This window comes from Variovorax sp. CF079, assembly GCF_900101545.1.
GTDB lineage: Bacteria > Pseudomonadota > Gammaproteobacteria > Burkholderiales > Burkholderiaceae_C > Variovorax.
The window spans coordinates 167313-216948 of sequence record NZ_FMZU01000013.1 but is presented as its reverse complement, the minus strand read 5'-3'; the positions used below and the strand labels follow the sequence as shown (position 1 = coordinate 216948).

The 49636-nt window shown below is 67.8% G+C and carries 50 protein-coding genes and 2 pseudogenes (1 of these 52 running past the window's edge); 20 read left to right on the top strand and 32 right to left on the bottom strand.

Going from position 1 to position 49636, the window contains the following annotated elements; translation table 11 throughout:
- The 5 genes from BLS74_RS19000 to BLS74_RS18980 form a co-directional block, all read right to left on the bottom strand.
- Window positions 1–236, bottom strand: a 236-nt coding sequence (locus BLS74_RS19000; RefSeq protein ID WP_139191716.1) for a homogentisate 1,2-dioxygenase, incomplete at its 3' end; no start/stop codon positions are given.
- 10 nt (window positions 237–246) lie between these two features.
- Entirely contained in the window at window positions 247–1203 is a 957-nt protein-coding gene (locus BLS74_RS18995; protein ID WP_093108695.1) for a Bug family tripartite tricarboxylate transporter substrate binding protein, read from the bottom strand.
- Window positions 1204–1252: 49 nt separating this feature from the next.
- Window positions 1253–1447 carry a DUF2783 domain-containing protein gene (locus BLS74_RS18990; protein ID WP_093108694.1) on the bottom strand — a complete coding sequence of 65 codons (195 nt, stop codon included), beginning with the start codon at window positions 1445–1447 and terminating at the stop codon, window positions 1253–1255.
- Window positions 1448–1467: 20 nt separating this feature from the next.
- Window positions 1468–3135 carry an FAD-dependent oxidoreductase gene (locus BLS74_RS18985; protein ID WP_093108693.1) on the bottom strand — a complete coding sequence of 556 codons (1668 nt, stop codon included), beginning with the start codon at window positions 3133–3135 and terminating at the stop codon, window positions 1468–1470.
- 37 nt (window positions 3136–3172) lie between these two features.
- Window positions 3173–4132, bottom strand: coding sequence for an MBL fold metallo-hydrolase (locus BLS74_RS18980; RefSeq protein WP_093108692.1), 960 nt, complete (start codon window positions 4130–4132; stop codon window positions 3173–3175).
- A gap of 121 nt (window positions 4133–4253) precedes the next feature.
- Between BLS74_RS18980 and BLS74_RS18975 the strand changes: the two genes are divergently transcribed.
- Complete coding sequence (locus BLS74_RS18975; protein ID WP_093108691.1) at window positions 4254–5078, top strand: IclR family transcriptional regulator; 825 nt, start codon at window positions 4254–4256, stop codon at window positions 5076–5078.
- 12 nt (window positions 5079–5090) lie between these two features.
- Here the strand turns inward: BLS74_RS18975 and BLS74_RS18970 are convergent, their stop codons facing one another.
- From BLS74_RS18970 to BLS74_RS18920, 11 genes are all read right to left on the bottom strand, one after another.
- Entirely contained in the window at window positions 5091–5336 is a 246-nt protein-coding gene (locus tag BLS74_RS18970) for a GlsB/YeaQ/YmgE family stress response membrane protein (protein WP_093108690.1), read from the bottom strand.
- Between the two features lie 75 nt (window positions 5337–5411).
- Window positions 5412–5936 carry a GFA family protein gene (locus BLS74_RS18965; RefSeq protein WP_093108689.1) on the bottom strand — a complete coding sequence of 175 codons (525 nt, stop codon included), beginning with the start codon at window positions 5934–5936 and terminating at the stop codon, window positions 5412–5414.
- A gap of 51 nt (window positions 5937–5987) precedes the next feature.
- Entirely contained in the window at window positions 5988–6440 is a 453-nt protein-coding gene (locus BLS74_RS35140) for a thioesterase domain-containing protein (RefSeq protein WP_093108688.1), read from the bottom strand.
- Window positions 6437–6784, bottom strand: coding sequence for a GFA family protein (locus tag BLS74_RS35135; RefSeq protein WP_093108687.1), 348 nt, complete (start codon window positions 6782–6784; stop codon window positions 6437–6439). The genes BLS74_RS35140 and BLS74_RS35135 overlap by 4 nt, the downstream gene beginning before the upstream one ends.
- Window positions 6785–6860: 76 nt before the next feature.
- The gene (locus BLS74_RS18950) at window positions 6861–8327 is read right to left on the bottom strand and encodes a DUF1501 domain-containing protein (protein WP_093108686.1); all 1467 of its coding nucleotides are present in this window, start codon (window positions 8325–8327) and stop codon (window positions 6861–6863) included.
- Between the two features lie 11 nt (window positions 8328–8338).
- Complete coding sequence (locus BLS74_RS18945) at window positions 8339–10171, bottom strand: DUF1800 domain-containing protein (RefSeq protein ID WP_093108685.1); 1833 nt, start codon at window positions 10169–10171, stop codon at window positions 8339–8341.
- 187 nt (window positions 10172–10358) lie between these two features.
- Window positions 10359–11183, bottom strand: a complete 825-nt coding sequence (gene pyrF / locus BLS74_RS18940) for an orotidine-5'-phosphate decarboxylase (protein ID WP_093108684.1) — start codon at window positions 11181–11183, stop codon at window positions 10359–10361.
- 32 nt (window positions 11184–11215) lie between these two features.
- Window positions 11216–11953, bottom strand: a complete 738-nt coding sequence (locus BLS74_RS18935; RefSeq protein WP_093108683.1) for a uracil-DNA glycosylase family protein — start codon at window positions 11951–11953, stop codon at window positions 11216–11218.
- Window positions 11950–12537, bottom strand: coding sequence for a ribosomal protein S18-alanine N-acetyltransferase (gene rimI / locus BLS74_RS18930; protein ID WP_093108682.1), 588 nt, complete (start codon window positions 12535–12537; stop codon window positions 11950–11952). Before rimI ends, BLS74_RS18935 begins: the two co-directional genes overlap by 4 nt.
- Window positions 12534–13238, bottom strand: a complete 705-nt coding sequence (gene tsaB, locus BLS74_RS18925; protein WP_093108708.1) for a tRNA (adenosine(37)-N6)-threonylcarbamoyltransferase complex dimerization subunit type 1 TsaB — start codon at window positions 13236–13238, stop codon at window positions 12534–12536. The genes rimI and tsaB overlap by 4 nt, the downstream gene beginning before the upstream one ends.
- Window positions 13239–13243: 5 nt before the next feature.
- Entirely contained in the window at window positions 13244–14239 is a 996-nt protein-coding gene (locus tag BLS74_RS18920) for a DMT family transporter (RefSeq protein WP_093108681.1), read from the bottom strand.
- Window positions 14240–14356: 117 nt separating this feature from the next.
- Between BLS74_RS18920 and dacB the strand changes: the two genes are divergently transcribed.
- Window positions 14357–15754 (top strand): D-alanyl-D-alanine carboxypeptidase/D-alanyl-D-alanine endopeptidase, encoded by a 1398-nt coding sequence (gene dacB, locus BLS74_RS18915; protein WP_093108707.1) that lies wholly within the window; start codon window positions 14357–14359, stop codon window positions 15752–15754.
- Window positions 15755–15872: 118 nt separating this feature from the next.
- Window positions 15873–17213 carry an alpha/beta hydrolase family protein gene (locus tag BLS74_RS18910; RefSeq protein WP_093108680.1) on the top strand — a complete coding sequence of 447 codons (1341 nt, stop codon included), beginning with the start codon at window positions 15873–15875 and terminating at the stop codon, window positions 17211–17213.
- Window positions 17214–17223: 10 nt separating this feature from the next.
- Here the strand turns inward: BLS74_RS18910 and BLS74_RS18905 are convergent, their stop codons facing one another.
- Genes BLS74_RS18905 through purE form a run of 3 tightly spaced genes read right to left on the bottom strand, consistent with a single transcriptional unit; the run spans window position 17224 to window position 19963 of the window.
- Window positions 17224–18225, bottom strand: a complete 1002-nt coding sequence (locus BLS74_RS18905) for an L-threonylcarbamoyladenylate synthase (protein ID WP_093108679.1) — start codon at window positions 18223–18225, stop codon at window positions 17224–17226.
- Window positions 18226–18230: 5 nt separating this feature from the next.
- A complete protein-coding gene (locus tag BLS74_RS18900; protein ID WP_093108678.1) occupies window positions 18231–19424 on the bottom strand; it encodes a 5-(carboxyamino)imidazole ribonucleotide synthase in 1194 nt (397 codons plus the stop codon).
- Entirely contained in the window at window positions 19421–19963 is a 543-nt protein-coding gene (gene purE / locus BLS74_RS18895) for a 5-(carboxyamino)imidazole ribonucleotide mutase (protein ID WP_093108677.1), read from the bottom strand. The genes BLS74_RS18900 and purE overlap by 4 nt, the downstream gene beginning before the upstream one ends.
- A gap of 36 nt (window positions 19964–19999) precedes the next feature.
- Here purE and BLS74_RS18890 point away from each other — a divergent pair, with 36 nt between their 5' ends.
- From BLS74_RS18890 to BLS74_RS18855, 8 genes and pseudogenes are all read left to right on the top strand, one after another.
- Entirely contained in the window at window positions 20000–20920 is a 921-nt protein-coding gene (locus tag BLS74_RS18890) for a tetratricopeptide repeat protein (RefSeq protein WP_093108676.1), read from the top strand.
- A 133-nt stretch (window positions 20921–21053) separates the two neighbouring features.
- Window positions 21054–21350, top strand: coding sequence for a helix-turn-helix domain-containing protein (locus BLS74_RS18885; protein WP_093108675.1), 297 nt, complete (start codon window positions 21054–21056; stop codon window positions 21348–21350).
- Window positions 21351–21474: 124 nt separating this feature from the next.
- A pseudogene (locus BLS74_RS18880) lies at window positions 21475–22735 on the top strand (type II toxin-antitoxin system HipA family toxin).
- A 57-nt stretch (window positions 22736–22792) separates the two neighbouring features.
- Window positions 22793–23233 (top strand): META domain-containing protein, encoded by a 441-nt coding sequence (locus BLS74_RS18875; protein WP_093108674.1) that lies wholly within the window; start codon window positions 22793–22795, stop codon window positions 23231–23233.
- A gap of 189 nt (window positions 23234–23422) precedes the next feature.
- Window positions 23423–25264 carry an adenylate/guanylate cyclase domain-containing protein gene (locus BLS74_RS18870; RefSeq protein ID WP_139191715.1) on the top strand — a complete coding sequence of 614 codons (1842 nt, stop codon included), beginning with the start codon at window positions 23423–23425 and terminating at the stop codon, window positions 25262–25264.
- Between the two features lie 132 nt (window positions 25265–25396).
- Window positions 25397–26407, top strand: a complete 1011-nt coding sequence (locus BLS74_RS18865) for a phosphatase PAP2 family protein (RefSeq protein ID WP_244503928.1) — start codon at window positions 25397–25399, stop codon at window positions 26405–26407.
- 18 nt (window positions 26408–26425) lie between these two features.
- Window positions 26426–28423, top strand: a complete 1998-nt coding sequence (locus BLS74_RS18860; protein WP_093108671.1) for a S8/S53 family peptidase — start codon at window positions 26426–26428, stop codon at window positions 28421–28423.
- A gap of 36 nt (window positions 28424–28459) precedes the next feature.
- Window positions 28460–30055, top strand: a complete 1596-nt coding sequence (locus BLS74_RS18855; protein WP_093108706.1) for an ABC transporter substrate-binding protein — start codon at window positions 28460–28462, stop codon at window positions 30053–30055.
- Between the two features lie 15 nt (window positions 30056–30070).
- Here BLS74_RS18855 and BLS74_RS18850 read toward each other — a convergent pair whose 3' ends face one another.
- The 7 genes from BLS74_RS18850 to BLS74_RS18820 form a co-directional block, all read right to left on the bottom strand.
- Window positions 30071–30733, bottom strand: a complete 663-nt coding sequence (locus BLS74_RS18850) for a Crp/Fnr family transcriptional regulator (protein WP_093108670.1) — start codon at window positions 30731–30733, stop codon at window positions 30071–30073.
- A gap of 41 nt (window positions 30734–30774) precedes the next feature.
- Window positions 30775–31440, bottom strand: coding sequence for a helix-turn-helix transcriptional regulator (locus tag BLS74_RS18845; protein ID WP_093108669.1), 666 nt, complete (start codon window positions 31438–31440; stop codon window positions 30775–30777).
- A gap of 110 nt (window positions 31441–31550) precedes the next feature.
- Complete coding sequence (locus tag BLS74_RS18840) at window positions 31551–32456, bottom strand: phosphoribosylaminoimidazolesuccinocarboxamide synthase (protein WP_093108668.1); 906 nt, start codon at window positions 32454–32456, stop codon at window positions 31551–31553.
- A gap of 96 nt (window positions 32457–32552) precedes the next feature.
- Window positions 32553–33617 (bottom strand): class II fructose-bisphosphate aldolase, encoded by a 1065-nt coding sequence (gene fba / locus BLS74_RS18835; RefSeq protein WP_093108667.1) that lies wholly within the window; start codon window positions 33615–33617, stop codon window positions 32553–32555.
- A gap of 215 nt (window positions 33618–33832) precedes the next feature.
- Window positions 33833–35281 carry a pyruvate kinase gene (gene pyk, locus BLS74_RS18830; protein WP_093108666.1) on the bottom strand — a complete coding sequence of 483 codons (1449 nt, stop codon included), beginning with the start codon at window positions 35279–35281 and terminating at the stop codon, window positions 33833–33835.
- Window positions 35282–35342: 61 nt separating this feature from the next.
- A complete protein-coding gene (locus BLS74_RS18825) occupies window positions 35343–36536 on the bottom strand; it encodes a phosphoglycerate kinase (RefSeq protein ID WP_093108665.1) in 1194 nt (397 codons plus the stop codon).
- A 96-nt stretch (window positions 36537–36632) separates the two neighbouring features.
- A complete protein-coding gene (locus BLS74_RS18820) occupies window positions 36633–37544 on the bottom strand; it encodes a LysR family transcriptional regulator (RefSeq protein WP_093108664.1) in 912 nt (303 codons plus the stop codon).
- Between the two features lie 93 nt (window positions 37545–37637).
- Between BLS74_RS18820 and BLS74_RS18815 the strand changes: the two genes are divergently transcribed.
- From BLS74_RS18815 to BLS74_RS18790, 6 genes are read left to right on the top strand one after another with little or no spacing between them, the layout of a single operon-like run.
- Window positions 37638–38171: a VOC family protein gene (locus BLS74_RS18815; RefSeq protein WP_093108663.1), complete on the top strand. Its 534-nt coding sequence runs from the start codon at window positions 37638–37640 to the stop codon at window positions 38169–38171.
- Complete coding sequence (locus BLS74_RS18810; protein ID WP_093108662.1) at window positions 38164–39285, top strand: alpha/beta hydrolase family protein; 1122 nt, start codon at window positions 38164–38166, stop codon at window positions 39283–39285. Before BLS74_RS18815 ends, BLS74_RS18810 begins: the two co-directional genes overlap by 8 nt.
- Window positions 39286–39293: 8 nt before the next feature.
- Window positions 39294–40937: an FAD-dependent oxidoreductase gene (locus tag BLS74_RS18805; RefSeq protein ID WP_093108661.1), complete on the top strand. Its 1644-nt coding sequence runs from the start codon at window positions 39294–39296 to the stop codon at window positions 40935–40937.
- The gene (locus tag BLS74_RS18800) at window positions 40934–41113 is read left to right on the top strand and encodes a DUF2783 domain-containing protein (protein ID WP_093108660.1); all 180 of its coding nucleotides are present in this window, start codon (window positions 40934–40936) and stop codon (window positions 41111–41113) included. Before BLS74_RS18805 ends, BLS74_RS18800 begins: the two co-directional genes overlap by 4 nt.
- Entirely contained in the window at window positions 41110–42072 is a 963-nt protein-coding gene (locus BLS74_RS18795) for an MBL fold metallo-hydrolase (RefSeq protein ID WP_093108659.1), read from the top strand. The genes BLS74_RS18800 and BLS74_RS18795 overlap by 4 nt, the downstream gene beginning before the upstream one ends.
- Window positions 42073–42100: 28 nt before the next feature.
- A complete protein-coding gene (locus tag BLS74_RS18790; RefSeq protein WP_093108658.1) occupies window positions 42101–43072 on the top strand; it encodes a Bug family tripartite tricarboxylate transporter substrate binding protein in 972 nt (323 codons plus the stop codon).
- Here the strand turns inward: BLS74_RS18790 and BLS74_RS18785 are convergent, their stop codons facing one another.
- From BLS74_RS18785 to def, 5 genes are read right to left on the bottom strand one after another with little or no spacing between them, the layout of a single operon-like run.
- Window positions 43073–43423: an AzlD domain-containing protein gene (locus tag BLS74_RS18785; RefSeq protein ID WP_170855650.1), complete on the bottom strand. Its 351-nt coding sequence runs from the start codon at window positions 43421–43423 to the stop codon at window positions 43073–43075.
- Window positions 43420–44160: an AzlC family ABC transporter permease gene (locus BLS74_RS18780; RefSeq protein WP_093108657.1), complete on the bottom strand. Its 741-nt coding sequence runs from the start codon at window positions 44158–44160 to the stop codon at window positions 43420–43422. Before BLS74_RS18780 ends, BLS74_RS18785 begins: the two co-directional genes overlap by 4 nt.
- The gene (gene fmt, locus BLS74_RS18775) at window positions 44160–45110 is read right to left on the bottom strand and encodes a methionyl-tRNA formyltransferase (RefSeq protein ID WP_093108656.1); all 951 of its coding nucleotides are present in this window, start codon (window positions 45108–45110) and stop codon (window positions 44160–44162) included. Before fmt ends, BLS74_RS18780 begins: the two co-directional genes overlap by 1 nt.
- A gap of 7 nt (window positions 45111–45117) precedes the next feature.
- A complete protein-coding gene (locus tag BLS74_RS18770) occupies window positions 45118–45627 on the bottom strand; it encodes a hypothetical protein (RefSeq protein ID WP_093108655.1) in 510 nt (169 codons plus the stop codon).
- Window positions 45624–46157, bottom strand: coding sequence for a peptide deformylase (def, locus tag BLS74_RS18765; RefSeq protein WP_093108654.1), 534 nt, complete (start codon window positions 46155–46157; stop codon window positions 45624–45626). Before def ends, BLS74_RS18770 begins: the two co-directional genes overlap by 4 nt.
- 162 nt (window positions 46158–46319) lie before the next feature.
- On the opposite strand from def, the gene BLS74_RS18760 reads away from it, so the two are divergent.
- From BLS74_RS18760 to BLS74_RS18750, 3 genes and pseudogenes are all read left to right on the top strand, one after another.
- Window positions 46320–47537: a LysM peptidoglycan-binding domain-containing protein gene (locus BLS74_RS18760; protein WP_093108653.1), complete on the top strand. Its 1218-nt coding sequence runs from the start codon at window positions 46320–46322 to the stop codon at window positions 47535–47537.
- A gap of 21 nt (window positions 47538–47558) precedes the next feature.
- Window positions 47559–48691: pseudogene (gene dprA / locus BLS74_RS18755) on the top strand (DNA-processing protein DprA); the annotation flags it as partial.
- A gap of 68 nt (window positions 48692–48759) precedes the next feature.
- The gene (locus BLS74_RS18750; RefSeq protein ID WP_093108652.1) at window positions 48760–49275 is read left to right on the top strand and encodes a Smg family protein; all 516 of its coding nucleotides are present in this window, start codon (window positions 48760–48762) and stop codon (window positions 49273–49275) included.
- Between the two features lie 6 nt (window positions 49276–49281).
- Here BLS74_RS18750 and BLS74_RS18745 read toward each other — a convergent pair whose 3' ends face one another.
- Window positions 49282–49636, bottom strand: the 3' end of a protein-coding gene (locus tag BLS74_RS18745) for a DUF1631 family protein (RefSeq protein ID WP_093108651.1). It continues 2096 nt past the right edge of the window; the window shows 355 of its 2451 coding nt (coding positions 2097–2451); the start codon falls outside the window, past its right edge — the gene reads right to left on this strand; its stop codon occupies window positions 49282–49284.

The window sequence follows — 49636 nt, the reverse complement described above, 5'->3', positions numbered from 1 at the left end:
GGCTGCGCATAGGCCTGGTAGCGGCCGGAGACCACCGAGGGCTGGCGCCGGTACATCCAGCTGCGCCGGTTCTCGTGGCGCGGCGCGGTGAAGGCAGTGCCCGAGATCAGTTCGGGGTAGAGGTCGAAGGGCGCGCGCTGCGGGCTGTTGCGGCCCTGCGGCAGGGCGCCGGCCACGGCCTCGCTCGCGTATTCGTTGCCGAAGCCGCTCTGGTAGCGCAATGCGTCGGTGCTCATGAGGATCCTTTCAATCCACGCGGATGTTGTTGGCCTTGATCAGGCGCCCCCAGCGTTCGCGCTCGGCCTTCACGTAGCTTGCCATGTCGCCCGGCGAGCCGGGGAGGCCTTCCACGCCGAGTGCGTCGAAGCGCGCCTTGACGGCCGGCGAGGCCAGCGCCTCCTGCAAGGCCTTGGCGTAGCGCGCCACCGTCGGCTCGGGCGTGCCGGCGGGGACGGTGAGCCCCTGCCAGGCATAGGCCTCGTAGCCGGCCAGGCCCTGCTCCATCAGCGTCGGCACGTTGGGCAGCGAGGCGATGCGCTTGGCGCTCGCCACGCCGATGGCCTTGACCTTGCCCGCCTGCACGAACTGGTTGCCGCTGGCGGTGTCGACCAGCATGAACGGCACCTGCCCGCCCAGCACGTCCTGCATGGCCGGTGCCGCGCCGCGGTAGGCCACGTGGGTGAGCTTGAGCTCGGCCTTCTCGCGCAGCAGCTCGGTGGCCAGGTGATGCGGGCTGCCGACGCCGGCCGAGCCGTAGTTGACGCCGCCCGGCTGCGCCTTGGCCCAGGCCACGAACTCCTTCCAGTTGCTCGCCGGCACCTGCGGGCCGACCACCAGCACGAGCGGGAAGCGCGCCAGCAGGCCGACCGGCTTGAGGTTCTTCTCGGCGTCGTAGCTCAGCTTGGAAAAGAGGAAGGGATTGGCCGCCAGCGTCGCGAAGTCGGCGGTCAGCAGGGTGTGCTCCACGTCCTTGGCGCGCGCCACGTACTCGGCCGCGATGTTGGTGGCGGCACCCGGCTTGTTGTTGATGACGATGGGCGCGCCCAGGCTCTTGCTCATGGCTTCGGCGGTCGCACGCGCCACCGAATCGGAGCCACCGCCGGCGGCGTAGCCGACCACCCATTCGATGGGCTTGCTGTCCTGGGCGATGGCAGCGAGGGAGAGGGCAGCCAGGCCGAAGGCGGCGAGGGTCTTGCGGATCATGGGTTTGTCTCCAGTAGATTGAAACTTCGTGTGATGCATTGCCGGATCGTCAGGCGCGCGCCGCCTCCAGGGCCTTGCGCAGCACCACCAGCGAACCGATGTGGTTGGCCAGCACCAGCACCAGGCGCGCATTGAAGGCGTGGCTCTCCTCGGTGCTGAGGCCCTGGTGCGCGTCGAGCAGGGCCTCGTAGAAGTCGTCCGGAGCATCCAGGTGGGGCGTCAGGATCAGGTGGTCGTTCGGCATGGTCGTGGTCTCCTGGGGTCTCAGGTTTTGCCGAGCGCACGCGCGTGGGCGGCGCGGATGGCGGCGGCCGTGGGGCTGCGCCAGCGCGCGCACACGTGCTGGTCGGGCCGCAGCAGGTAGGTGGTGCCGGGCCGGGCGTCGTAGCGCTGCGCGGCCAGGGCATGGGCGTCGTCGAGCGGAATGCGTACGACGCTGACCGGTGCTTCGGCCTCGGCCAGCGCGCGCAGGCTGGCCTCGGCGGCGGCGCCGTCGCCAAACACCAGCGCGGCAAATCGGCCGTCGGCGCCAAGCGAGCGCAACAGCCAGTTGCGCTGGCCGCCGCTCGCAGTGAAGGGTGCATCGGCCGCCACCGCGCCGGGCACCATGCGCCCTTCGAAGTCCCCGCTATCCGGCGTGTTGAGCGTCGAGCCATGCAGCGTGGCCGGCACCGACAACCGCCCGCTGTTGACCAGCGTACGGGCGAAGGGGTGGCGGCTCGCCAGCTGCAGCACCGCGTCGCGGAACAGCCGGCTCAGCTCGCTCTTGGGCGTGATGAAGTCGGTGGCGCGGGTGGAGTTGCGGATGTTCTCGTCGGCCGCGTACTCGCGCTCGCGGGCGTAGCTGTCGAGCAGCGCCTGCGGCGCCTCGCCGCGCAGCACCGCGGCCAGCTTCCAGGCCAGGTTGTCGGCGTCCTGCACGCCCGAGTTAGCGCCGCGCGCACCGAAGGGCGAGACGCCGTGCGCCGAATCGCCCGCGAACAGCACGCGGCCGTGGCGGAAGGCCTCCATGCGCAGGCAGGCGAAGGTGTAGACGCTGGCCCATTCGAGCTCGAACTCCGCGTCCCTGAAGGGCGAGGCCGCCAGCAACGCCTTGACGCGCGGGATGATGTTCTCGGGCTTCTTCTCGGCCTCCGGATCGGCCTCCCAGCCGAGCTGGAAGTCGATGCGCCACACGTTGTCGGGCTGCATGTGCAGCAGCACGCTCTGGTGACGGTGGAAATGCGGATCGAACCAGAACCAGCGCTCGGCCGGGAAGTCGACCTTCATCTTCACGTCCGCGATCAGGAAGCGGTCCTTGAAGATGCGGCCCTTGCTTTCCTGGCCGATCAGCTGCCGCACCGTCGAGCGCGAGCCGTCGCACGCGGCCAGCCAGTCGGCCTGCAGCCGGTAGCTCCCGTCCGGCGTCTCGACGGTCAGGAGCGCGTGGTCCTCGTGCTGCTCGACGCCGACCACCTTGTGGTTCCAGCGGATGTCCAAAAGCGGCAGCTCGGCCGCGCGCTCGGCCAGGTAGCCCTCGACGTAGTACTGCTGCAGGTTGACGAAGGCCGGGCGCTGATGGCCCTCTTCGGGCAGCAGGTCGAACTCGTAGATCTGCGCGTCCTGCAGGAACACGCGGCCCAGCTTCCAGGACACGCCTTTCGCCGCCATGCGCTCGCCGCAACCGAGCCGGTCGAAGATCTCCAGCGAGCGCTTGGCAAAGCAGATGGCGCGCGAGCCGGTGGACAGCTTGTTGTCGTTGTCCAGCAGCACCACGGGCACCTGGCGTTGCGCCAGGTCGATGGCCAGCGCCAGGCCAACCGGGCCGGCGCCGACCACGACGACGGGGTGGCGGGCGGGCGTGGCGGCGTCCTGGTCGGGGTGGTGCCTGTAGTCGTAGCGCAGGTTCTGGTAGTCGATGGGCGCGGCAGCTGAAGCAGCAATGGCGTTCACGTTCCTGTCTCCGAATCTTTGTCTTGCTCCTCCCGGCTCAGCCTTCGAGGGTCTTCCACATCTCGACGTCGCGCTCGGCGGTCCACACGCGCGGGTCGGCGTACTGCGTGGCCTCGTCGTAGCAGCGCGTGATGTCGAAGGGCATGCAGTGGTCGAAGATGACCCAGTGGCCGTACTTGGGCTTGAGCTTCGCGTAGGTCTCCTTGTAGACCGCGTTCAGGTCCTTGCCGGACTTGGCGCCTTCCGAAACGCTGGCGTACACATCGGCAATGAAGTCGCGCGTGCCGGCGAGACCCTTGGCCACTTCTTCCGGCGTGGTGAGCGCAGCGCCGCGGCCTGGCACCAGGGCCTTCGGCTTGAGCGCGGCGATGTTGTCCAGGGTCTTGGGCCAGTCCTTGAAGTAAGCGTCGCCGGCATAGGGCGTGGCGTCGAACTCGACCAGGTCGCCCGACAGCAGGGTCTTCTCGCCCGGCAGCCAGACCACGGTGTCGCCTTTGGTATGGCCGCGGCCGAGCTGCAGCAGCTGGACTTCGAGCTTGCCCAGCCACAAGGTCATCTTGCCGGTGAAGGTCATGGTCGGCCAGGTCAGGCCCGGCGGCACGGTCTCGACGTTCTGGAACAGGCGCGGGAAGCGGCCGATCTCGCTCGCCTTGTCTTCCTCGCCGCGCTCGACGATCAGGTCGCGCGTATCCTGGCTGGCGATGATGTGCTCGGGCTTGTAGCCGGTCGCGCCCAGCACGCGCACCGCGTGGTAGTGCGTGAGCACCACGTACTTGATGGGCTTGTCGGTCACTTCGCGGATTCGGCGCACCACGTCGGCCGCCATCGCGGGCGTGGCCTGGGTGTCGGCCACCAGCACGCAGTCGTCGCCGATCACGATGCCGGTGTTGGGGTCGCCCTCGGCGGTGTAGGCCCAGGCATGCTCGGAAATCTGGCTGAAGGTGATCTTCTTTTCTTCGAGATCGGCCTGGCTGGCGAAAACCTTGGTCTGGCTCATCGGGGTCTCCTAGGGTGTTTGTCTAACACGAACGAATTCGCAGGGAACGAATTAAGCGGAGTGTAAACCGGAGATCAGTTAATGTCTAATGTCTTCTGCATGAACGAACAAAGAGACGGATATGGCCGCTGACGGCAACGATCGCGCGCAGCGCGGCATCCAGAGCATCGAAGTGGGCGGCCAGCTGCTGCGCGCCCTGGTGCACCACGGCCGGCCGATGGCATTGAAGGACCTCGCGCGCGAGGCCGACATGTCGGCCGCCAAGGCGCATCCCTACATGGTCAGCTTCGGTCGCCTCGGATTGATCGAACAGGACCGCAGCAGCGGTCACTATCTGCTCGGCCCGCTGGCTTTGCAACTGGGATTGATCAGCCTGCAGCAGGCCGATCCGGTCCACATCGCGACACCGCTGGTTGCCGAACTCGCGCAGCAGATCGGGCACACCGCGGCCATCGCGGTGTGGGGCGACCGCGGCGCCACCATCGTGCGCGTGGCCGAGTCGCCGGCGGCCCTGCACGTGAGCATGCGGCACGGCACGGTGTTTTCGCTGACCAGCACCGCCTCGGGCCGCCTCTTCGCCGCCTACCTCGATGGCGCGATCGTCAAGCGCCTGCTCGACAAGGAGCGCCAGCGCGAGAAGAGCAGCGCGGCGCCGGCGCCGCATGTGGGCATGCCGCCGCCCCCGCCGCTGCCGGACTGGAAAGCTTTCGAGGCGCAATTGCACGAGGTGCGCGCGCGCGGCATCAGCCGCTCCGAAGGCGAGATCGTGCCGGGCGTGAGCGCGATGTCCGCGCCGGTGTTCGACCACACCGGCGCGATCGCGCTGGCGATCACCGCGATCGGGCCCGCGGGCGTTTTCGATGCGAAATGGGACGGGCCGGTCGCCCGCGCACTGAAGCAATGCGCCGGCGAGGTGTCGCAGCGGCTCGGCGCCGCACGCGCCTGAGAGATCGGGCGGCTAGGCCCGCTTGAGGAGGCGGACGATCAGCAGAAGCACGATCGCCCCGATGGTGGCGACGACGATGCTGCCCAACAGGCCGCCGCCCAGCGAAACGCCGGCCGAGCTGAAAAGAAGGCCGCCGAGAAAGGCGCCGATCACGCCGACGACCAGGTCGCCGACGAGGCCGAAGCCACCCCCTTTGACCAGCACGCCGGCCAGCCAGCCCGCCACGAGACCCACGACAAGAAACAACAAAAGGCTCATTTTTTACTCCCTGATTGAACATGTATGGGCGCCGCCGCCCGGGCGCAGGGTATCAGCGGCCGTCGGAGCCGGCAATCAACCGGCCGTCGGCCCGGCGGGCGGGCGCGAGGCCTTCAGCGCCCTGGCGCGTTCCAGGCTCTCGGCCGGCCAGTGCTCAGCGCGGCCGTAGTACTCAGCCACGGCCGGCGTGCCCGGCGGCAACAGCACCCATGGCTGCTTCGACATCGTGAAGATGTGGATGTCGGGGGACAGGTGGTCCGGCGCGTCGAGCGTGCCGACGCGCACGAAGCACACGGCATCGCCAGCACCCGCGTAGTGGCTCCACAGCGCGACGCGGCAGTGCGGACAGCGCGCGATCTTCTGCCCTTTGCCGCTTTCCGACGGCGTCACGACGAGCTCGATCTCGCCCTGAAGCAGTTGCACGCGCTCGGCCTCGACCATCGCGTTGAGCGCGAAGGCCGAGCCCGTCTCGCGCTGGCACCAGCGGCAATGGCAGCAGTGCACGAAGAGCGGTCGCGTCGTCATGCGGTAGCGAACCGCGCGGCAGGTGCAGCCGCCTTCAAGCGGGAAGGGGTCGAGGTCGGTCGGGATGGCGCTCATGGTGCGCCGTACTTTGGCGCGGCCGCGCCCGAAACGCAAACGCGGGCGTTCTCAGGCCGCGGCCGCCCCCAGCGCCACGAACTCGCCCTCGAGGCGGCCCACCGTCCGGCCCCCTTGTTCGAGGACGGCGGCGACGGCGATGCGGGCCCGGCCCTTGCGATCGAGCATGCGCAGGAAGGCCGGCCATGCCTGCGGCTGGGCAATGAGCGAGCGCGCAGTGAATTCCCCGGTGATCGGCAGGTCGTAGTCCATGGTATTGCGCTGAATGACCAGCCGGCTCGAGATCCCGGCGCGCTGCAGCCGCGTATGCAGCAGCGACCAGGCCGCCAGGATGGCGACGGCCGAGGCGCTGCCGCCGAACACGGTCTCGCGATGGTTGATGTTGGGCGCCAGCGGCGCGCTCAGCACGACCTCGTCTTCATGCAGCGCGAGCACCGCGACCTGCATCGCCTTCGACAGGGGAATGTGCGCGTGCAAATAGTCCTGCAGCTCGCCGGGGCTCACCGCGAACGCCCGTCGAAATGCGTCACCGGCACCGATTCGAGCTCGATGCCCTCGATGCAGCGGATGTTGACCGCCGACATCTTGTTGCCCTTGGGATCGCTGCCCTCGGCAAAGGGATGGATGCCGCAGGTGGGACAGAAGTGGTGCTCGAGCACATGCTTGTTGAACAGGTAGGTGCCCATGTCCTCGCGCGGGGTGAGCAGCGTGAAGCTGTCGCGCGGCACGAACCAGAGCAGCGAACCCTTGCGCTGGCACATCGAACAATTGCATGCCATCGCACCCTTGATCTCGCCCTCGACCTCGAAGGCGATCCGGCCGCAATGGCAGCTGCCTCTGTACTTCATCGGAGTCTCCTGAAAAGAAAAGCGCGGACTGCAGAGTATGCAGACGGCGCCCCGCTTCCGATGTAGGCAGGCGCCCTCAGGCCATGAAGCCCACGTTCTTCGGGTAGTCGATGCCGTTGACGTTGCCGCCGAAGTTCTTGAGGTTCGGCAGGATGCTTTCCAGATTGCCCGCCGGCACGCCGAACCAGCTCGCGAGCGTGGCGCCGTACTGGTCGACCGAGGTGGTCGGAATCAGCCGGCCCTGCCCCACATGGCCTTCGTAGCCGGCCAGCTTCGAGTCGTTGTTGATGCTGACCACCTGCGGCGTGCCGTAGATTTGCTTGCCCTTCACCGCGCCGCCGACGATGAAATGGTGGCCTCCCCAGCCGTGGTCGGAGCCGTCGCCGTTGGAAGCGAGCGTGCGGCCGAAGTCGGAGGCGGTGAAGGCTGTGACCTTGTCGGCCAGACCTTGCGCAACCATCTGCCGGTGGAACGCGGCCATCGCATCGCTCAGCTGCTTCATCAGGCCGGGCTGGTTGGCGATCAGGTTGTCGTGCAGGTCGAAGCCGCCCATCGAGACGAAGAACACCTGCCGCTTGGTGCCCAGCGTGCTGCGGCCGCGGATAAGCCGCGCGACCATCTTGAGCTGGTTGCCCAGGCCGGTGGCCGGAAAGGTACCGGCCGCGAAGTCAGTTCCGATGGCCGAAGTGACCGAGCCCTCGGCCTCGACCGCGCGCTTGGTGACCTTGTTGTATTCGTTCTCCAGCACATGGCCGCGCGCCTGCTGCACGAGCTGCGCCATCGCGGCCTTGACCGAACTGGAGCCGTACACGTTGGCGTTCTTCACGCTGTTGATGCCGACCGCGCCGCCCGTGCTCACCTGGTATTGCAGCGCGGTATCGCCCGAGAGGAACACCGCGTTGCCCGCAACCGACATGCAGGTGAAGAGCGAGTTGGTGTTCTGCGTGAGCATCAGGTCGCCGATGTTGCCGCCCCAGCCGACGGTCGAGCCCTCGGGCGAGGACGACTGCCAGGTCGACTGCTGGTCGTTGTGCGAGAACAGCTTCGGCGGCTGCGGATAGAGCTTCTTGTTGCTGTTGTTGTACTGGGCGCGCGTGAGCGGCACCACCAGCGGGCCGACATTGAGCTGCACCGCCATCTTGGCATCGGTATTGAACAGCGTGGCCAGCTCGGTCATCGCCGGGTGCAGCGCGTACTGGCGTCCGTCGGGCAGCGCCGTGGTCGGGGCGAGCAGCGTCGGCGTCAGTTCGGCCTTGCCGATCGCCACGCCGCCGGCGGCCTGGCCGGCGGCCCCGCCGCGAATCGTGCTGTAGGCGTTGTAGCTCGGATCGTCGTAAGTGACGACAGTATTGGCATAGTCGTTGCCGCCGAACAGGAAGACGCAGACCAGCGCCTTGTAGTCGTCGCCGGCCGCCTGCGCGGCGGCCTCGCCCATCGCGGCCAGGTTGAGCGCAAAGGGCAGTGCGGTGCCCGCCATGGCGAGCTGGCCGGAGCGGCGCAGAAAGGCGCGGCGGGTGTGGGCTGCGGGATTGATCAGGTACATCGCGCGCTTCCTTATTTCTGGATCAGGTATTCCGGCGAGGCCATCACCATCAGCACCGCGGCATAGACGCGGTTGTTCTTGACGCCGTCGCTGCTGGTCGAAGTGACCGCCGGCGTGGCGAGCGCATTGACGACCAGCGCCTGCGTGGCGGCGGTGAGTTGGTTGCCGGTGAAAAGCAGGTTCAGCCGCCGCACCAGCGCGGCCGGATCGAGCACCAGCGCCTTCTCGGCCGCATAGCTCGGGATCACATCCTTGCTGTTGAAACCGTTGGGCACCACGTTCTGCATGAAGTTCAGGTAGCCGCCGACGCTGGTCTCGTTGACCATCTGGAACTCGGGTGCCACCAGCTTGGCGCTGGCTATCGCGGTCGAGGGCGGCACGTAGCCGGGCCGGAAGAAGTTGAAGACCGAGGGCGAGCGCAGCGGGCTCTGGCCCAGCTGGTCGTTGGGGCGGGAGAGGTTGCCGATCTTCCAAGTGTCCAGCGTGGAGCCGATGCCGCAGGTGCGGCCCCACTGCACGAGACGCAGCATCGGCTCGCGCAGGCGGCCGAAGTTCGGGTCCGTGAGGCCGGCCGGGCTACGCGCCTCGTTGTCGAGCAGCACGGCGGCGAACACGCTCTTCATGTCGCCGCGCACGCCGGCGCCGTTGTTGGCGAACACGTCCGCCACGCGCTGCACGTAGGCCGCGCTCGGGTTGCTGGTCACGAGGCGCTGGATCAGCTGCTTGCTGATGAAGGGACCGACGTTCGAGTGATTGAACAGCGCATCGAGCGCGATCTTGAGCGCCGCCTTGCCCTCGGTGTTGGCCGGCACGGTGGCGCCGAGGAACTTGGCTTCGAGCATCGAGTGGCGGGAGGCCGTGAGCGCCATCGGCCGCTTGGTCCAGGCGTTGCTCTCGATGGTGTAGCTGGCGCCGGGCGGCGTGAAGGTGTTGCGCTCGGCGGCGGGGATGTCGAGGTCGTAGCCGGTGAACACGCGCGCCAGGTTGGTCACGTCGTCCTGCGTGTAGCTGTCCAGCGGTGCGCCGTCGGCACCGGTCCTGACCGTGCCGTCGGCATTGAGCTGGTAGAGCCCGATGGTCATGAGCTGCATGACCTCGCGCGCGTAGTTCTCGTCCGGCTGGCGGCCCTGCGCGTTTTCCTTCTGGTTGCCGCGCGTGTTGAGGTAGTAGCCCATCGCCGGGTTGAGCGTCACGTCTTCCAGCAGCTTGCGGAAGTTGCCGGTGACGCCAGCGACCAGCATGTCCCAGTACTGGGCCATCATGTGGTCGTTCCAGTTGGAACTGAGGTCGTTGGCCGAGACCACGAAGATCTCGGTGAACGCCAGCGCCATGCGCTTGCGCATCCCGTCCGGCGCGGTCATGAGCTGGTTCCAGATCATGTCGTCGGTGTAGACGGTGTTGTAGGGCTTGCTCGCGATCCAGTCCCAGCCGGTCTGCGTGGGCGCCCGATCGACCTGCTCGCCGAGCCAGGGCAGGTAGCCCTTGGCGCGCACCGCGGCGATCTCGGCGTCGGAGGCCGAGAACTGCGACTGCAGCAGGAAGCGCGCGGCCTCGTCGTCGGTCTTGGCCTGCGTGTAGATGTAGGTCTGGCCGGTCGGCGTGCTGGCCAGGGGCGTCAGGGAGCCGGCCTGGACGTCGCCGCCGCCCATGCCGGCGAAACTGCTGCCGCCCCCTCCGCCGCCGCCACCGCCGCAGGCAGCGAGCGCCGCTGCGGCAGCCAGCGCGGCAGCCAGGGGCAGGGGATTGTTGTGTGCCGCCGGCGCCTCGGGAACTGCGTGCGTTTCGGACACGCGCAGCACTTCGTCGGTCGCCTCGGAGCGACCGGTCGCAATATCTTCCACCATGAGTTCCTCGCTCCTCGGCGCCCTTGCGCCGTTCTTCTCAAGGCAAGCGCCATGCCGGACCCGCGCCGGGCTGCGAGGACTCTAAAGGCGGTGTAGAGGCGGTGACTGCGACAACAATTGTTCTGAAATGTGACTTTTTCCGTCACACCGATACAACCGCGCCCTTGCCGGCGGCGCGAAAAGTCGCTCAGGGCTTGGCTTTTTCGAGGCTGTCGCGGGTGCGGATCGCCTCGCGCCGAGCGGCTTCGGCGAAGTCGGCGCCGGCCGAGGCGTAGCAGATGGCGCGCGATGAACTGACCACGATCGGCGCATCGGCGCGCCAGCCTGCACGCACGGTGGCGACCGCATCCCCGCCCTGGGCGCCGACGCCGGGAATCAGGAGCGGAACCGTGGGCGCCAGCGCGCGCACGCGCTCGATCTCGGCCGGGTAGGTGGCACCGACCACGAGGCCGAGCTGGCCGTTCAGGTTCCAAGGCCCCTGGACGAGTCTTGCAACGTGTTCATACAAAAAAGGTTCTCCTTCCAGGCCCGCGAGCCGCTGGCCCTGCAGGTCGGCACCGCCCGGGTTGCTGGTGCGGCACAACAGGAAGGCGCCCTTGCCGTAGTGGCGCAGGTAGGGCTCGACCGAATCGAAGCCCATGAAAGGCGACAGCGTGACGGCGTCGGCGCCGTAGCGCTCGAAGGCCTCGCGCGCGTACTGCTCGGCCGTGGACCCGATGTCGCCGCGCTTGGCATCGAGGATCACCGGCACATGCGGCGCGTTGCGCCGCATGTGCTCCATGAGCTGTTCGAGCTGGGCTTCGGCGCGGTGGGCGGAGAAGTAGGCGATCTGCGGCTTGAAGGCGATCGCCAGGTCGGCGGTGGCATCGACGATGCGCGCGCAGAAGTCGTAGATCTTGCCGGCGTCGCCCTTCAGATGGGCGGGGAATTTCGCGGGCTCGGGGTCGAGGCCCACGCACAGCAGCGAGCCGTTTTGGCGCTCGGCGGCGCGCAGCTTGTCCAGAAAGGTCATGGGGCGGAATTTTAGGCCGCCACCGGCAGCGCTCAGCCCGAGCGCAGCAGTTGCTCGGCCGCCAGGCACAGGTCGGCCCAGGCACGCGCCTTGTCGGCCGGATTGCGCAGCAAGTAGGCCGGGTGGTAGGTCGCGATGACCGCGACGTCCTCCAGATCCGGGATGGCCAGCCGCACCGCGCGGCCGCGCAGCTTGCCGAGCGGCTCGCCGCTTTGCAGCAGGCTCTGCGCCGCCAGCGGGCCCATCGCGAGCACGACGCGCGGCGCCAGTGCGGCGGCGGGCGCCGCAAAGGCCTCGGCGATCGGGCGCGGGCTGCCCGGCTGGCCCGAGGCCACGCCACGGTGCGTACGCATCAGATGCACGGGCGTGGCTGCGCCATGCAACTGCAGCGCGCGCAGCATGTTGTCGAAAAGCCGGCCGGCATCGCCCGCGAAGGGTTCGCCGTGGCGCCCGTCGAGCTCGGGCGGCATGTCGGCGACGATCAGCCACCCGCCTTGCACGGCCTTCTCTTCATCGCCGTAGAGACGACGCGGCGCATCGATCAGCACGGTCGCACCGTGGGACGGCGCAGCGGACGGACGGACAGGAGGCGCGGACACAGGCACCGGCGCACGCGGCGCCGCCGGCACGGCTTCGACGCGCGGCGCCGCGACCACCACCTCGACCGCCGGCGCCTCGGCAGGCTCCGCCACCGGCCACCAGACCTTGACGCCCATCTCGTCGAGCATCGCGCGCTGCCGCGCGTCGAGATTCAACGTGCCGGCGCTCATTTCAACGCACCCCATGCGCTGGTCGATTCGTTGAGCCGCAGGCTCATCACCACCGCGTCTTCGCGTGCGTTGCCCTCCGCCGGGTAGTAGCCCTTGCGCACGCCCACGCGGCGAAAGCCCTGGCGCTCGTAGATGGCAAGCGCGCGCAGGTTGCTCGCGCGCACTTCGAGCCACAGCCACTGGGCGTTCTGGCCGCGCGACCAGCCGGCCAGCGCCTCGAGCATCAGCGGCGCCCAGCCCTGGCCCTGGAAGGCCGGCGCGACCGTGAGGTTGAGCAGATGGACTTCGTCGACGCCTTTCATGGCCACGAAGTAGCCGATGATGGTTTCGTCGCCGGTCCGGGCCGCAGGCCGCCCCCAGAGCGCGCGCGGCCCGCCCGCGGGCGGGGACGAGGGCTCGGTGCCGAGTGCGGAAGGAACGACCAGGCACTGGCAGTGGTAGCCGGCGGCCAGCGAGTCGCTGAAGTTGGCCGGCGTCCAGGGGTGGGTGAAGGCGGTTTTCTCGATCGCGCAGACAGCCGGAATCCGCTCGATCGTGATCGGCTCGAGACGGGCTTCACGCGGCTGTTGCAGGACTGCGCTCATGATGATGAATCGGTCATTGCCGCCTTGAGCGCGGCACGCTCTTCGGTGGTCTGCGCCACTTTATCGCGAACATAGAGCGGCCAGGCCTCGGCGGGTGCGACCGTTCGGCCGGCTGCAAGCAATTCGGGGGCCAGGCGCAGCATCGCGGCCGCGGTGGGCAGCACCTCGTGGCGCGCCACGGCTGCGGGAAGGCGCTCGCCATAGGCCGCGAAGGCATTGCCGGCGAGCGCCCAACCGGACGGCACCTCGACCTGCTCGGGCGCCAGCAATTCCGCTTCGCCGGCGGGCGCCGCTGCGCTCCCGAACTCGTAGCGCGCGGCATAGACCTGGTCCATGCGGGCATCGAGCACGGCGACCACGTGCATGGCACCGAAACGGTGATGCGCCTCCTCGGCCACCGCCTGCAGCGTGTCGATAGGCAACAGGCGCACGCCGGCGCCGAAGCCCAGGCCCTGCGCCACCGAGCAGGCGGTGCGCAGACCGGTGAAGGAACCGGGCCCGCGCCCGAACGCGATCGCATCGAGTTCGGCCAGCGCGAGGCCGGCTTCGGCCAGCAGTTGCTGGATCAGCGGGATCAGCGTGGTCGAGGATTGCGCGCCGCCGGCGCCGCTGTGTTCGAACAGCCGGTCGCCGTGGCGCACCGCGACCGAAAGCGCTTCGGTGCTGGTGTCGAAGGCCAGGAGCTTGAGCGCCGTCGCCATGGCCGTCATCCGCGCGCCGGCGCGGCGGCCGGCCTTGCTGCTGCCGCGGCGCGAACGCGCTGCACGCCGAACAGGATGCCGGCCGTAACCAGCAGCAGCCCGGCGATCAGGTTCCAGTGCAGCGGCTCGCCGAGGAAGACCACGGCAGCGAGGGCCGAGAGGCCCGGCACCACGGCCGTGATCATGGTCGAACGCACCGGCCCGAAGTACTGGATCATGCGCGTGAAGGTAATGCCGGAGATGACGACCGAGCCGACGCCCTGGAACAGCATCTGGAACACGATCTCGCCCACCGGCGCGCTGTCGAGCCGGCTCGCGACCACGCCGGCGGCGGCCAGCAGGGCATAGACCGGCACGTAGGTCACGAAGGCGAACACGGTGATGGCGATGGTGGCGCGCACCGCGTCGAGCCCGTGGCGCCGCACCACCACGCTGTAGCAGGCCCAGCAGAAAGCCGCGCTCATGAAGAGCAGGTCGCCCTTCCAGATCTGGCCGCCCTCGAGGGCATGCAGCAGGCTGGCGCCGCCGACCAGCAGGTCGCCGACGACGATCAGCGCGAGGCCGAGCGCGCGGGCTGTAGTGATGCGGTCGTGCAGCACGATGGCCGCGAGCACCGCCGTCCAGAGCGGCAGGCTGCCCGGCATCAGCACGGCAGCATGGGTGGCCGGCGCGTAGAAGAAGCCTGTGTAGGCGAGCAGGGCATAGGCCAGGCCGCCGAAAGCGCCTGCGGTCGCGGTGATGCGCAGTGAAGCGGGCGACAAGCCGAAGAGCGAGCCCGCCGACGGATCGTTCCGGCGCGCCTGTTGCATCACCAGCCAGGCGCCCCAGGGCATGAGCACCAGGCTCGCGCCGCAGATGCGCGCGAAGGCAATGTCGAAGGGGGTCAGCGAGCGCCCGGCCGAGGCCCGCGCGATCACGATGAAGGCGGTCCAGACGAGGACGGTGACGACGGCCGCGCCGATGCCGATGGTGCGAGCGGAGAAGCGGGGTGCGGCGGGCATCACGCGATTATCGAGGGACGGCCATGCACCGCGCTGCGATGGGCCCATGACACTGCCGGCCGGGATAATCGCGCGATGCCTTTTGCCCTGCCCCTTGCCGCGCGCCGCGCCGTTCGCATGCTGTCCCTGGTTCTGGCGCTGGCGGCGCTGGGTTCGGTGCCCGCCATCGCCCAGAACCTCCCGCCCGAGGTCGAGGCCGCACTGGCCCGCGCCAAGGTGCCGCGCGATGCCGTGACGATGCTGGTGGCCGACGCCGACGCCGCGCATGCCCCGCGGCTCGCGTGGCGGGCGCAGGTGCCGGTCAACCCGGCCTCGGTCATGAAGCTGGTCACCACCTACGCCGCGCTCGACCTGCTCGGCCCGGCCTTCACCTGGACCACGCCCGTGTACGTCGACGGTCCGATCCAGAACGGCGTGCTGGCCGGCAACCTCTACATCAAGGGCCAGGGCGATCCGAAGCTGGTGCTCGAGCGCCTGTGGCTGCTGCTGCGCCGCGTGCAGGGGCTGGGCATCCACACCATCAACGGCGACATCGTGCTGGACCGCAGCGCCTTCGAGGTTCCCGATGCCGATCCGGCCGCCTTCGACGGCGAAGGCCTGCGCCCCTACAACGTCGCGCCCGATGCGCTCCTGATCAACTTCAAGTCGGTGGTGATGACCTTCGTGCCGAACCGTGACAGCCAGACGGCCCAGGTCAACTTCGAGCCCTACCTGGCCGGCGTGGCGACGCAGGCCACGGTGCCGTTGTCGGCCGGTGAATGCGGCGACTGGCGCGCCGCGCTGGCACCGGCCTTCACCGATCCGGCACGCGTGAGCTTTGCCGGCAGCTACCCCGCCGCCTGCGGCGAGAAGGTGTGGCCGGTGGCGTATGCAGATCCGCGCAGCTATGCAGTGCGCGCGGTCGGCGGGCTGTGGGCCGAGATGGGTGCCAAGCTCCGGGGCCAGGTGCGCGAGGGCCAGGTGCCGGCGGGTCTCAAGCCCGCATTCGAAGCCGTCTCGCCGCCGCTGGCCGAAGTGATCCGCGACATCAACAAGTACAGCAACAACGTGATGGCGCAGCAGCTGTTCCTCACGCTCGGCCTGCAGCAAAAGAAGCGCGGCACGCTCGAGGGTGCGCGCGCCGCAATGCGCCAGTGGTGGAACGAGCGCATAGGCACCGGCGAAGGCCAGCCGGTGTTCGACAACGGCTCGGGGCTCTCGCGCGAGGAGCGCATCAGCGCAGCCGCGCTCGCGAAGATGCTGCAGGTGGCCTGGCGCTCGCCGGTGATGCCCGAGCTGGTGTCCTCGCTGCCCGCCACGGGCGTCGACGGCACGTTGCGCAAACGCGCGCTGCGCTCGGGCGGCGCGGCGCATCTCAAGACCGGCACGCTGCGCGATGCGGCCGGCGTTGCGGGCTACGTGCACGGCGTGAGCGGCCGGCGCTGGGTGGTGGTCGCGATCGCCAACAACGGCAATGCAGCGGCGGCGCGGCCCGCCTTCGATGCGCTGGTCGACTGGGCCGCGCAGGACAACTGACCGAGCGTCGCCAACGCGACTTCCACGCCGTTCCGGCTCCGGGTTTCCCTTGTCTTGCTTTGCAGATCGCAAGCCTAGGATCGGTGCGCCCTTCACAACAAGACTCCCGGAGACATCCATGAAGCGTCTGCATCTTCTGAGCGCCGTCGCCATGGCCAGCCTGCTGGCCGCCTGCGGCGGCGGCGGCGACGGCCCCGGTTTCAACTTCGGAGCCGGCGGCGGCGGGACCGGCACCGGCGCGCTCCAGGAACCGGCCGTGACCGTGACGACGCTGTCGGCCGCGCAGATCGATGCCGGCACCGCGCAGAACGGCCTGCAGCCGATCAGCGGCAAGGCCAAGTGCGACGTGAGCGTGGTGGCGCTCAACTACAGCACGGTGGGCCCCAAGGGCGAAGCCACCAACGCATCCGGCGTGCTGCTGATGCCCGCGGGCAGCTGCGCCAACAACGCACCGCTGGTGGCCTACGCCAAGGGCACCGACGTGCAGAAGCCGCGCACGCTGGCCAATCCGCAGGATCCGGAGACCTTCTTGCTGACGGCGATGTACGCAGCCCAGGGCTACGCCGTGGTCGCCACCGACTACCTGGGCTATGCCAGGTCGAGCTTCTCGTACCACCCCTACCTACATGCCGATTCGGAGGCCCGCTCGGTGCTGGATTCGATCCGCGCCGCGCGCACGGCGCTGGTGGCGACGGGCGGCTCCTTCTCGGGCAAAGTGATGTTCACCGGCTACTCGCAGGGCGGGCACTCGTCGATGGCGGCACACCGGGCCGCCGAGCGCGACAGCCCGCTCGAATTCAACGTGGTGGCCGGGGCTCATCTGGCAGGTCCGTACAACATGTCGGGATCGTTCAAGCTCACGACGGCGATCGCGGGCTACCAGTTCTTCGTTCCCTTCACCGTCACCTCCTATCAAAAGATCTACGGCGACGTCTACACGGACGTCAACGCGGTCTTCAAGGCGCCCTACGCAGCGACCATCGAAAACCTGCTGCCGAGCCCGACGCTGAACTTCACCACGCTGGTGACGAGCGGCGCGCTGCCCGGTGCCAACGGCGAGACGCCGGCCCAGGCACGCGACGCGCTGTTCCACAGCGCGTTCCTGACGGACGTGCAGACCAACCCCAACAACGCGCTCTTCCTCGACGCGAAGAAGAACGACCTGTTCGGCTGGAGCCCGCGCGCCAAGACGCTGCTGTGCGGCGGCGCCGGCGATCCGACGGTGCCGCCGGCCGTGCACATGGTGCCCATGAAGGCGGACTTCGATGCGCGCGGCGTGACCACCGTGTCGACGGTGGATGTCGACGCACAGATCCAGGCGAGCTTCGGGCCCGGCGGCACGGCGCCGACCGATCCGACGACGCCTGCCTACGCCACCTACTTTGCCGCCTATCACGGCACTTACGAGCCGCCGTTCTGCCACGCGCGGGCGCGGGCCTTGTTCGACACAGTCAAGTAAGGGGGGGCGATCAGGCCGCAGCGGCCCGTTGCAGGCGGTCGCGCACCCCTTCCCATTCGGGACCGGCCGGCGGCGTCTCGACCCAGATCAGCTTGACGCCCTCGGCGTCGAAGGCGCGCAGCACCGCGAAGAGCTGCTGCGCGGCGGTGGCGGCATCGTCGGGCATGCGCCGCTGCAGGATATGCTGCGAACGGCTCTTGAGCGCGCTGCGCGACCAGACCGCGATGTGCGCCGCGCTGGCGCCGAGCACGTCGAGGCCGGTCTGCATGGCCTTCGCATCCATCAGCCGCAGCTTGGCGCTCGGCGCGTAGTGGGCCTCGAGCGTGCCCGAGGCGCGCGGGTCGGGGGCGGCCAGCTCGTGCTTGTCGCGCAAGGCCTCGCCGCAGGCCGCCTCGATCTGGGTGCGCGTGATAGCGCCCGGCCGCAGCAGCACCGGCGCGCCGCGACTGCAGTCGACGATGGTCGATTCGATGCCCACCTCGCAGGGACCGCCGTCGATCACCAGCAGCTCGTCGCCGAACTCCTGGTGCACGTGCTGCGCGGTGGTGGGGCTCACGCGGCCGAAGCGGTTCGCGCTCGGCCCCGCCACGCCCGGCACGCCCTGCTCGGCGCAGGCGGCGAGCAGCGCCTGCGCCACCGGGTGCGCGGGGCAGCGCAGGCCGATGGTGTCCTCGCCGCCGGCCGCCGCCGCGGCCACGCCGGGCTGGCGCGTGACTATCAGCGTCAGCGGTCCGGGCCAGAAGGCAAGCACGAGTTTCTGGGCGAAGGCCGGCAGCGGCTGGGCAAAGCGGGACAGCGCTTCGGTCCCCTTGATACCGGCCGCCACGTGCACGATCAGCGGATGGTTGCTGGGCCGGCCCTTGGCCTTGAAGATGCCGGCCACGGCCGCGTCGCTGGTCGCATCGGCGCCCAGACCGTAGACCGTTTCGGTCGGGAAGGCGACCAGGCCACCGGCGCGCAGCACGCGCACGGCCTCGTCGATGGCAGCGGGCGACTGGCCGTCGCGAATCATGGCGCTCACTCCGAGAGAGGGATCGGCAGTCCGAGCAGCGCAGCCGCGAAGTCGGCGGTGCTGCGAACCGTGTCGATGTTCTCGCCCGTGATCGTGAGATGGCCCATCTTGCGGCCGCGGCGCGCCTCGGTCTTGCCGTAGAGATGGAGATGCGTTCCAGGCAGCGCGAGCACATCGGCCCAGCGGGGCTCGACCGCCGCCGTCTCCGACGACCTGGGTCCGCCCGAGGCCTCGGCATCGGCAAACCACAGATCGCCCAGCAGGTTCAGCATGAGCGCGGGGCTGTGCTGGCGCGGCGCGTTCAGCGGCAGGCCGGCGAGGGTTCGCACCTGCAGCTCGAACTGCGAGATGTCGCAGGCCTCGATGGTCCAGTGGCCGCTGTTGTGCGGGCGTGGCGCCATCTCGTTGACCACCAGCGATCCGTCGGCCAGGACGAAGAACTCGACGCACAGCACGCCGACATAGTCCAGGCCCTCCGCGATGGCGACGGCCGAATCGACGGCGTGCCGCGCCTGCGCTTCGCCCATGTTGCCGGCATGCACCTCGGTCACCGCGAGGATGCCGTCGCGGTGCAGGTTGCGCTGCGGCGGGAAGTGCACGACCTGGCCATCTTCGCCGCGGGCGACGATCACCGAACATTCGAAATCCAGCGGCAGCAGCTTTTCGAGCACGCAGGGCACGCCGCCCATCGCGCTCCAGGCGGCTGCGAGTTCCTCGCGCGTGCCCACGCGCTGCTGCCCCTTGCCGTCGTAGCCGAGCCGCGCGGTCTTGAGGATGCCGGGCAGCAGGTTCGGCGGCACGGCCATGTGGTCAGCCGACTCGATGATCGCGTAGGGCGCACAGTCCACGCCGCAGCCGACGAAGTGGCTCTTCTCGCGGATGCGGTCCTGCGCGATCGCCACCGAGGTCGCCGCCGGCCATACCGGACGCGCGACCGAGAGATGTTCCAGCGAGGGCGCCGGCACGTTCTCGAATTCGGTCGTGATGGCATCGGCCAGGCCCGCGAGCCGCGCGAGGCCGTCGACATCGGTGTAGTCGGTGTGGATGTGGTGGTGGCTCACGCGCCCTGCGGGGCTGTCGGCATCGGGGTCGAGCACCGCCGTGAAGTAGCCCATGCGCTGCGCCGCATGCACGAACATGCGGCCGAGTTGACCGCCCCCGAGCACGCCGAGCGTGGCACCCGGCAGGATCGCGCTCACAGCGCGCCTCCGCCCTGGGGCGAGAAAGGCGATATCGCCGGCGGATCCACCGGCGGCAGGGCCATCGATCGGGCCGCCTCGGTTTGCTGCGCGCGGAAGGCGTCGAGCCGGGCGCGCAGCGCCGGATCGGCCACGGCCAGCATCGCGACCGCGAACAGCGCCGCATTGGCCGCCCCGGCGTTGCCGATGGCAAAGGTCGCGACCGGCACGCCCTTTGGCATCTGCACGATGCTATAGAGCGAATCCACGCCCTGCAGGTGCCGGCTCGCGACCGGCACGCCGAGCACCGGCACGGTGGTCTTGGCCGCCAGCATGCCCGGCAGGTGGGCCGCCCCGCCCGCGCCGGCGATGATGGCCGCGAGGCCGCGCGGCGCCGCGCTTTCGGCATAAGCGAACAATTCGTCGGGCATGCGGTGGGCCGAGACCACCCGCGCCTCGTGGGCGATGCCGAATTGCTGGAGAATCTCGACCGCGTTGCGCATCGTCTCCCAGTCGGAGTTCGAGCCCATCACCACGCCGACCTGAATTGCTTGCTTCATGGTTTCAATTTTACGTTTCACCCCCAGGTTCCCGCGATGATCGACATCACCCTCGAAAACTTCCAGACCGAGCTGATCGACGGCTCGATGACCACGCCGGTGCTGCTCGACATCTGGGCCGAATGGTGCGGCCCCTGCAAACAGCTCGGCCCGGTGCTCGAAAAGCTCGAACTCGAGTATGACGGCCGCTTCACGCTGGCCAAGCTCGATGCCGACAAGGTGCCGCAGATTTCGCAGCAGCTGAGCCAGATGTTCGGCGTGCGCAGCATTCCCTTCTGCGTGATGTTCAAGGACGGCCAGCCGGTCGACGGCTTCGTCGGCGCGATTCCCGCCGACCAGATCCGCAGCTTCCTCGACAAACATGTGCCGGGCGCCGACGAGGCCGAGGCCACCGAGCAGGAAGAAGCTGCCCAGGAAGCGCTGGCCGAGGGCGACACCGAAGGTGCGCTCGAACGGCTGCAGCACGCGGTCGCGACCGACCCGGCCAACGACGACGCGCGCTTCGACTACATCAAGCTGCTGCTGCAAGAGGGCCGCGTCGACGATGCCAAGGTCGCCTTCGCGCCGGTGATCGCCAAGACCTCGCTGGTGCGCCGTTTCGACGCGCTGCAGCGCTGGATGGACGCGATCGACTTCGCAACGCCGGCCACCGGTGCGGCACCGACGCTCCCCGGCGCCGAAGCCCGCATCGCGGCCAACAAGCGCGATTTCGAGGCCCGCTTCGACCGTGCGCGCCTCTTGATGAGCGCGCAGCGATGGACCGAGGCCATGGACGAGTTGCTCGACATCCTGATGCGCGACAAGGGCTGGAACGAAGAGCTGGCCCGCAAGACCTACATCGCGATCCTCGACATCATCGAGCCGCCCAAGCCCAAGGTGGCGGACGGCCAGATTCCGCCGGACGATCCGACCGTGGCGAGCTACCGGCGCCGCCTGAGCAGCGTGGTGCTGAGCTGAGACCGAGCGCCTCAGAAAAGACCATCAAACTACTCATATTCATGAAAAAGCTACTTTCGAGTAGCTTTTTTGTTCCGCCTCGACGCGGGAATAGCTACTATAACTACTCAATTTATAAGATTTGAGTAGTTTGATGCTCATCGACGAACTGGAAAACGCCCGCAAGGCGGCCGGCTGGAGCCAGGAAACCCTGGCCGAACGTGCCGGCCTCTCCCGCATGACCGTGCAGCGCACCGAAAGCGGCCAGATCGATCCGCGCCTTTCGACGCTGCTCGAAATGGCACGCGCGCTGGGCCTCGAGCTCATGCCTGTGCCGGCCGCTCTGCGCCCACAACTCGAGGACTTCGTGCGCTCGGGTGGCCGCGTGCTGGGCCAGCCGGCGGGTGTCGGGGCGCCGCCCTCCATCACACAGACTCTTGAAAGAACATGACCCCCACGCTCGGCACTGCATGTCCTCGCTGCCCCCCGAGGGGGCTAGGCCGCCTTGGGGTGGCCCGGCGGCGGCCTGAGTGAGTACAAGCTCAGCCTTCACCACCAGCGTCCGCTACCTGCGGATGTCGCTGCACCTGCCCGGCGGCGGGAGGCGAACAATCGGCTACCTGTCCCAGTACGGCGACATCTTGCGCGTCTCCTTCGACGCCGACTACGTGGCCGATCCTGTCGCTGGCCTACCGCGGGGCGGACGAGGCGGCGACCCGGGCCATTCTCTCGTCGGCACGCGACGTCCGGCTGTCGCGCAGCGACGGCCACTGGCCCACCTACTTCCAGAATCTGCTGCCCGAAGGCCACAACCGCGAGCGCCTCGCGCAACAGCGCGGCTGTAGCGCCGACGACGAATTCGAGCTGCTGGCTGCCGCCGGCCACGATCTGGTGGGCGCGATCGAGGTCGACCCAGTGCCGCCGGCCGAAGGCATTCCCGACACCGTGCGCCACTGGCACACCGCGCTCGGGCTCGACGTGCTGCAGCCCGGCTTCGTCGAGGCGCCGGTCGAGGACGCGGCCTCGATCCCCGGTGTGGTCGTCAAGTTCTCCGCCGTGCAGGAGGGCCGGCGCTACGTGGTGCGGCGCCATGGCGCGGCCGGTTCCTTCATCCTCAAGCTGCCGACGGTGCGCCATCCCGACCTGGTGGCCAACGAGTTCGCGGGCTACCGCCTCTGCGGCGCTCTGGGCCTCGACTGTGCCGAGGCGAGCGTCATCTCGCGCGCCGATGCGGAGCTGCCCGAGCAGATCCCTTTCGACCAGATCCTCGCAGTGCGTCGCTTCGACCGCACGACCGAGGGCGGTCGTGTGCACATGGAGGAGTTCGCGCAGGTGCTCCAGTACGAGCCGCGCCAGAAGTACGGCCGCGGCCTGGAGGTCGACTGGCCGCAGATGCTGCGCGTGCTCGACCGCCTGTCGCCCGAGCCCGTGGCCGACGTGCGCGAGTGCGTGCGCCGCATCGTCGCCTTCATCCTGCTCGGCAACAGCGATGCACACTTGAAGAACTGGGCGCTGCGCTATCCCGACGGCATGACGCCCACCCTGGCGCCACTCTACGACCCGGTGTGCGTGGCTGCCTTCTTCGAGGGCGTGCCGGCCACCGACTACGGCGTGAACCGCGCCATCGATGCCAAGCTTGCCGCCTTCGACTGGCCGGCCTTCGACGCGCTGCTGCGCAACGCCGGCCTGCTGCGGCCGGCGCGGCTCGTCGCGATCGCGAAGAACACCGTGCGCCAGGCGCAGGCCGACTGGCCGGCGCTCCTGCGCGACGCGCCGGGCAGCGTGCAGCGATGCATCCAATCCCGGCTCGCGGGCGGGGTCGCGTTGGCGCGCTGAACGCGCTCGCATACGATTGGCGCGTATTTCAATTTGTTGCCAAAGGAAAGTCCGGCCATGCGTTCCTTGTTCTTCACGACTGCATTGCTCGCATCCGCCCTCGCGGCCGGTTGCGGCAGCGGCATCAGTCTCGACGAGCCGATCGAAGGACCGGTCTGGCAACTCGAGCAGCTCGGCAGCGAGCTGATAGAGCCGAGCAGCGATCCGCGGCGCAACGCGCAGATCCAGTTCGACCGCAGCAGCGGACGGGTCAGCGGTTCGGGCGGCTGCAACCGCGTGTCGGGCACCTACGAGCGCAGCGGCAGCACGCTCAGGCTGCGCCAATTGGGTGCGACCCGCATGGCCTGCCCGAGCGAGGCGGTGAACATCAACGAGACCCAGTTTTTCGCCGCGCTGCAGGCCACGGCCAGCTACCGGCTGCAGGGGAGCTCGCGGCTCTCGCTGCTGGACGCGGCCGGACGGACCGTGGCGACGCTGAGCACCGCGGGCCCGCGCTGACCCTCGCCTGCCTCCAGCCTCGGTGACGTCAGCTCCGCCTCGCCGGAGCTGACGCGGGCGCTCTCGGCCTCGGGGCGCACCGTTGTGGTTCCTATCAGTGGCTACACCCAGCGAACTATCGGACTACATCGAAAGACACATCCTCAAACCAATGGACATTTGGTTGCTGGTGTGACACAAACGGCTTACATGCTTCCTCAAGCGTGTTTCTCCACCCTCGAGGGGATGACCTCGTCATCGGGCAACAACAACATGCCGTCTCTGGTCGATCCCGGCTTCAGCCTGCAGCGTCACCGCAAGGTCGTGCTCGTGGTCGATCTTGTCGAATCGGTGAGCCTGATGCAGGCGGACGAACTGGGTGTGATCCAGCGCTGGCAAGCATTTCTTGCCCACGTGAACCAGGTCGTCCTGCCCCACAACGAAGGGCGGCTGGTGAAGAGTCTCGGCGATGGGTTGATGATGGAGTTCGATGCTGCACCGCGGGCCGCGGCTGCGGCGTCGGCCATGCACGACTGGATGACTCACCAGTGCGCCCCGCTGAGACTCGGCGACCGACTCCAACTGCGCGCTGGCATGCATGCAGCCGATGTTTACGTCGACCAGCATGACATCTACGGCACAGGCGTCAACATCGCAGCGCGCATGGCAACCTTGGCAGGCCCCGGCGAAACTGTGGCCACTACCGAGGCACGCGACGAACTCACGGACGGCCTCGACGGCACGATCGAAGATCTTGGAAGTTGCTATCTCAAGCACCTCGGGGAACCGGTCAGGGCCTACAAGGTCGGGGAAAAGGGTGCGGCGGCGCCCCCGCCTGCCGGGTTCGGGCATTCCAGCGCGCTCCAACCGACGATTGCTGTCGTGCCGTTCGAGTCCCGGGTCAGCGATCCGGAGCATTTCGCCATCGGAGAGCTGATTGCGGACGCCGTCATCGGACAGTTGGGGCGCACGGCCGACCTTGTCGTCGTGTCGCGCCTGAGTACCACGGCGTTCCGCGGACGATCGTCGACAACGGCCGAGGTCGCCAAGTACCTGTCGGCGGGCTACGTGCTGTCCGGGAGCTACGTGACCAGCGGCGAAAAAATCCTCGTCACGGCCGAACTGGCGGAGGCTTCGAGCCATCGCGTCATCTGGACGGAACGGCTTCATGGCGAGATCGGCGATCTGCTCTTGCAGCAAAGCGAAATCGGAAACTCCATTTCCCGGGCAGCGCATGCGGCGCTGCTCGCGAGCGAGGTACAGCGCGCCACGGTCAAGCCGCTGTCAACCCTTCAGAGCTACAGCTTGCTCATCGGCGCCATCTCATTCATGCACCGCAGCTCCCGGGCCGACTTTGATCGCGCAGGCGCGATGCTCGAGCATCTGATCGAGCGAAACAAAAGGCATGCTCATCCCCACGCCTGGCTGGCCAACTGGCATGCACTGCGAGTGACCCAAGGCGCCAGCGAAGCGCCTGAAGCAGACACGCAACGCGCGCTGTACTGCGCGCGCAAGGCGCTGGAGCTCGACCCCTCATGCTCTCTGGCTTTGGCCATTGACGGCGTGCTGCATACCAACCTCATGCGAGATGTGACGACCGCGAAGGGCCGATTTGACGGTGCACTCGCTGCCAATCCCAACGAGGCGCTGGCTTGGCTCTTCAAGGGGGTGATGCACGGGTTCCTGGGTGAAGGCGAGCTTGCGCTGGAAGCCGCCGAGCGCTCGCTTGCACTCTCTCCATGCGACCCCCTGAAGCACTACTTCGAATCGCTTGCAGCCACGGCCGCGCTGGGTGCCGGCGACTACAAGCGCGCCATAGAACTGGCGACCTCTTCGCTGCGCGGGAATCGGACGCATCCGTCAACCTTTCGATCGCTTGCCATCGCGTGCGCGATGAGCGGAGACATCGTCGCGGGACGCAAGGCCGTCGAGGGGCTGCTGGCCATGGCGCCCGCCTATCGATTGGATGACTTCAAGAAGAAGTCCGGGTGGCTGATCGGGCCGCTCGGCGCGGAATATGCGCGTGCACTGGAGCGGGTCGGACTGACTTAGCGCCACTTCGGTGTCTCAAGAATACTCTGAGGAGAAGCCATGTCTATAGCGATGGGATCGATGGGGTCCATGGGATCCATGGGTTCGATGGGTTCGGCGGGACAGCCTGAATACGGAGGGTTGCCCTTGAACATGATGCTGGTCGACGCTTTGATCAGGACACGCGGCGGGATCGTCGACGAGCTCAACGACACCGCGACGATCAAACCCGTTTACCCACCCATCGACGACCCGAACAACATGGCACTTTGGGCTCCGAGCGTGCGGCTGCATACCAGTCTGTTCGACCTGATAGCCCCGCTGAGGTTCTCGAGTATCAGCGCCACCCCGGGCAATCCAAGACCGGGAGCGAAGCTCGACGTCGGCGCCAGCCGGGAGATCGCGACCTTGCGCAGGCCCTCCGATGCCGAGTTCTACGTGTTCTTCGGACAGCAACTTAAGTTGATGGAATCGTGGGCGGAATTGCGCGACGAAAGGACCTGCGAGATCCTGACGCAGTTGACACCACAGTTCGCGTTTTGGGACTCCATCGGCCAACTGGAACTGGACCGGCGGCGTTGGACGGGCGAACTGATCTCCCTCGCTCTGGCCTTTGCGTCCTTCGTGGAAATGCGCTTCAAGCATGCGCTGAGCGTTCCGCGTCCAGTTGCGTACTCGAGAAAGATTCAGCCGATCATCCCGACGCCGATGCATGGAAGTTTTCCCAGTGGGCACGCGACCGAAGCCTATATGGTGGCGCACGTTCTGGAGAGCCTGGTACCGAGCGGATGGCAGGCAAGCCTTCGTCCTCAGCTCCAAGCGCTGGCAGCAAGAACGTCGATCAATCGCACGATTGCCGGCGTGCACTTTCCTGTGGACAGCCAGGCAGGACAGCATCTTGGCCAAAGCCTCGCGGAATATTTCGTTTGTCTCTGTACGCGAGATGCGCGCTGGAGTGCCTCCCCGCCGGTACAGGGCGGCTGGTACGCAAGAAGCTACAACCCTCTCGACGTGGGTGCAGGCAACCAGGACTTTGATCCGGCAATTCTTGACCCAGGCAGTCTGATCAGCGATCCGGCACCTTCATCATTGCCTCCTCCGTCGATTCTGGGTTGGCAATGGATCATGGCGCGCAATGAGTGGCCAGCCACCGCGCCCGTCTGACACAAAGGCTCGACGAAGATGGAACACGAAAATCGCTACGTCGAGGCCGCGAAGGAACTGGCATCCAAAACCGGCACCCCCGTCGACCCCTACTTGATCTGGGGACTGCTGACATCCTTTCGCTACTTTCGCAAATCGGACAGGTGGGTCAGCGTGATCATCGAATGCCGCACATCGATCCGCAAATTGACCAACGTCATAGCGGAAGGACACGGGGCGCTCGATTGGCTGCACATTCCGTCTGTCTACGTCGCCGATGGGACCCAACCTCCGCCCGAAAAGGCGCGGCATTGCAGTGCCCGCATAGAACTCGACATGGGCCAGCCCTACCCTTGGCTCCGCGTCCTCGAGCTGTACTGGATTGCGGAGATCGGTCGCTTCGAAGTCTCCCAACCCGTCGCACTCGACGAAAGGCTCTTGACGGGATTCACGCGCTCTCTGGAATCCGCGCCGTTCGTCGCGGTGATCGATGACTTCGTCGGCTTTCTTCATCCTGAGCTGGCCGCGCGATTCCAAGCCGTTTGGAGCCAGGATCTGAGCTCTCCCAATGCGAGCGGGTCGCATTGGAAGGCGCCCGGCGACATGAGTTATGGATTCGAGTATCGCCAGCCAAAAGGCGTGCCGCCGACCACCGACAGGGTATACCCACCGGTGCTCCGGCGCGCGACGCACGGCAGCCACGTCACGAGCCTCGCGGCCGGCAAATACGTTCGACCGGACGCGGCTGACATGACGAAGGGCAAACTGCCTTTCACGGACTTGGTGTCCGATCCCGCGGTGAAGCTGATCGGCGTGCACTTGCCGCTCGGAACCGTTGTCGACACATCGGGCGGATCGATGAGCGCGCAGGTAATTGACGGACTGCGATTCATTATTCGCAGGGCAGGTGAAAACTCCTATGGAGCGGTCAACATCAGCTACGCGACGCATGCCGGACCGCATGACGGTCAGTCGATTCTCGAAAGTGCCATCGACAGTCTGGTGCGCCTGCGCAATGGCCATCTTGCCGTTGTCTTCCCCGTCGGCAACCAGTACGAGGCACGATGTCATGCCCGGTTCCGCCTGGATCCGACGGAGGTTCGCTCGCTCAAGTGGCACATACTGCCGGATAGCTCAACCCTCAGCCTTCTTGAGATCTGGTTGCCGCCAGGCGCCGACGATCTTATCGGCGTGAAGGTCGAGGACCCATCCGGGAACAAAAGCAACCTCGTACAGATTGGCAACATCTGGCCGACGACGGACCCCGCGAATAGCGGCGGCTTCGCTGTGATCTTTCTGAAATGGGTGGCGAATCGCTTATACGGCAACGCGGGCACGATGGTGCTGATTGCTGTCGCACCCACCCGTCCCCGGGGATCGACAAATCTCGTCGCGATGCACGGCGTCTGGCGTGTCGAAGTCCACAACTGCAGCACGCAGGCTGTCGGAGAGATCGATGCCTGGATCGAGCGCAACGACTCGCTGTTCGGAAGACCTGTGAGGGGCCGACAGTCGTATTTCGTTGACCCCTACTACGAAAAGAATGGCCGTAGGCCGACTCAGCCGAATGACAATGCCTGGAGCCCCGTCAAGCGCGAGGGGTCCTTCAACAGTTTCGCCAATGGCCTCGAGCCGATTGCCGTCGGTGGCTACGTCGGCTGCCGGCGCAAGACTTCCAAGGTCGCCGACTACTCCGCAGGGGGCTGGGCGCTCACGCGCCACCGGGAAGGCACGGACGTGCTTGCACGGAGCGATGAATTCAAGGGCTTGCCGGGAGTGCGGGGCGCCGGGATCGGCGCGGTGAGCGTCGTGCGAATGAATGGGACGAGCGTCGCAGCACCCCAGGTCACCCGCCTGATCGTGAACTGGATGGCCGCAATCAAGGGGCCACTGGGCACCGGCCAGATTCTCCTAAGGCTTTCGCAGGCCGCCGGGGTGCCGCCGGCTGGATCCGTCCAGCTGCAACCAGCGATTCCAGGGGATGACTCTGGCAATACGCGCCGGGTTGGATTCGGCGAACTCTCCTTCCCTCCCTGATCACGCTGCTCTCACCTAACTACAGGGATGTCCATCATGAACTCGCCCGCAAAGCCCTCCGCCGCATTGCTCAAGGTCGCTGCATGCGCAGCAGCGCTCGCGCTGCACGCCGCGGCCGGCGCCCAAGTCCTGCGCTGGTCCAGCCAGGGTGACTTGCAAACGCTCGATCCCTATTCGCAGAACGAGTTGCTGACCAACTCGATCAACGGCCAGGTGTACGAAACGCTCATCGGGCGCGACAGGCAGTTGAACCTCGTTCCGGCACTTGCGACCGAATGGCAGCAGGTCACTCCGACGCTGTGGCGGATGAAGCTGCGTCCCGAGGTGAAGTTTCACGATGGCCGCGCATTCTCGGCCGACGACGTGGTCTTTTCGGTCGAGCGGGCGAGAGATCCCGCCTCCGGAATCCGTGTCTATGCGTCAGCACTCGGCGAAGTCCGCAAGATCGACCCCCTGACGGTGGAGTTCGCTCTCCCGCAGGTCAATCCGATCTTCCTGGAGCATGCCGCGCTGGTGCAGATGATGAGCAAGTCGTGGTGCGAGCAGCACGACGCCGTCAAACCGCAGGACTTCAAGGCCAAGGAGATTCGCCACACGACGCTGAACGCAAATGGCACGGGTCCCTTTGTCGTGGTTTCACGGCTGCCGGACAACAAGACGGTCTTCAAACGCAATCCGAACTGGTGGGGCAAGTTCGACGGCAATGTGCAGGAGGTGGTCTACACGCCGATCAAGAGCGATTCCACACGTACCGCCGCGCTGCTCTCCGGGGAACTCCAACTGGTACTTGATCCGCCGCCCCAGGACCTGGACCGGCTTCGAGCCTCGGCCGGGGTGAAGGTAGCGGATGGCGTCGAGAATCGCGTCATCTTCATCGGCATGGATCAAGGCCGCGACGAACTGAAGTACAGCTCCGTCAAGGGCAGCAATCCGTTCAAGGATGTGCGTGTACGCAAGGCTCTCTATCACGCGGTCGACATCGAGACGCTGCGTACCTCGGTCATGCGAGGCTTGGCTCGCCCGACCGGGGTCATGTCGCCCTCTCCTCTTGGGAACTTCAACGATGCCGAGCTCGAAAAGCGATTGCCGTTCGACCTGCCGCGGGCACGCACGCTCATGACGCAGGCCGGCTACCCCAACGGCTTCGAGGTCACCCTCGACTGTCCGAACAATCGCTACATCAACGACGAAAAGATCTGCATCGCTCTTGCGGGAATGTGGTCGCAGATCGGCATCAAGGTCAATGTCAATGCGCAACCCAGAGCCTTGTACTTCGCCAAGGCCGAGAAGCTCGACATCTCGATGTACATGCTCGGCTGGGGTGGAACGATCACGGATGCGGAGGTCATGCTGACGCCCGTGCTTCGCTCGCGCGGCGCCAACGGCGTCGGCTACTTCAACTGGGGCGACTACAAGAACTCGAAGCTCGACGAGCTTGCCGCGGCCTCTTCGGTCGAGCCGGACCGCGCCAAGCGTGAACAACTGATCAAGGCAGCCCTGCGCGAACACAACGAACAGGTCCATCACATCCCGCTGCACCGCCAGGTGATCCCCTGGGCCATGCGAAGCAACGTCGAAGCGGTCCACAGGCCTGACAACTGGCTGGAGTGGCGCTGGGTGACGGTGCGCTGAAACCGAAGCAGGCCGCTACCAACGCGCGGGCAAGGCTTTCGCCAGCACCAGCCGCCGTTCTCGATGGGCAACATAGCCACCGCCTTCGAGATCCTTCAGCAGGCGACTGACCATCTCGCGCGAACACCCGATTTCGCTCGCAATCGCCTGGTGCGTAAGACGATCGACGATGCGGCGGGTACCGTCGGGCTGAAGCTGCCCGCGCTCCTCCAGCAATTGCTTCAACCGGCTGTAGACATCCAGCAGCGCCATGCTGCGCGCGCTTTCCGTCGCCAGCCGCGCCCGCCGTATCAGCCGCACGATGAGGGCCAGAGCGAATTCGGGCTCTTCAGCGATGTGCTGCAGCATGGTCTCGCGCGTGACCACGGTGCACACGGTGGGCTCCACGGCCGCCACGCTCGCCGAGCGCAGACCGCCGTCGAGCGACATTTCACCGACGTACTCGCCCGGCCCATGCAGGCCCAAGGTGACCTCGCGCCCGCGCGCATCGGACACAAAGGCGCGCAGCCGGCCCGAGAGCACGATGTAGATCGAGTCGCCCTGGTCACCCTCTTCGATCAGCACGGTGTGAGTACGGTAGCGGCGCTGCACCCCCAGCGCCGCGAGCTTGCGCAGCTCGGCGGGCAGCGCATCGTCAGGCGAGTCTTCGGCGCGGGATGCAGCGGGCTTGGGCGGCATGCGCGGACTATACGGTCCGCGCGGCGCCGCCCCAAGGTCTTTCAGTCTTGCGCCGTCAGCCGCAGCGCCGACACGATCTGCGGCATGCGCGAAACGTCGTTGACGACCTGCCGGATGCTGCCGCGACCGGTTTTCTGCCGCACGTTCTTGATGTGGGTGCGCACCGTGGACAGGCGGATGCCCTGCAGGCAGGCGATCTCCTCGGCCCTGCGCCCGGCGCACAACTGCGCCAGCACGTTCTGCTCCGTGCGGGTCAGGCGCTTGGCGCGGGCGAACATCTGCATCGTGAGCATTTCGCAGCCGGAGCGGCGGCCGCACATGATCAGCACGGTGTCGACCGACGCGGCGCCGTGCAGCATGGCCAAGGGGATGAAAGCCAGCGACAAGGGCTCGCCCGCATACTCGAGCTCGACGATGCTGCGGCAGTCGTGCTCCGCATCCTTGAGCGCGCGCCGGATCTTCGACTGCGAGTCGATCTCGCCGGTGCACAGCATCCCCTCGACGCTGCGCAGCATGCGCCCGGCGGCGAGTTCGCGCCGCGCCGGATGGTTGGCATGCAGGATGCGGCCGGTCAGGTCGACCAGCAGCAGACCGTGGTCGATCTCGTCGAGCACGCGTGCCAGCATGGCGGCCTGCAGAGCGTCGGGCACGGGCGCGGCGATCTGGCTCCGGGCCATCTGGATATCCGAGTCGGTTTGCAGGGTCATGGCACTTTCCTCATCCGTTTTGGTGAGGAAAGTGTCCGAAATCGCGCCCCCGGCGGGTGGGAACTATTGCCGCCGGATTTGTGAACTATTCACCTCAGGCGCGCTGCCGCTCAGCCCGTCAGCCGCTCCAGCGCCTCGCGGTACTTGGCTGCCGTCTTCTCGATCACCTCGGCCGGCAGGCGCGGCGACGGCGGCGTCTTGTCCCAGGGCTTGCCGTTGATCTTGGTGGCCTCGAGCCAGTCGCGCACGAACTGCTTGTCGTAGCTCGGCGGATTCGTGCCGGCGGCGAGTGCGGCTTCGTAGCCCTCGACCGGCCAGTAGCGCGAGCTGTCGGGGGTCAGCACCTCGTCCATCAGCACCAGCGTGCCGGCCTCGTCGAGGCCGAACTCGAACTTGGTGTCGGCAATGATCATGCCCTTGGCCAGCGCGATGGCCGCGGCCGCCTCGTAGATCGCGATGCTGGTCTCGCGGATCTGTTGCGCGAGCGCCGGGCCGACGACTTCGACCACCTTGTCGTAGCTGATGTTCTCGTCGTGCGCGCCCGCCGCTGCCTTGGCCGCGGGCGTGAAGATCGGCCGCGGCAGCTTGCTCGCGTTGCTGAGGCCCTCGGGCAGCGGCACGCCGCAGACGGCGCGGTTCTCCTGGTATTCCTTCCAGCCGCTGCCGGCGAGGTAGCCGCGCACCACGGCCTCGACCGGGATCGGTTTGAGGCGCTTGACCAGCATGGAGCGGTCCTTGACCTGGGGCACCTCTTCCGGCGTCACCACGCTTTCGGGCGCGTCGCCGGTCAGGTGGTTGGGGCACAGATGGCCCAGCCGGTCGAACCACCAGAGCGCCATCTGCGTGAGGATCACGCCCTTGCCGGGGATCGGCTCGCCCATGATGACGTCGAAGGCCGAGAGGCGGTCGCTCGCGACCATCAGGATGCGGTCCTCGCCGACCGCGTAGTTGTCGCGCACCTTGCCGCGCGCGAGCAGCGGAAGGCTCTGGATGGAGGAGGTGTGGACGGTGGTCATGACGGGGTGACTGTGTCGGATAGGCGAAGGACGACGGAGATTGTGCGCGCAGAAAAAAGCCACCGCGAGGGTGGCTTCTGCGCGCCAGCGGAAATATCAGACCACTTCTTGCGCGAGCTCGCCCTTGGCGTACCTGGCGGCGACGACCTGCAGGGTCTCGCCCTTGATCTTCGGGCCCTGGCCTTCGCAGCCGAACTGGACGTAGCGCTGCTTGGCGATCTGCTTTGCGGCCTCGCGCGCGGGCTTCAGGTATTCGCGCGGATCGAACTTCTCGGGGTTCTCGGTGAAGAACTTGCGGATCGCGGCCGTCATCGCGAGGCGGATGTCGGTGTCGATGTTGATCTTGCGCACGCCGTGCTTGATGGCTTCCTGGATCTCCTCGACCGGCACGCCGTAGGTTTCCTTCATGTTGCCGCCGTATTTGCGGATCTCGGCCAGAAGATCCTGCGGCACGCTCGAGGAGCCGTGCATCACGAGGTGGGTGTTGGGGATGCGGCGGTGGATTTCCTTGATGCGGTTGATCGCCAGGATGTCGCCGGTGGGCTTGCGCGTGAACTTGTAGGCGCCGTGGCTGGTGCCGATGGCGATGGCCAGCGCGTCGATCTGGGTACGCTTGACGAAATCGGCGGCCTGCTCCGGGTCGGTCAGCAGCTGCTCCATGGTCATCGTGGCGTCGGTGCCATGGCCGTCTTCCTTGTCGCCCTTCATGGTTTCGAGCGAGCCGAGACAACCCAGCTCGCCTTCGACGGTGACGCCCACGCGGTGCGCCATGTCCGCCACCTTCTTGGTGACCTCGATGTTGTAGTCGTAGCTCGCGATGGTCTTGCCGTCGGCCTGCAGCGAGCCGTCCATCATGACCGAACTGAAGCCGAGGTCGATGGCACCCTTGCAGACGTCCGGGCTCTGGCCGTGGTCCTGGTGCATCACCAGCGGCACCTTCGGCCAGCTTTCGATCGCGGCTTCGATCAGGTGCTTGATGAAGGGCTCGCCCGCATACTTGCGCGCGCCTGCGCTCGCCTGGAGGATGACCGGTGCACCGACTTCGTCGGCCGCCGACATGACGGCCTGCACCTGCTCGAGGTTGTTGACGTTGAAGGCCGGAATGCCGTAGCCGTTGGCGGCGGCATGGTCGAGCAGTTCGCGCATCGAAACGAGAGCCATGGGTGTACCTCGCGGGAATGTTGGGATGGAAGAAGAAAAAAGACTGCCTCAATTCTACCGAGCACCCCTGTCGGACAGGACTGACGACAGCCGGGCCATCGGACGAAGGCACATCTTTCGTGGGTCCGCCGCGCACGGCCGCCCGAAGCGGCCGGCCCGCCCCCCGGTAGGGGGTTGGCGAAGCGACACGAGGTGCGCACAGCCTGGGGGGCGAGCTAACCCACCCTGCAGATCTTGAGCATGTTGGTGCCGCCGGGCGCACCCATGGGCTCGCCGCAGGTGATCGCGTAGACGTCGCCGGTCTGCACGATGCCGCGCTTCTTGAGGTGGGCCTCGGCCTGCAGCAGTGCCGTGTCGCGGTCGCTTTCCGGGTCCATGAGCAGCGGCCGCACGTTGCGGTAGAGCGCCATGCGGCGCTGCGTGGCCAGGCGCGAGGTCAGCGCATACATCGGGATGTGGGCACGGTGGCGGCTCATCCACAGCGGGGTCGAGCCCGATTCGGTCAGCGCGACGATCGCCTTGGCCCCCAAATGGTGCGCGGTGAACAGCGCGCCCATCGCGATCGACTGGTCGATGCGGGCGTAGGACTGGCCGCTAAAGTCGGCGTCGAGTTGTAGGTCTTCGGCGGCTTCGGCCGCCTCGCAGATGCGGCTCATCTCCTGCACCGTCTCGAGCGGGTAGCGGCCCGAAGCGGTCTCGGCCGAGAGCATCACGGCGTCGGTGCCGTCGAGCACGGCATTGGCCACGTCGCTCACCTCGGCGCGCGTCGGCACCGGGTTGGTGATCATCGACTCCATCATCTGCGTGGCGGTGATGACGACCTTGTCCATCTCGCGCGCCATGCGGATCATCTTTTTTTGCAGCGCCGGCACGGCCGCGTTGCCGACCTCGACCGCCAGATCGCCGCGCGCGACCATGATGCCGTCGCTGGCGCGCAGGATCTCCTCCAGCTTGGGGATCGCCTCGGCGCGCTCGATCTTGGCGATCAGGCCCGGCTTGTGGCCGAACTCGGCCGCCGCCACGTTGCACAGCTGGCGCGCCATTTCCATGTCGGTCGCGTTCTTCGGGAAGCTCACCGCCACGTAGTCGGCCTGGAAGCTCATCGCGGTCTTGATGTCCTCCATGTCCTTGGCCGTCAGCGCCGGCGCCGTGAGGCCACCGCCCTGCTTGTTGATGCCCTTGTTGTTGGAGAGCTCGCCGCCCAGGCGCACCGTGGTGTGGACCGCGTCGCCCTTGACGGCTTCGACCGTGAGCACGATGAGCCCGTCGTTCAGCAGCAGACTGTCGCCGGGTTTGACGTCGCGCGGCAGGTCCTTGTAGTCCAGCCCCACTTCGCTGACATCGCCCAGCTCGGTGCGCGAGGCGTCGAGCACGAACTTCGCACCGGCCTCCAGCCAGACCTTGCCCTCGGCGAACTTGCCGACCCGGATTTTCGGGCCCTGCAGGTCGGCCATGATCGCCACCTCGCGTCCCGTGCGGCGGGCCGCCTCGCGCACCATGGCGGCGCGGTTGATGTGGTCTTGCGCCGTGCCGTGGCTGAAGTTGAGCCGGACCACGCTGACCTTGTGATGGATCATCTGCTCGAGCAGCTCGGGCGAACTCGATGCCGGGCCGAGCGTGGCGACGATCTTGGTGGCGTGACGGGGAAGGCGGGGCGTGCTCATTCAGGTCTCCGGTTTGTATTCCATACTGTATACACTTTCTCGGCCGACCGATAGTGGGTATTCAGCCGGCTGCGCGTTTGGCCAGGATCTCGAAGGCCGGCAGGGTCTTGCCTTCCAGGACTTCGAGGAAGGCGCCGCCGCCGGTCGAGATGTAGCCGACCTTGTCCTCGATGCCGTACTTCGCGATGGCGGCCAGCGTGTCGCCGCCGCCCGCGATCGAGAAGGCGCTGCTCTCGGCAATGGCGCGCGCGATGGCCTCGGTGCCCTTGGCGAAGGCGTCGAACTCGAACACGCCCACCGGGCCGTTCCACACGATGGTGCCGGCTTCGCGCAGCTGCGCGGCCAGGATCTCGGCGGTTTTCGGGCCGATGTCGAGGATCAGGTCGTCGTCGGCAACCTGGTCGGCGGCCTTGACCGTGGCGGCGGCATCGGCCGCGAAGGTCTTGGCCGTGACCACGTCGACCGGAATCGGCACCGCGGCGCCGCGCGCGCGCATCGCTTCGATCACGGCCTTGGCTTCATCGAGCAAGTCGGGTTCGGCCAGCGACTTGCCGATCCGGAGGCCGGCCGCGAGCATGAAGGTGTTGGCGATGCCGCCGCCGACGATCAGCTGGTCGACCTTGTCGGCCAGGCTCTTCAGGATGGTGAGCTTGGTGCTGACCTTGGAGCCCGCGACGATCGCGACCAGCGGGCGCTTGGGCTGTGCCAGTGCCTTGGTGATGGCGTCGATCTCGGCCGCCAGCAGCGGGCCGGCGCAAGCCACCTTGGCGTACTGGGCGATGCCGTAGGTCGTGGCCTCGGCGCGGTGCGCGGTGCCGAAGGCGTCGTTGACATAGATGTCGGTCAGCGCGGCGAGCTTGCGCGCGAGCGTCTCGTCGTTCTTCTTCTCGCCCTTGTTGAGACGACAGTTCTCCAGCAGCACGACTTGACCGGGCGCCACCTCGACGCTGTCGACCCAGTCGGTCACCAGCGGCACCTCGCGGCCCAGCAGCTCGCCCAGGCGCTTGGCGACCGGCGCCAGCGAATCCTCGGGCTTGAATGCGCCCTCGGTCGGACGGCCGAGATGGGAGGTGACCATCACCGCGCCTCCCGCGTCGAGCGCCAGCTTGATGCAGGGCACCGAGGCGCGGATGCGCGTGTCCTCGGTGATGCGGCCGGCATCGTCCTGCGGCACGTTGAGATCGGCTCGGATGAACACGCGCTGGCCGGCGACTTTGCCTTGCGCACACAGGTCGGTGAATCGAAGAACGTTCATGGGATGGGCGTGATGAGAAGCGGAGGGGACTGCCTTGAAAAAAGGCGAGAGGCCATTGTAGGTTTGTAGGTTTCGCCGGTGACGCCCTGGTGTCGATCAACCGCCAAGGCCCGGCTTCCGCACGAACTGCTCCAGCATCTCGACGAAACCGGCGGCCGCCGGCGACAGCGAGCGCCGCGATGCGGCATAGACGCAGACCTCGCGATGGAAATCGGGCCGGTCGAGCTTGACCATCTGCAGCCCGTGGGCTTTGACCAGCGAGGCCGAGTAGGTCGGGCAGACCGTGAGCCCCAGGCCCGAAGCGACCATGCCCAACGCGGTCGTCATGTACGAGACCTCCTGCGTCGTGGCGCGCAGCATCAGCTCGCGCGCGTCGGCGTCCAGCTCGGGCAGCACGCGCTGGCGGAAATCGCGCGTCGGCGCGATGAAGGTGTAGGGCCCGAGCTCGCTCCAGCGCACCTGGCGCCGGCGCGCGAAGGCATGGTCGGGCGGGCAGATCAGCCAGTGGCGGTCGCGAAAGAGCGTGCGGCGTTTGATCACTGCGGGATCTACCGCCACGTCCTGCCCCACCGCCAACTCCACCTCGCCCGAGAGCACGCCGGCCAGCAGGTGCTCGGGCAGCGTGTCGGCCAGGCGCACGTCGATGTCCGGGTAGCGCGCGCTGTAGGCCGCGATCACGCGCGGCATCAGCGTGCAGGCCATGAGCTGCGGCGCGGCGAGCCGCAGCACGCCCTTCTTCTGGTCGCGCAGCTCGGTCACGCCGGCCACCGCGCCCGCGAGATCGGCCAAGAGGCGCTGCACCGAGGGCTGGAATTCGCGTCCGGCCTCCGAGAGCAGCACCCGCCGCGTGTGGCGGTCGAAGAGCTGCACGCCCATTTCGCGCTCCAGTTCGCGCACCAGCACGCTGAGCGCCGACTGGGTCAGGTGCAGCCGGGCGGCCGCGGCGGTGAAGCTGCCGGTGTCGGCCACGGCGTCGAAGGCGCGCAATTGGCGCAGGGTCAGATTCATGGCCTCAGTTCATCAATCAATGAATTTATTTCGATTGAATCATAAGAAGAACGGCGGCCCAATTCGTTTCCGAGCCTTCACCGGAGACAAGCCATGACCCCCTCGCCCGTGCCAGTGCGCGGACTGCACCACTTCGCCTGGCGCTGCCGCGACAGCGAGGAGACGCGCCGCTTCTACGAGGACCTGCTGGGCCTGCCGCTGGTGCACGTGATCAAGAGCGACCATGTGCCGAGCACCGGCGAGTTCTGCCCCTACGTCCACATCTTTTTCCAGATGCGCGACGGCTCCTACATCGCCTTCTTCGACCTCGGCGACGACGTGGCCGCGCTGCCTTCGCCCAACACGCCGGCCTGGGTCAACCACATCGCGCTGCGCGTCGATTCGGTGGCCGACCTGCTGGCCGCCAAGGCACGGCTCGAGGCGGCCGGCGTCGAGGTTCTGGGCCTGACCGACCACCACATCATCGAGTCGATCTACTTCTTCGACCCCAACGGCATCCGCGTCGAGCTGACCACGCCCACCGTGCCGCAGGCCGAGATGGACGCGCATGCGAAGCGCGCCCATGCCGACCTCGATGCCTGGACGCTGCGCAAGGCCGAACTGCGGAGGAAAGCGGCGCATGCCTGAGCTCCAACTCGCCGTCATCGACGTCAAGCCCGGCGCCGCGATGGAGAGCCAGTCGGGCCTCCAGATGCTGCGCCCGCGCATCTACGGCGCGTACCGCGCGCCGGCCGGCCCGAAGAAGATCGCGGCCATCGTGATGCACCCCACGAGCAACTTCATGGGGCACTACCTGATCGCGCCGCTGGCCGAGCGCGGCATCTGCTGCATGGGCCTCAACTCGCGCTACATGGGCAACGACACGGTGCTGCTGATGGAGCGCGCGATCCAGGACCTGGGTGCCGGCGTGCAATTCCTGCGCGCCGCGGGCTACGAGAAGGTGCTGCTCATCGGCAACTCGGGCGGCGCCGCGCTGGCGAGCTTCTACCAGGCGCAGGCCGAGAAGCTCACGGCACATCACTTCCCGGACGACGACCCGACCCATCTGCATCCCGACGACCTGCCGCCGGCGGATGGCATTGCCCTGTGCGCGGCGCACCAGGGCCGCTCGAAGCTGATGCGCGACTGGATCGATCCCTCCGTCACCGATGAGCACGATTCGCTGTCGGTGGACCCGGAGCTCGACATGTACGACGCGCGCCACGGCTTGCCCTACAGCGCCCAATTCCTCGCGCGCTTCAGCGCCGCCCAGAAGGCCAGGCTCGACCGGCTCGAGAACTGGGCCATGGAGCGCCTGCGCCTGCTGCGCAGCACGCCGGGCGCGCCGCGCGACCAGGCCTTCATCGTCTACCGCACGCACGCCGATCCGCGCTGCGTGGACCTTTCGATTGACCGCAACGACCGCGCACCCGGCAGCGTCTGGGGCGATGCGCGGCAGGTGAACTACTCGGCCAACGCGATGGGCCGCACCACTTCGCTGACCGCCTTTCTCTCGCAATGGTCCTCGCGCTCGCAGGCCGATGGGCCCTCGAACCTGGCGCGCACCACCTGCCCCAAGCTGCTGCTGACCCACACGGCCGACCAGTCCACCTTCCCGAGCACGCGCGATGCCTGGCTCCAGGCCGGCGGCGCGCGCATCCGCAACGTCGACATCGTCGGCGGCAACCACTACCTGGCGGGCCAGCCCGAACTGGTGACGCGCGCGGCCGACGCCATCGCCGAGTGGGCTCACGCGCTGTGAGCGCCGCGATGGAAAGCTTCCACTTCGCGCCCGACTACGAGCTGCCGCGCTGGCCCTTCCAGCCGCCGCCCGAGCTGGGTAGCGATACGCTCGTGCGCCATCCGATCGTCATCGTCGGCGCCGGTCCAGCCGGCCTCACGCTGGCCTGCGACCTCGCGCAGCGCGGCGTGCGCGCCGTGCTGCTGGACGAGGACGACACGGTCGGCGTGCGCGGCGCCTCCTCGCGCGGCATCTGCTACGCGCAGAAGAGCCTGGAGATCTTCGAGCGGCTCGGCATCTACCGGCGCATCGCCGACAAGGGCGTCACCTGGTCCTTTGGCCGCACCTTCTCGGGCGAAGAGGAGGTCTACAACTTCAACCTGAAGACCGACAGCGTCTCCGCACAGCCGCCCTTCATCAACCTGCAGCAGTTCTACCTCGAGTGGTTCCTGGTCGACCGCATCCTCGAACTCGGCTTCACGGACCTGCGATGGAAGAACCGCGTGACGCGCATCGTGCCCGGCGGCGACGGCGCTCGCGTCGAGGTCGAGACGCCCGCCGGCCCCTACGCGATCGAGGCCGGCTACCTGATCGACGCGAGTGGCGCCAACAGCGCGATCCGCACCCAGCTCGGGCTCGACGCCCACAGCTCGCGCAGCACCGACCGCTGGTGCATCAGCGACGTGCGCTTCAAGAAGCCGCTGCCTGTCGAGCGCTGGACCTGGGTCGACGCGCCCTTCAACGAGGGCCGCGCGGTCTGGCAGCACCTGATGGCCGACGGCGTCTGGCGCATCGACTACCAGATGCCCGAGGACTGCGACACCGCCCACATCAGCAAGCCCGAGGTGGCCGGCGCGCGGCTGCGCGAGCAGCTCGGGCCGGGCGTGGAGTTCGAATTCGTCTGGATCGGCCCTTACGGCTACCGCGACCATCTGCTCGACCGCTTCCGCCACGGCCGCGTGTTCTTCATCGGCGATTCGGCCCACGTCGTGAGCCCCTTCGGCGCGCGCGGCGGCAACAGCGGCATCCAGGACGCTGCCAATCTCGGCTGGAAGCTGGCGCTGGTCATGCAGGGCCAGGCCGGCGACGCGCTGCTCGATACCTACGACGCGGAGCGCCGCCCCGCCGCCGCGCAGAACCTCCAGGTCGCGAGCCGCACCGCCCGCTTCCTGGCGCCGCGTTCGCCGGCCGAACACACGCTGCGGCGCGCGGTGGTGGCGCTGGCCGCGCGCTACCCCTTTGCGCGAGCGCTCGTCAACACGGGCCGCATGTCGGTGGCCAACGACTACCCGGCGGCGCGGCACCTGCCCGAAGGCGGGCGCACGCTGCAGAACCTGCCGCTTCGCTGGAGCGACGGCCGGCCGACCACGCCGATGCAGTTGCTGGCCGAGGGAACGAAGTGCCTCGGGATCTGGTTCGCACCGACGCGCGCGCAGGCCGAGGCTGCAGCCGAGGTGGCGGTATCGCTGCCGCTGCAGCTCGTCGCCGTAGGTGGCGAGAGCAGCCTGCCCACGCTGCAGCCCGATCACGCGCTCGCGCGGCAACTCGGTGTCGGCTCGCCCGGCAGCTTCTGCCTCGTGCGACCCGACGCCTACCGCGCCGCGCTGCTCACCGATCCCACGCCGGCGGCGATCGCGACCGCCCTCCACACCGCACTGGCGCAAGACGCATGATCACCGACCCCCACATCCCCGACCCCGATGGCTTCTACACCGAGTGGCTCGCCGCCCACGAGGGATTGAGCGAGGCCCAGAGCGCGGACCTCAACGCCCGCCTCGTGCTGCTGCTGGCCAACCAGTGCGGCGACCAGGCCGCGCTGCTGGAATGCATCAAGGCGGCACGCGAATGAACACGACCGTCTCTTTCGCCTCGGCCTCCGACACGCGCGAGCAGAAGCCGCAAGTGCGCGAGCTCGCGCCCAACGTTTACGGCTACATCAGCGACTTCGATCCCAACTGCGGCTTCATCGTCGGCGACGAGCACGTGGTGCTGATCGACACGCGCCCGACGCCGCGCATGGCGCGCGACTTCCTGGCCGACATCCGCCGCGTGACCGGCAAGCCGATCAAGTTCATCGTGCTCACGCATTACCACGCGGTGCGGGTGATGGGTGCCAGCGCCTTCGACGAGGTGCAGGCCATCATCGCCAGCCGCGGCACGCTCGACTGGGTGCGCGAGCGCGGCCAGGCCGACTTCGACTCCGAGGTGGGGCGCTTCCCGCGCCTCTTCGCCGGCGTGGAAGAGATTCCCGGCCTCACCGTGCCGAGCATGAGCTTCGAGGGCGAGATGAGCCTGTGGCTGGGCGGCGCGCGCGAGGTGCGGCTCATGTGCCTGGGCCGCGGCCACTCGGGCGGCGACACCGTCGCCTGGCTGCCCGACTGCGGCGTGCTGTTCTCTGGCGACGTGGTGGAAAACCGCTGCGGCGTGTACGCCGGCGACGCCTATATCCAGGACTGGGCTGGCGCGCTGGACGCCGTGGCCGCGCTCGAGCCCGCGGTGCTGGTGCCGGGACGCGGCGCGGTGCTGCAGGGCCCCGCCGCCTGCGCCGAGGCGATCGCGCTCACCAAGGCCTTCTTGTCGACGCTGCTCGCGAGCGTGCGCTCGGGCATCGACGCGGGCGAGAGCCTGCGCGGCTGCTTCGAACGCGCCGAAGAAGCGATGAAGTCGCGCTTCGGCGACTGGCCCGTGTTCCAGCACGTGCTGCCCTTCGACGTGTCGCGGGCCTATGACGAGCTGCGCGGCATCGAGCACCCGGTCGTGTGGACGGCAGAGCGCGACCGCGAGCTATGGCAAGCCTTGCGCGGCTGATTTCTTTTCTAACCCGGGGACAAAAGCGATGAAACGATTCCTGCAACTGCTGGCCGCCGGCCTCGCGCTGGCCGCGGCCAGCCATGCGCCGGCCCAGAGCGCCTACCCCAGCCAGCCGCTGCGCTGGATCGTGCCGTACCCCGCGGGCGGCGGCACCGACAACCTCGCGCGGGCATTGGCCGACGCGATGCAGCCTTCGCTCGGCCAGCCCATCGTCATCGACAACCGCCCGGGCGCCTCCACCAACATCGGCGTGTCGGTGCTGATGCAGGCCAAGCCCGACGGCTACACGATCATGCAGGCCGAGAACGCGGCGCTGCTGTTCAACGAGCACATGTTCGCCAAGCTGCCCTACAAGCCGGCGAGCGACTTCACTTACATCGGCACCATCGGCCGCTTCCCGGTCGCGCTGGTGGTGCATCCGGACTTTCCGGCCAAGACGGTCGCCGAGTTCGTGAGCTACGTGAAGGCCAATCCCGACAAGGTGAGCTATGCCTCGCCCGGCAACGGCACGCCGCACCACATGGCGATGGAGCTCTTCAAGCAGAAGGCCGCCCTCGGCATCGTCCACGTGCCCTACAAGGGCGCCGCGCCGGCCATGACCGACATCATGGGCGGCCAGGTGCCGACCATGATGCTGGACCTCGCCTCGGGCCTGCCGATCATCCGGTCGGGCAAGGTGCGGGTGCTCGCGATCGCGCTGCCGCAGCGCGCGAGCGCATTGCCGGATGTGCCGACCTTCTCGGAAGTCGGCTTCAAGGACGTCAATGCCTATGCCTTCCACGGCCTGATCGGCCCGGCCGGCATGCCGCAGGAAGCGGTGAACCGGATCAACGGCGAGCTGCACAAGGCGATGAAGGCGCCGAAGGTGGTCAAGCTGTTCGCGGACTTCGGCTTCGAGGCACTGCCCGGCACGCCGCAGGACTTCTACAAGCTGTCGCGCGCCGAGAGCGAGCGCTGGGGCAAGGTCATCAAGTCGGCCGGCGTACAACTCGACTAGCTACCAGCCGAGCCCCAAGTGAAGCGGCAGGTAGACCACCATGCCTGCCAGCATCGTGCCCAACACGCCGCGGCGCCAGAAGTAATAAGCGGCGCCGGCCGCTGCGGCATAGAGCCGCGCGTCCTTCCAGGTCGAAATCAGGTGCCCCTGCGACATCACGATCTCGGGCACGATCACGGCGGCGAGCGCGGCCGCCGGCGCATAGTGCAGCGCGCGGTGCGCCCAGTCCGGCAAGCCCCAGGGCCGATCGAGGATGAAGAAGAAGCAGCGCGTCAGCACCGTAACGCCGGCCAGGCCGGCGATCACCGCCAGGGTCCAGAAGTCGGTGGCGCCGCCGTTGCCGATGCTCACTTATCGTCCTCCGCGTCGGGGTCCAGCCCGAACTGCTTCTCGAGCCAGAAGCACAGCAGCACCGCGACACCGATGCCGGCCACGATGTTGAGCTTGAGCGGCAGCGCGTAGGCCGCCACCGCCGTGGCGCCGGCGATCAGCGCGGCCAGGATGCGCAGGCGCGTCGTCGCCATCGAGCAGACGATGGCCACCAGGCTCAGCACGCCAGCGAAGCCCAGCCCCCAGCTCTGCGGAATCAGGTTGGCCAGCACGATGCCGAGCAGGCTCATGCCCATCCACGAGGACCAGGTCACGAAGTAATTGCCGGTCAGATAGGCCTCCTGCGCCCGCTTCTCGGGCTCGCTCGCGGGCGGCTCGGGATAGCGGCCGGTGAACATCGCGTAGCTCATGTCGGCCGTGAGGTAGCCGTGCGTCAGGCGGCGCCAGCGCGGCATGTGCATGAGGTAGGGCCGCAGATGCAGGCTGAAGACCACGAAGCGCAGGTTGACGCAGAAGCCGGTGGCGAGAACGACCCAGGCCGGCGCACCCGCGATCAGCAGCGGAATGGCGGCCAGCTGCGAGCTGCCGGCATAGACCAGTAGCGTCATCGCGACCGACTCGAAGACACTCATGCCCGACTTGACCATGGCCACGCCAGTCATCAGGCCCCAGGCGCCGATGCCGACGGCGACCGAGGACATTTCGGTCGCGCCTTGGCGGAACTCCGGCTGGCGGCGGATGGAAGGAGAAAAAAACATCAGCCGAAGACCTGCCCCGGCTTGATGTCGAAGCCGCGCAGGAAATCGGCCGCGGCCAAGCGCTTGCCGCCGGGCCGCTGCAGCTCGGTGATCACGACGACGCCATCCCTGGCAGCGACGGCGATGCCCGGCGCGCCGGCTGCCAGCACCGTGCCCGCTGCGTCCGCAGGCGTCCCGGGCTGAACCCGCGCCGCCCAGAGCTTGATGGTTTCGCCGTCGAGCGCGCTGCTCGCGCCGGGAAAGGGATCGAAGGCGCGGATGCGGCGCACGATGGTGGCGGCATCCTGCGTCCAGTCCACCTGCGCCTCGTGCTTCTCGACCTTGTGCGCATAGGTCACGCCTTCGCCCGGCTGCGGCTCGGGGTGCAGCGTGCCGGCATCAGCCTGCTTCAAGGCGTCGGCGATCAGCCGCCCGCCGAGCGCGGCGAGCCGGTCGTGCAGTTGCGCGGTGCTGTCCTCGCCGATCGCGAGCGATTCGGCGAGCAGCATGTCGCCGGTGTCGAGCCCGGCATCCATCTGCATGATGGTGACGCCGGTCTCGACATCGCCGGCCTCGATCGCCCGATGGATCGGCGCCGCGCCGCGCCAGCGCGGCAAGAGGCTCGCATGGATGTTGAGGCAGCCGAGCCGCGGCGCATCGAGCACCCACTGCGGCAGGATCAGGCCATACGCGGCGACCACCATCACGTCGGGCTTGGCCTCGAGGATGGCGGCGCGTGCCGCGGCGGCATCCTCGGGGTACTTGCCGTCCAGGCGCAGGCTGCGCGGCTGCGCCACCGGCCAGCCGTGCGCTGTGGCGAACTGCTTGACCGGCGAGGCCTGCAGCCTCATGCCCCGGCCGGCGGGGCGGTCGGGCTGGGTCAGCACCAGCACGATCTCGAAGCCCGCGGCGGCGATCGCCTCCAGCGCGGCGCGGGCGAACTCGGGCGTGCCCGCAAACGCAACCCTCATGCGACCCTCACATCCGCTCGAAGAGATCGCGCATCAGGTCGTCGCCCGTGTGGTAGCGCTGCACCACACCGGCAGGGTCGACATAGATGTAGAGCAGGCGGGGCGCGTTCATCATCTTGTAGCGCCAGCTCCAGATCACGCCGTCGTAGGAGCTCACGCGCGTGATCTCGAACGGGCGGCCGTAGATGCGCAGCACGTCGGCCTCGCGCCAGACACCGACGCCGGGCTGGATGGTGCGGTCGAACAGGCGATCGTCGAGTTCCTGACGGATCGAGACCACGCGGCCGCTGGCGTCGAGATCGACGTTGTTCACCTCGAAGCCGGCCGGCGCACGGGAATACTGGAGCCGCTCGCCGCCCCCCGACAGCGGGTACGCGGCGGTGGGCGCACCGAGCTGCTGCAGCGCGTCGGCCTTCAAGGTGCCCGGCGCGATCCGCGTCGGCTCGCCCGCACAGCCCGCCAACCCCAGCACCGCAACAAGCAGCGCGGCGGGCCAGGCGCGGGCGACGACGCTCACCGCCGTCCTTCCCGTTGTTCGAGCTTCTGGTCTTCGCGCTGCTGCTTGAGCAGCTTGCTCTTGATGCGATTGCGCTTGAGGGGAGAGAGGTACTCGACGAAAACCTTGCCGAGCAGGTGGTCGAGCTCGTGCTGGATGCAGACTGCCAGCAGGCCCTCGGCCTCGATGGTCTGGGGCTCGCCGTTGGCGTCGAGGGCGGTCACGCGCACCGCGGTTGCACGCTCGACGCCGTCGTAGATGCCGGGCACCGAGAGGCACCCCTCCTCGTTGAGTACTTTTTCCTCACTCGCCCATTCGATCTCGGGATTGATCAGCACCAGCGGCTGGTTGCGCTCCTCGGAAATGTCGATCACCACCAGCCGTTCGTGCACGTCGACCTGCGTGGCGGCCAGGCCGATGCCGTTCGCCTCGTACATGGTTTCGATCATGTCGGCGACCAGCGTCTTGATGCGCGCGTCGACGCCCTGCACCGGCTTGGCGACCGTGTGCAGGCGCTTGTCGGGATAGCTCAGGATGGTTCTTTTGGCCATGAATGCGAGGAAAAATTGTCGTTATTTTCGCCATTTCCGCGACGGTACGACGCGCTGCGACCTGATAAACGTTGCCCCTTCAAGGGCTTCAGCGCAAAATTCGTTGCAAATTGTGAGGATTCGTACGCCCCCCTGGGCGTAGTGCGTGCACACCATCAAACCATGAAACAACTCCGAATCAACGACTGCCTGCGTCCGAACATCTTCGCCACGCTGGCGATGATCGCCATGGTGGGCAGCGGCACGACGGCCCTCGCGCAGAACTACCCCGTTACGCCGCAGCAGCGCGCCACGGCCCAGCAGACGGCGCAGACCGGCGTACCGCTCAGCGAGCTGGCGCCGAACGCGCCCGACGAATACACGATCAAGCCCCGCGACACACTGTGGGCCGTTTCCCGCCTTTACCTGCGCAGCCCCTGGCGCTGGCCCGAGCTCTGGGGCATGAACATGGGCGAGATCCGCAATCCGCACCTCATCTATCCAGGCCAGGTGCTCTATCTCGACAAGACCGGCGGCCGCGCCCGCCTGAGCACCCGCCGCGGCGGCTCGAGCGTGGCCGACGGAGGCACCATCAAGCTGACGCCCCGCACACGTTTCGAATCGCTGTCGGGCATGGCGCTGCCGACGCTCAACCCCAGCCTGATCGAACCCTTCCTGAGCGAGCCGATCGTGGTCGACCAGGAGACCCTGCTCACGGCGCCGCGCATCGTGGCGGGCAACGACAGCCGCGTGCTGCTCGCGCGCGGCGACCGCGCCTATGCGCGGGGCGAGGTCAACTCGCCGCTGGTGGAAACCGCCGGCCCGATCAAGACCTTCCGCATCTTCCGCAACGCGACGCCGCTGAAGGACCCCGGCACCGGCGAGATCCTCGGCTACGAGGCGCAGTACCTCGGCAAGGCCCAGCTGCAGCGCGGCGAGTCGAGCGTCACCGAGATGGTGGAAGGCAAGGAGCTCAAGAGCGTGGTGCCCGCGACCGTCGACATCGTGGCGGCGCGCGAGGAAATGCGCGCCGGCGACCGCCTGCTGCCCGAACCGCCCCGCCAGCTGCTGAGCTACGTGCCGCGCGCGCCCCAGCAGCCCATCGAGGAAGGCCGCATCGTCTCGGTCTACGGCAACGCGGTGCAGTTCGCGGCCCAGAACCAGGTGGTCGCGATCAACAAGGGCACCCTCGACGGCATCGAGAACGGCCACGTGCTGGCCATCCTCAAGAACGGCGAAACCATCATCGACAAGACCGGATCGGGCAAGGAGACGCTGAAGCTGCCCAACGAGCGCATCGGCCTGCTGATGGTGTTCCGTCCGTTCGAGCGGGTCTCGTACGCGCTGGTGCTCGAAATCAACGACGCCCCGCGCATCGGCGATCTGCTGATCAACCCCTGACACCTCCTCTTCCTCCTTCGCGTGGAACGTGAAGAACTCGCGGGCTGGCTGCGGCTCACGCTGACGCCGGGCATCGGCAACACGGCAGCGCGCAAGCTGCTCGCGGCCTTCGGGCTGCCTGCGGGCGTTTTCGTGCAGTCGCCGGCGGCGCTGCAGCAGCTCGTGACGGACGCGCAGGCGCAGGCCCTGCTTCGCGCACCGGACGAACTCCGGCACTGCTCGACCAGACCCTCGAATGGCTGCAAGGCACCGAAGAAGGCGCCACGCGGCGCATCCTGACCTTGGGCGATCCCGGCTATCCCGCCTCGCTGCTCGAGATGGCGGACCCGCCGCTGATGCTCTACCTGCTGGGCGCGCCAGCGCTGTATCTCACGCAGCTCGGGAACAGCGTCGCCATGGTCGGCAGCCGTAATCCGACGCAGCAGGGCGCGTCGAATGCGCGCGCCTTCGCCCGGGCCTTCGGCGAAGCCGGAATTCCGGTGGTGTCGGGGGCTTGCGCTCGGCGTCGACGGCGCGGCCCACGAGGGCGCGCTCGATGCACCCGATGACCCGGGCCGCCCGGTGACGGTGGCCGTGGTCGGCACGGGACTGGACCGCGTCTACCCGGCCAGGCACCGCGAGCTGGCGCACCGCATCGCAGCCTGCGGCCTGATCGTGAGCGAGTTCCCGCTCGGCACGCCGCCGCTCAACCAGAACTTCCCCAAGCGCAACCGCATCATTGCCGACCTCTCGCGCGGCACGCTGGTGGTGGAGGCCGCGCTGCAGTCGGGCTCGCTGATCACACCGCCAGGCTCGCGACCGAGCAGGGCAAGGAGGTGTTCGCCATTCCCGGCTCGATCCACTCGCCGCTGTCGCGCGGCTGCCATGCCTTGATCCGCCAGGGTGCGAAGCTGGTCGAGACGGTGGGCGACGTGCTCGAAGAGTTGCGCCTGGACGGCGCCACGGCTTCTGCTGCTGCGAATCCGACGGCGCAGGACGCCGATGCCGACGCGGAACACGGGCTCCTGCACGACATGGGCTACGACCCGGTGAGGCTCGATGCGCTGTGCGCACGCACCGGCTTCAGCGCCGCCGAGCTGCAGGCGCAACTGCTCGAGCTCGAACTCGCCGTCAGCGTCGCCCGCCTGCCCGGCGGCCTGTTCCAGCGCGTTGCGCAGGGCTGGCGGCGTCGCGTTCGAACAACGCAGCGGGCCAGGCGCGCCGAGTGGGCTATATTGGCCCCATGTTCGAAGTGCTCGTGTATGTCTACGAAAACTACTGGCGCGGCGATGCGTGTCCCGAGCCCGAGCAACTGGGCCGCAAGCTCAGCGCGCAGGGCTTCGATGCGGAAGAGATCCGCGACGCACTGCGCTGGCTCGACGGCCTGAGCCTCGCCACCCAGGGCGTGCAACTGACCCGGCACGCCGACGGGACCAGCGCCACGGTGAGCGCGCGCAGCCCGAACGATGCCGCCTTGCCCGAATCGCCGGGTTCGATGCGCGTCTATTCGACCGCCGAGCAGGAACACCTGGGCGCCGAATGCCTGGGCTTCATCAGCTTCCTCGAGTCCGCGAGCGTGCTGCCCCCCGGCATGCGCGAGATCGTGATCGATCGCGCCATGGCCACATCGGGCGACCCGCTGGCGCTCGACGAGCTCAAGATCATCGTGCTGATGGTGCACTGGAGCACCGGCGTCGAGCCCGATGCGCTGGTGCTCGACGAGCTATGCGACGACACGACAGGCCGCGTCGCGCACTGAAGCCGGCTAGTTCAGCAGCCGCTCCGGATTGGCATCCAGCTTGGCCAGCGCCTCGCGCGTGGCCCGCACCGTGAGCGTTTCCTCCTCGGCCGGCACCAGAAGACCCGCCTGCAGATAGGACGCCAAGCGCCCGACCTGGACCAGGAAGCTGCGCCCGTCGCTCGACGCGAACAGGTGCAACTGCTTGCGCTCGCTGCGCCAGACGAACTGCACCTGGCTCACGCGGTCGTTGTGGTCGAGCATGAACCAGGTGCCGACCTGGAGTTCGCGCGCCCACGCGAGCATGTCCTCGCCGACCTTGGTGCCGGTGTCGGGCACGATCTCGAGCGATGCCGCATCGACCCCGAGCAGCAGCTCGATG

Excerpts from the sequence above, each read along its gene's own strand:
- BLS74_RS18995 (WP_093108695.1), bottom strand. The coding sequence starts at position 1,203 with ATGATCCGCAAGACCCTCGCCGCCTTCGGCCTGGCTGCCCTCTCCCTC.
- BLS74_RS18990 (WP_093108694.1), bottom strand. The coding sequence starts at position 1,447 with ATGCCGAACGACCACCTGATCCTGACGCCCCACCTGGATGCTCCGGAC.
- BLS74_RS18980 (WP_093108692.1), bottom strand. The coding sequence starts at position 4,132 with ATGAGCCAGACCAAGGTTTTCGCCAGCCAGGCCGATCTCGAAGAAAAG.
- BLS74_RS18975 (WP_093108691.1), top strand. The coding sequence starts at position 4,254 with ATGGCCGCTGACGGCAACGATCGCGCGCAGCGCGGCATCCAGAGCATC.
- BLS74_RS18970 (WP_093108690.1), bottom strand. The coding sequence starts at position 5,336 with ATGAGCCTTTTGTTGTTTCTTGTCGTGGGTCTCGTGGCGGGCTGGCTG.
- BLS74_RS18965 (WP_093108689.1), bottom strand. The coding sequence starts at position 5,936 with ATGAGCGCCATCCCGACCGACCTCGACCCCTTCCCGCTTGAAGGCGGC.
- BLS74_RS35135 (WP_093108687.1), bottom strand. The coding sequence starts at position 6,784 with ATGAAGTACAGAGGCAGCTGCCATTGCGGCCGGATCGCCTTCGAGGTC.
- BLS74_RS18950 (WP_093108686.1), bottom strand. The coding sequence starts at position 8,327 with ATGTACCTGATCAATCCCGCAGCCCACACCCGCCGCGCCTTTCTGCGC.
- BLS74_RS18945 (WP_093108685.1), bottom strand. The coding sequence starts at position 10,171 with ATGGTGGAAGATATTGCGACCGGTCGCTCCGAGGCGACCGACGAAGTG.
- pyrF (WP_093108684.1), bottom strand. The coding sequence starts at position 11,183 with ATGACCTTTCTGGACAAGCTGCGCGCCGCCGAGCGCCAAAACGGCTCG.
- BLS74_RS18935 (WP_093108683.1), bottom strand. The coding sequence starts at position 11,953 with ATGAGCGCCGGCACGTTGAATCTCGACGCGCGGCAGCGCGCGATGCTC.
- rimI (WP_093108682.1), bottom strand. The coding sequence starts at position 12,537 with ATGAGCGCAGTCCTGCAACAGCCGCGTGAAGCCCGTCTCGAGCCGATC.
- tsaB (WP_093108708.1), bottom strand. The coding sequence starts at position 13,238 with ATGGCGACGGCGCTCAAGCTCCTGGCCTTCGACACCAGCACCGAAGCG.
- BLS74_RS18920 (WP_093108681.1), bottom strand. The coding sequence starts at position 14,239 with ATGCCCGCCGCACCCCGCTTCTCCGCTCGCACCATCGGCATCGGCGCG.
- dacB (WP_093108707.1), top strand. The coding sequence starts at position 14,357 with ATGCTGTCCCTGGTTCTGGCGCTGGCGGCGCTGGGTTCGGTGCCCGCC.
- BLS74_RS18910 (WP_093108680.1), top strand. The coding sequence starts at position 15,873 with ATGAAGCGTCTGCATCTTCTGAGCGCCGTCGCCATGGCCAGCCTGCTG.
- BLS74_RS18905 (WP_093108679.1), bottom strand. The coding sequence starts at position 18,225 with ATGATTCGCGACGGCCAGTCGCCCGCTGCCATCGACGAGGCCGTGCGC.
- purE (WP_093108677.1), bottom strand. The coding sequence starts at position 19,963 with ATGAAGCAAGCAATTCAGGTCGGCGTGGTGATGGGCTCGAACTCCGAC.
- BLS74_RS18890 (WP_093108676.1), top strand. The coding sequence starts at position 20,000 with ATGATCGACATCACCCTCGAAAACTTCCAGACCGAGCTGATCGACGGC.
- BLS74_RS18885 (WP_093108675.1), top strand. The coding sequence starts at position 21,054 with ATGCTCATCGACGAACTGGAAAACGCCCGCAAGGCGGCCGGCTGGAGC.
- BLS74_RS18875 (WP_093108674.1), top strand. The coding sequence starts at position 22,793 with ATGCGTTCCTTGTTCTTCACGACTGCATTGCTCGCATCCGCCCTCGCG.
- BLS74_RS18870 (WP_139191715.1), top strand. The coding sequence starts at position 23,423 with ATGCTTCCTCAAGCGTGTTTCTCCACCCTCGAGGGGATGACCTCGTCA.
- BLS74_RS18865 (WP_244503928.1), top strand. The coding sequence starts at position 25,397 with ATGATGCTGGTCGACGCTTTGATCAGGACACGCGGCGGGATCGTCGAC.
- BLS74_RS18860 (WP_093108671.1), top strand. The coding sequence starts at position 26,426 with ATGGAACACGAAAATCGCTACGTCGAGGCCGCGAAGGAACTGGCATCC.
- BLS74_RS18855 (WP_093108706.1), top strand. The coding sequence starts at position 28,460 with ATGAACTCGCCCGCAAAGCCCTCCGCCGCATTGCTCAAGGTCGCTGCA.
- BLS74_RS18850 (WP_093108670.1), bottom strand. The coding sequence starts at position 30,733 with ATGCCGCCCAAGCCCGCTGCATCCCGCGCCGAAGACTCGCCTGACGAT.
- BLS74_RS18845 (WP_093108669.1), bottom strand. The coding sequence starts at position 31,440 with ATGACCCTGCAAACCGACTCGGATATCCAGATGGCCCGGAGCCAGATC.
- BLS74_RS18840 (WP_093108668.1), bottom strand. The coding sequence starts at position 32,456 with ATGACCACCGTCCACACCTCCTCCATCCAGAGCCTTCCGCTGCTCGCG.
- fba (WP_093108667.1), bottom strand. The coding sequence starts at position 33,617 with ATGGCTCTCGTTTCGATGCGCGAACTGCTCGACCATGCCGCCGCCAAC.
- pyk (WP_093108666.1), bottom strand. The coding sequence starts at position 35,281 with ATGAGCACGCCCCGCCTTCCCCGTCACGCCACCAAGATCGTCGCCACG.
- BLS74_RS18825 (WP_093108665.1), bottom strand. The coding sequence starts at position 36,536 with ATGAACGTTCTTCGATTCACCGACCTGTGTGCGCAAGGCAAAGTCGCC.
- BLS74_RS18820 (WP_093108664.1), bottom strand. The coding sequence starts at position 37,544 with ATGAATCTGACCCTGCGCCAATTGCGCGCCTTCGACGCCGTGGCCGAC.
- BLS74_RS18815 (WP_093108663.1), top strand. The coding sequence starts at position 37,638 with ATGACCCCCTCGCCCGTGCCAGTGCGCGGACTGCACCACTTCGCCTGG.
- BLS74_RS18810 (WP_093108662.1), top strand. The coding sequence starts at position 38,164 with ATGCCTGAGCTCCAACTCGCCGTCATCGACGTCAAGCCCGGCGCCGCG.
- BLS74_RS18805 (WP_093108661.1), top strand. The coding sequence starts at position 39,294 with ATGGAAAGCTTCCACTTCGCGCCCGACTACGAGCTGCCGCGCTGGCCC.
- BLS74_RS18800 (WP_093108660.1), top strand. The coding sequence starts at position 40,934 with ATGATCACCGACCCCCACATCCCCGACCCCGATGGCTTCTACACCGAG.
- BLS74_RS18795 (WP_093108659.1), top strand. The coding sequence starts at position 41,110 with ATGAACACGACCGTCTCTTTCGCCTCGGCCTCCGACACGCGCGAGCAG.
- BLS74_RS18790 (WP_093108658.1), top strand. The coding sequence starts at position 42,101 with ATGAAACGATTCCTGCAACTGCTGGCCGCCGGCCTCGCGCTGGCCGCG.
- BLS74_RS18780 (WP_093108657.1), bottom strand. The coding sequence starts at position 44,160 with ATGTTTTTTTCTCCTTCCATCCGCCGCCAGCCGGAGTTCCGCCAAGGC.
- fmt (WP_093108656.1), bottom strand. The coding sequence starts at position 45,110 with ATGAGGGTTGCGTTTGCGGGCACGCCCGAGTTCGCCCGCGCCGCGCTG.
- def (WP_093108654.1), bottom strand. The coding sequence starts at position 46,157 with ATGGCCAAAAGAACCATCCTGAGCTATCCCGACAAGCGCCTGCACACG.
- BLS74_RS18760 (WP_093108653.1), top strand. The coding sequence starts at position 46,320 with ATGAAACAACTCCGAATCAACGACTGCCTGCGTCCGAACATCTTCGCC.
- BLS74_RS18750 (WP_093108652.1), top strand. The coding sequence starts at position 48,760 with ATGTTCGAAGTGCTCGTGTATGTCTACGAAAACTACTGGCGCGGCGAT.